45 protein-coding genes and 4 pseudogenes are annotated in these 56,888 nt (G+C 58.4%); 32 read left to right on the top strand and 17 right to left on the bottom strand.

Annotated features, from left to right (window positions below; all coding sequences use genetic code 11):
• Positions 1 to 145: 145 nt before the first annotated feature.
• A complete protein-coding gene (locus Q0063_RS06475; RefSeq protein WP_297871156.1) occupies positions 146 to 1,549 on the bottom strand; it encodes an MFS transporter in 1,404 nt (467 codons plus the stop codon).
• Positions 1,550 to 2,557: 1,008 nt separating this feature from the next.
• Here Q0063_RS06475 and Q0063_RS06465 point away from each other — a divergent pair.
• Genes Q0063_RS06465 through Q0063_RS06455 form a run of 3 tightly spaced genes read left to right on the top strand, consistent with a single transcriptional unit; the run spans position 2,558 to position 4,241 of the window.
• A complete protein-coding gene (locus Q0063_RS06465) occupies positions 2,558 to 3,115 on the top strand; it encodes a TetR/AcrR family transcriptional regulator (RefSeq protein WP_297871155.1) in 558 nt (185 codons plus the stop codon).
• A 27-nt stretch (positions 3,116 to 3,142) separates the two neighbouring features.
• Positions 3,143 to 3,808, top strand: coding sequence for a hypothetical protein (locus Q0063_RS06460; protein WP_297871154.1), 666 nt, complete (start codon positions 3,143 to 3,145; stop codon positions 3,806 to 3,808).
• A gap of 13 nt (positions 3,809 to 3,821) precedes the next feature.
• Complete coding sequence (locus Q0063_RS06455) at positions 3,822 to 4,241, top strand: DUF2871 domain-containing protein (protein WP_297871153.1); 420 nt, start codon at positions 3,822 to 3,824, stop codon at positions 4,239 to 4,241.
• 307 nt (positions 4,242 to 4,548) lie between these two features.
• Here the strand turns inward: Q0063_RS06455 and Q0063_RS06450 are convergent, their stop codons facing one another.
• The 3 genes from Q0063_RS06450 to Q0063_RS06440 all read right to left on the bottom strand — a co-directional run bounded on the left by Q0063_RS06450 (position 4,549) and on the right by Q0063_RS06440 (position 7,382).
• A complete protein-coding gene (locus tag Q0063_RS06450) occupies positions 4,549 to 5,091 on the bottom strand; it encodes a prolyl-tRNA synthetase associated domain-containing protein (RefSeq protein WP_297871152.1) in 543 nt (180 codons plus the stop codon).
• Between the two features lie 97 nt (positions 5,092 to 5,188).
• Positions 5,189 to 6,565: a UDP-N-acetylmuramate--L-alanine ligase gene (murC, locus tag Q0063_RS06445; RefSeq protein WP_297871151.1), complete on the bottom strand. Its 1,377-nt coding sequence runs from the start codon at positions 6,563 to 6,565 to the stop codon at positions 5,189 to 5,191.
• 172 nt (positions 6,566 to 6,737) lie between these two features.
• Complete coding sequence (locus Q0063_RS06440; RefSeq protein ID WP_297871150.1) at positions 6,738 to 7,382, bottom strand: AAA family ATPase; 645 nt, start codon at positions 7,380 to 7,382, stop codon at positions 6,738 to 6,740.
• A gap of 207 nt (positions 7,383 to 7,589) precedes the next feature.
• On the opposite strand from Q0063_RS06440, the gene Q0063_RS06435 reads away from it, so the two are divergent.
• The 12 genes and pseudogenes from Q0063_RS06435 (at position 7,590) to Q0063_RS06385 (ending at position 19,379) form a co-directional block, all read left to right on the top strand.
• The gene (locus Q0063_RS06435; protein ID WP_297871149.1) at positions 7,590 to 8,909 is read left to right on the top strand and encodes a CCA tRNA nucleotidyltransferase; all 1,320 of its coding nucleotides are present in this window, start codon (positions 7,590 to 7,592) and stop codon (positions 8,907 to 8,909) included.
• Positions 8,906 to 9,463, top strand: a complete 558-nt coding sequence (locus Q0063_RS06430) for a DUF3795 domain-containing protein (RefSeq protein ID WP_297871148.1) — start codon at positions 8,906 to 8,908, stop codon at positions 9,461 to 9,463. Before Q0063_RS06435 ends, Q0063_RS06430 begins: the two co-directional genes overlap by 4 nt.
• Positions 9,464 to 9,513: 50 nt before the next feature.
• Entirely contained in the window at positions 9,514 to 10,362 is an 849-nt protein-coding gene (locus Q0063_RS06425; RefSeq protein WP_297871147.1) for a dipicolinate synthase subunit DpsA, read from the top strand.
• Positions 10,359 to 10,934 carry a dipicolinate synthase subunit B gene (locus Q0063_RS06420; RefSeq protein ID WP_297871146.1) on the top strand — a complete coding sequence of 192 codons (576 nt, stop codon included), beginning with the start codon at positions 10,359 to 10,361 and terminating at the stop codon, positions 10,932 to 10,934. Before Q0063_RS06425 ends, Q0063_RS06420 begins: the two co-directional genes overlap by 4 nt.
• Positions 10,935 to 11,241: 307 nt before the next feature.
• On the top strand, positions 11,242 to 13,092 hold the full coding sequence (locus Q0063_RS06415) for a patatin-like phospholipase family protein (protein ID WP_297871145.1): 1,851 nt from the start codon (positions 11,242 to 11,244) through the stop codon (positions 13,090 to 13,092).
• Between the two features lie 422 nt (positions 13,093 to 13,514).
• Positions 13,515 to 13,619: pseudogene (locus tag Q0063_RS06410) on the top strand (AbrB/MazE/SpoVT family DNA-binding domain-containing protein); the annotation flags it as partial.
• Positions 13,620 to 14,065: 446 nt separating this feature from the next.
• Positions 14,066 to 15,772 carry an N-6 DNA methylase gene (locus tag Q0063_RS06405; protein WP_297871144.1) on the top strand — a complete coding sequence of 569 codons (1,707 nt, stop codon included), beginning with the start codon at positions 14,066 to 14,068 and terminating at the stop codon, positions 15,770 to 15,772.
• On the top strand, positions 15,727 to 16,116 hold the full coding sequence (locus Q0063_RS14715; protein WP_367180342.1) for a type II toxin-antitoxin system PemK/MazF family toxin: 390 nt from the start codon (positions 15,727 to 15,729) through the stop codon (positions 16,114 to 16,116). The genes Q0063_RS06405 and Q0063_RS14715 overlap by 46 nt, the downstream gene beginning before the upstream one ends.
• 24 nt (positions 16,117 to 16,140) lie before the next feature.
• Positions 16,141 to 16,603: pseudogene (gene bcp, locus Q0063_RS06400) on the top strand (thioredoxin-dependent thiol peroxidase).
• Between the two features lie 67 nt (positions 16,604 to 16,670).
• The gene (locus tag Q0063_RS06395) at positions 16,671 to 17,195 is read left to right on the top strand and encodes an NUDIX domain-containing protein (protein WP_297871143.1); all 525 of its coding nucleotides are present in this window, start codon (positions 16,671 to 16,673) and stop codon (positions 17,193 to 17,195) included.
• Positions 17,196 to 17,482: 287 nt separating this feature from the next.
• A complete protein-coding gene (locus tag Q0063_RS06390; RefSeq protein WP_367180343.1) occupies positions 17,483 to 18,349 on the top strand; it encodes a YhcG family protein in 867 nt (288 codons plus the stop codon).
• Between the two features lie 184 nt (positions 18,350 to 18,533).
• Complete coding sequence (locus Q0063_RS06385; protein WP_297871142.1) at positions 18,534 to 19,379, top strand: restriction endonuclease; 846 nt, start codon at positions 18,534 to 18,536, stop codon at positions 19,377 to 19,379.
• A 37-nt stretch (positions 19,380 to 19,416) separates the two neighbouring features.
• Here the strand turns inward: Q0063_RS06385 and Q0063_RS06380 are convergent, their stop codons facing one another.
• Positions 19,417 to 19,623 (bottom strand): DUF5348 domain-containing protein, encoded by a 207-nt coding sequence (locus Q0063_RS06380; protein WP_297871141.1) that lies wholly within the window; start codon positions 19,621 to 19,623, stop codon positions 19,417 to 19,419.
• A 27-nt stretch (positions 19,624 to 19,650) separates the two neighbouring features.
• Here Q0063_RS06380 and Q0063_RS06375 point away from each other — a divergent pair, with 27 nt between their 5' ends.
• From Q0063_RS06375 to Q0063_RS06330, 10 genes are all read left to right on the top strand, one after another.
• Positions 19,651 to 21,048 (top strand): Wadjet anti-phage system protein JetA family protein, encoded by a 1,398-nt coding sequence (locus tag Q0063_RS06375; RefSeq protein ID WP_297871140.1) that lies wholly within the window; start codon positions 19,651 to 19,653, stop codon positions 21,046 to 21,048.
• Positions 21,045 to 21,674 carry a DUF4194 domain-containing protein gene (locus Q0063_RS06370; protein ID WP_297871139.1) on the top strand — a complete coding sequence of 210 codons (630 nt, stop codon included), beginning with the start codon at positions 21,045 to 21,047 and terminating at the stop codon, positions 21,672 to 21,674. Before Q0063_RS06375 ends, Q0063_RS06370 begins: the two co-directional genes overlap by 4 nt.
• Positions 21,643 to 25,008, top strand: coding sequence for an ATP-binding protein (locus Q0063_RS06365; RefSeq protein WP_297871138.1), 3,366 nt, complete (start codon positions 21,643 to 21,645; stop codon positions 25,006 to 25,008). The genes Q0063_RS06370 and Q0063_RS06365 overlap by 32 nt, the downstream gene beginning before the upstream one ends.
• Positions 25,008 to 26,246 carry a Wadjet anti-phage system protein JetD domain-containing protein gene (locus tag Q0063_RS06360; protein WP_297871137.1) on the top strand — a complete coding sequence of 413 codons (1,239 nt, stop codon included), beginning with the start codon at positions 25,008 to 25,010 and terminating at the stop codon, positions 26,244 to 26,246. The genes Q0063_RS06365 and Q0063_RS06360 overlap by 1 nt, the downstream gene beginning before the upstream one ends.
• A 39-nt stretch (positions 26,247 to 26,285) precedes the next feature.
• Positions 26,286 to 26,510, top strand: coding sequence for a nucleoside triphosphate pyrophosphohydrolase (locus tag Q0063_RS06355; RefSeq protein ID WP_367180341.1), 225 nt, complete (start codon positions 26,286 to 26,288; stop codon positions 26,508 to 26,510).
• 106 nt (positions 26,511 to 26,616) lie between these two features.
• Complete coding sequence (locus tag Q0063_RS06350; protein WP_297871136.1) at positions 26,617 to 28,848, top strand: DEAD/DEAH box helicase; 2,232 nt, start codon at positions 26,617 to 26,619, stop codon at positions 28,846 to 28,848.
• 343 nt (positions 28,849 to 29,191) lie between these two features.
• Entirely contained in the window at positions 29,192 to 29,863 is a 672-nt protein-coding gene (locus Q0063_RS06345; RefSeq protein WP_297871135.1) for a hypothetical protein, read from the top strand.
• 551 nt (positions 29,864 to 30,414) lie between these two features.
• The gene (locus Q0063_RS06340) at positions 30,415 to 30,675 is read left to right on the top strand and encodes a hypothetical protein (RefSeq protein WP_297871134.1); all 261 of its coding nucleotides are present in this window, start codon (positions 30,415 to 30,417) and stop codon (positions 30,673 to 30,675) included.
• Positions 30,676 to 30,796: 121 nt separating this feature from the next.
• Positions 30,797 to 31,813 (top strand): virulence RhuM family protein, encoded by a 1,017-nt coding sequence (locus Q0063_RS06335; protein ID WP_297871133.1) that lies wholly within the window; start codon positions 30,797 to 30,799, stop codon positions 31,811 to 31,813.
• Positions 31,806 to 33,989, top strand: a complete 2,184-nt coding sequence (locus tag Q0063_RS06330; protein WP_297871132.1) for a stage V sporulation T C-terminal domain-containing protein — start codon at positions 31,806 to 31,808, stop codon at positions 33,987 to 33,989. The genes Q0063_RS06335 and Q0063_RS06330 overlap by 8 nt, the downstream gene beginning before the upstream one ends.
• A 60-nt stretch (positions 33,990 to 34,049) precedes the next feature.
• On the opposite strand, the gene Q0063_RS06325 is transcribed toward Q0063_RS06330, so the two are convergent.
• Positions 34,050 to 34,655, bottom strand: coding sequence for a metallophosphoesterase (locus Q0063_RS06325; protein ID WP_297871131.1), 606 nt, complete (start codon positions 34,653 to 34,655; stop codon positions 34,050 to 34,052).
• Entirely contained in the window at positions 34,652 to 36,610 is a 1,959-nt protein-coding gene (locus tag Q0063_RS06320) for a BMP family ABC transporter substrate-binding protein (RefSeq protein WP_297871130.1), read from the bottom strand. The genes Q0063_RS06325 and Q0063_RS06320 overlap by 4 nt, the downstream gene beginning before the upstream one ends.
• Positions 36,611 to 37,077: 467 nt before the next feature.
• On the opposite strand from Q0063_RS06320, the gene Q0063_RS06315 reads away from it, so the two are divergent.
• Positions 37,078 to 38,265 (top strand): ABC transporter ATP-binding protein, encoded by a 1,188-nt coding sequence (locus tag Q0063_RS06315; RefSeq protein WP_297871129.1) that lies wholly within the window; start codon positions 37,078 to 37,080, stop codon positions 38,263 to 38,265.
• Positions 38,266 to 38,577: 312 nt separating this feature from the next.
• On the opposite strand, the gene Q0063_RS06310 is transcribed toward Q0063_RS06315, so the two are convergent.
• The gene (locus tag Q0063_RS06310) at positions 38,578 to 38,847 is read right to left on the bottom strand and encodes a TIGR04076 family protein (RefSeq protein ID WP_297871158.1); all 270 of its coding nucleotides are present in this window, start codon (positions 38,845 to 38,847) and stop codon (positions 38,578 to 38,580) included.
• Between the two features lie 86 nt (positions 38,848 to 38,933).
• Entirely contained in the window at positions 38,934 to 40,817 is a 1,884-nt protein-coding gene (htpG, locus tag Q0063_RS06305) for a molecular chaperone HtpG (protein WP_297871128.1), read from the bottom strand.
• Between the two features lie 172 nt (positions 40,818 to 40,989).
• Here htpG and Q0063_RS06300 point away from each other — a divergent pair, with 172 nt between their 5' ends.
• Together Q0063_RS06300 and Q0063_RS06295 are read left to right on the top strand one after the other, a co-directional pair.
• Positions 40,990 to 41,424, top strand: coding sequence for a hypothetical protein (locus tag Q0063_RS06300; protein ID WP_297871127.1), 435 nt, complete (start codon positions 40,990 to 40,992; stop codon positions 41,422 to 41,424).
• Positions 41,425 to 41,433: 9 nt separating this feature from the next.
• Positions 41,434 to 41,625, top strand: coding sequence for a hypothetical protein (locus Q0063_RS06295; protein ID WP_297871126.1), 192 nt, complete (start codon positions 41,434 to 41,436; stop codon positions 41,623 to 41,625).
• Positions 41,626 to 41,812: 187 nt separating this feature from the next.
• Here the strand turns inward: Q0063_RS06295 and Q0063_RS06290 are convergent, their stop codons facing one another.
• From Q0063_RS06290 to Q0063_RS06280, 3 genes are all read right to left on the bottom strand, one after another.
• Positions 41,813 to 42,574: a ZIP family metal transporter gene (locus Q0063_RS06290; RefSeq protein WP_297871125.1), complete on the bottom strand. Its 762-nt coding sequence runs from the start codon at positions 42,572 to 42,574 to the stop codon at positions 41,813 to 41,815.
• Between the two features lie 123 nt (positions 42,575 to 42,697).
• Positions 42,698 to 43,969 carry a hypothetical protein gene (locus Q0063_RS06285; protein WP_297871124.1) on the bottom strand — a complete coding sequence of 424 codons (1,272 nt, stop codon included), beginning with the start codon at positions 43,967 to 43,969 and terminating at the stop codon, positions 42,698 to 42,700.
• Between the two features lie 40 nt (positions 43,970 to 44,009).
• Positions 44,010 to 44,372 (bottom strand): hypothetical protein, encoded by a 363-nt coding sequence (locus Q0063_RS06280; protein WP_297871123.1) that lies wholly within the window; start codon positions 44,370 to 44,372, stop codon positions 44,010 to 44,012.
• Between the two features lie 657 nt (positions 44,373 to 45,029).
• On the opposite strand from Q0063_RS06280, the pseudogene Q0063_RS06275 reads away from it, so the two are divergent.
• A pseudogene (locus tag Q0063_RS06275) lies at positions 45,030 to 47,348 on the top strand (hydratase); the annotation flags it as partial.
• A gap of 566 nt (positions 47,349 to 47,914) precedes the next feature.
• Positions 47,915 to 49,132 carry an NADP-dependent isocitrate dehydrogenase gene (locus Q0063_RS06270; protein ID WP_297871122.1) on the top strand — a complete coding sequence of 406 codons (1,218 nt, stop codon included), beginning with the start codon at positions 47,915 to 47,917 and terminating at the stop codon, positions 49,130 to 49,132.
• Between the two features lie 100 nt (positions 49,133 to 49,232).
• Here Q0063_RS06270 and Q0063_RS06265 read toward each other — a convergent pair whose 3' ends face one another.
• From Q0063_RS06265 to Q0063_RS06245, 5 genes are all read right to left on the bottom strand, one after another.
• Positions 49,233 to 50,597, bottom strand: coding sequence for an MATE family efflux transporter (locus Q0063_RS06265; protein WP_297871121.1), 1,365 nt, complete (start codon positions 50,595 to 50,597; stop codon positions 49,233 to 49,235).
• A gap of 253 nt (positions 50,598 to 50,850) precedes the next feature.
• Positions 50,851 to 51,498: an aspartate/glutamate racemase family protein gene (locus tag Q0063_RS06260; RefSeq protein ID WP_297871120.1), complete on the bottom strand. Its 648-nt coding sequence runs from the start codon at positions 51,496 to 51,498 to the stop codon at positions 50,851 to 50,853.
• 201 nt (positions 51,499 to 51,699) lie between these two features.
• Positions 51,700 to 53,358 (bottom strand): peptide ABC transporter substrate-binding protein, encoded by a 1,659-nt coding sequence (locus tag Q0063_RS06255; protein WP_297871119.1) that lies wholly within the window; start codon positions 53,356 to 53,358, stop codon positions 51,700 to 51,702.
• A 343-nt stretch (positions 53,359 to 53,701) separates the two neighbouring features.
• Positions 53,702 to 54,319, bottom strand: a complete 618-nt coding sequence (locus tag Q0063_RS06250) for a DUF4230 domain-containing protein (protein WP_297871118.1) — start codon at positions 54,317 to 54,319, stop codon at positions 53,702 to 53,704.
• A gap of 66 nt (positions 54,320 to 54,385) precedes the next feature.
• Positions 54,386 to 55,543 carry a DEAD/DEAH box helicase gene (locus Q0063_RS06245; protein ID WP_297871117.1) on the bottom strand — a complete coding sequence of 386 codons (1,158 nt, stop codon included), beginning with the start codon at positions 55,541 to 55,543 and terminating at the stop codon, positions 54,386 to 54,388.
• Positions 55,544 to 55,885: 342 nt separating this feature from the next.
• Between Q0063_RS06245 and Q0063_RS06240 the strand changes: the two genes are divergently transcribed.
• On the top strand, positions 55,886 to 56,092 hold the full coding sequence (locus tag Q0063_RS06240) for a helix-turn-helix domain-containing protein (RefSeq protein ID WP_297871157.1): 207 nt from the start codon (positions 55,886 to 55,888) through the stop codon (positions 56,090 to 56,092).
• Positions 56,093 to 56,268: 176 nt separating this feature from the next.
• Positions 56,269 to 56,714, top strand: a pseudogene (gene tnpA / locus Q0063_RS06235) (IS200/IS605 family transposase); the annotation flags it as partial.
• Positions 56,715 to 56,888: the final 174 nt, after the last annotated feature.

Genomic DNA, 56,888 nt, shown 5'->3' with positions numbered 1-56,888 from the left:
TGCTGGGCATTCAGGACATTGCCTATAACCAGCCCAAGAGCCTGCCCTATCCCACGGAAAACCCCTTTGCATAAAACATAAAGCATAAAAAATAAGCAAAAGACCGGACCGCAAATCTGCCGGCCCGGTCTCTGCTGTTTTCCGTTTACATTTCTCCCCGCGCTTCTCTCTGCCGCAGCTCGTCCATAATGGACGGATACTGTTTGTCGAGCTTGTAGAACGCCAGCACGGCCACGGCGATGGCCCAGATCAGTATCGGCCCATACAAATAGATGTTCTGTATCATCGCCAGAGCACTTTTGGGCTGGGCTACGGAACCGCCGGCAAAGCTCATATAGCCGCTGGCGTCCATCAGCTTTGTAATGATGGCACTGGTGATTCCGGTGCCGATTTTGAAGCCCAGGCTTCCGCCGCCGAAAATCAGAGCCTCCTGACGGATATGGGTCTTCCACTGACCGTATTCCACAACATCGCCCATCATGCCGAATACAATAGCGGTAAGGGGCGCTTCTCCCAGGGCGCGGACAATGCTGCTGACCAGCACAAGTGTGAAGTTCCTGGGATTGAGCAGCAGGACCGAGTGGGCGGCAATGGCCAGGATACAGCCTGCAAGGGACAGGTCCCGTTTGCTGAAGCGGCTCAAGAGCATGGGACAGAGCATTGCTCCAATGACCAGGGTTCCCGCTTCCGCCAGATACAGCATACTGTACATCCAGCTGTCGTTGCCCAGAAGGTATTTGCAGTAATACGGGAGGTCTGTTCCAACCAGGGTGCCGTGTACGCAGGTGACCGTCCAGAGGACCAGCACCGCCCAAAAGTAGGGGTTCATAGCCAGCGCCTTCAGGTTTTTCCCGACGGGCACATCGGTTTTCTCTGCCGTCTCGATTTGGACACGCTCTTTGCACTTCATGAAACAAATCAGCAGCATGATAAAGGCAATGAAGGACCACATCATCATGGCCTTATACCAGGCCTGCTCGGTGTCACCGAACAGCTTCACCACCGGCATGGTGAAGGTGACGGAGATGATCCGTCCTATCGGAGCCATGGACATGCGGAACACGGAGAGAAGGTCTCGTTCTTTGGAAGAACGCACCATCATGGTGGACAGCGTGCCATAAGGGACATTGATGGCGGTATAGAGAACGGTGGTGGTCAGGTTATACGTGATGAATATGTACCAGAATTGCAGGGAGGCGGACGTCTGGGGCACCGTGAAGAGCATGACCGCCGCAATGCAGTAGGGAACGCTCATCCACAAAATCCAGGGACGGGCCTTGCCCCACTTGCTCTTCGTACGGCTGACAATAAAACCCATGATTACATCCGAGGTTCCGTCAAAAATGCGGGAAATCAGCATCACCAGGCCCACGGTTGCCACGGGGATGCCTGCGTAATCGGTGTAGAACAGCGTCAGCAGGGTGCTGATCATTCCGAAGACGATATTGCAGGCGGTATCGCCGCAGCCATAAGCCAGCCGCTCACCAGCGGAAAGCCGTTCTTCGGCAGTCACCGCCAGGGTTCTCGCTCTCTTTTCGTTGTCGCTCATGGTGCAGTTCCCTTCCTTCCTTTTTTAGCGGCGGCTTCCGCCTTCAGTTTTTTGCCATGTCCGGGTCCTCCATATGGTGGTATGCTGTCTGCTGTTATTCTATCGAATTTTTCCGCTTGGGGCCTTAAAGAACTTGCTGCAATCTGTGCTTTTGGGCGATTTTACAAGAAAGTATTCTTGTTTTCTTGCGGTTCCCGGCCAGAATGTACAATACAGGAAAAGAGAGGAGCCGTTTTTTCGGGCTTTCCGTGCTTTCGGGAGACGGGCCGGGACAGAGCCCGGCCCCTGCGGACCCCCGAGGGACGGACGGGCCCCTGTCCCGAAAACAGCAGCGGTGGACCAGTTACGGGTCCGCCGCCGTTGTGTGTGCGTTTTTAGTCGGGGTAGCGTGTGTAGAAAACAAAGCTGTAGCCAGTGTCGGAGTCGTTCGTGCCGCTGGGTCCGATGATGAGACCGCTTCGCTCTCCGACCGCCGAGGTACTGCCCTTGCAGCTGCTTACCCGGATGAGTTCGGAAGGTATCTCCTGGTGTGGTGAGTACGGCCATTATCAGCGCGGCGGCAATGATTCTTTTCAAGTCTTCCATTCTGTTTCCCCTGTTTTCAGTATTTTTAGGTACCTTTGGCAACCACACGATACCGAATTGAAGGCTGAAAGCCGATAGAAACTTATGGGTAAAAACGGAGAAATACAGAGGCGAACAGCACGCGAACGACTCAGCGCTTCGCGGTTCATATTTAGGGCCTCTTTCGTTACGCTAATCATTCTGATCACATAAACAGCCGCAGACAGACGTGGGGGTATATGGAAACACTGCTTCCAAAGCGTGCCGGAAAGCAAATGGAACAGGGCAAAAACAGCCATAAACCATCAAATATTGCCTGGGAAATGTTTTCTTACCGCTCTGTCTGCAGCGCGATAAAATTCACCGCTTCCCCCATTCCCAAAAACGCTTGACAATCCGGAGATATGCCGCTATACTGAATATCGTTCATGTTGAGGTGATACGATGAATACGGCAGTTACATCAAAAGAGGATATTTTGAAAACCAGCCAGGAGCTGATCCGGCGGCAGGGATGGTCCGCAGTCAATATCCGCTCTGTCGCCGCGGCCTGCGGGGTGTCGGTGGGGGCCATCTACAATTATTTTGATTCCAAATCCGCCCTGGCGTCTGCCACTGTGGAAAGCGTCTGGCGCGAGATTTTCCCCCGCCCGGAAGATAAGGCCCTGTTTCATGATACCCAGGCCTATATCACCTGGACGTATGAACAGATGGAGCGCGGCTGCAGGCAATATCCCGGATTTTTTACACTGCACTCCCTGGGCTTTTTGCAGGAGGAGAAAGCCGGTGGGAAACGGAACATGCGGCAGGTCTGGCAGCAGATTATAGATGGACTGTATTCCGTCCTAATGCAGGACAGCAGGATTCGGGCGGATGCCTTTACGGAGCAATTCACCGCGAGACGGTTTTCCGATGTTTTGTTTTCGCTGATACTGTCCGCCCTTCTGCGGCAGGACTACGATCCCGTCCCCGTACTGGAAATTGTCCGCAGGACTCTTTATTAAAATCTTACTCATAAAGGAGCGTAAGCGATGCAGGCAGTTGCGGAAACCCTGTTTGATCTTGTCTACTTGATTACAGTCATCACCATCGGAATTTTAATGATCCGGGGCAGTAAGGGCGCGCGCCAGTTTCGCCTGTTTGGATGGATGGCTGTCGTGCTGGGTGCAGGAGACTCCTTCCATCTGGTTCCCCGCGTCATCGCCCTGTGTACCACCGGCCTGGAGAACTGCACCGTTCCCCTGGGCTTTGGAAAACTGGTCACCTCGGTCACCATGACGGTTTTCTATGTACTGCTCTACTACGTCTGGCGGCAGCGGTATCACATCAGCGGGCGGGGCGGCCTTACCGCCGCCGTGTACGTTCTGGCCGGGGTGCGGATTGCGCTGTGCATGATGCCCCAGAACCAGTGGCTCACCGCCGCAGCACCCCTCTCCTGGGGCGTCTACCGCAACATCCCCTTTGCCCTGCTGGGTCTGCTGGTGATCGTGCTGTTCTACCGCAGTGGAAAGAAGCACGGGGACAGGGCGTTCCGCTGGATATGGCTGACCATCGTGCTGAGTTTTGGTTTTTACATTCCAGTGGTCCTGTGGGCGGACGCCATACCCATGATCGGGATGCTGATGATTCCCAAGACCTGTGCCTATGTTTGGACGGTGCTCATCGGATATTTCGCCATGAAACAGGAATGCAAATAAGGAGGAACCGATTATGAAACGCTATATGAATGCAGCTCTGCTGTACGCTGTCCTGGCTATGATTGGCGGCGTGTTTTACCGGGAGTTCACCAAGTTCAACGGCTTTACCGCCCGGACCGCCCTCTCCGTCGTACATACCCATTACTTTCTGTTAGGCCTGGTGTTTTTCCTGCTGCTGGTAGTGCTGGAAAAGAACCTGGCCTTTACCGGTGCGAAGACCGGGCGGGTGCTGGCGGTCTACCACATCGGGCTGAACCTGACCGCCGTGATGCTGGTGGTGCGGGGGGTGACCCAGGTTGTGGGGACCAATCTCTCCAGAGGCGCGGATGCGGCGGTCTCCGGCATGGCCGGGATGGGTCACATCCTGCTGGGCGTCAGCCTGGTGCTTCTGCTGCTGCAGATTAAGCGCAGCGTGCCGGCTTCCCGGTGCTGAACCGTACAATAAAATCCAGCGAGGGGCCGATGCCACACACGGTGTCAGCCCCTCAGTTGTGTTCCTATTGGGCCCCAAGCCAGCCAGAGGCGATGGGCGGCTGGTGAGAAGATAAATCCCCTCATAAAGCGTGTCCGCCAGAAACTCAATGCGTCTGACAGAATCCGTATCCAACGCCTGTCCCCCTAGGGGAGGCATAGCCGGTTTCCGGAATCCGCCGAGCCCGGCGGCGCAAGGCCGATCATAGCAAAATATAGCGAAAAAACCCGCTGGAGCTCCAGCGGGTTTTTGGGTATCGGTTCGTGTATTACAGGTCCACCACCGTGACCTCGTGGCCGGTGCGGGGGAGCAGCTTTTGCAGCACGTCCGCCGTTTTCAGCTTCAGGCTGCTGGTGCAGATGCAGGGGTGGCAGCTGAGAAACTCCGCCTCATAGACCTCCCGCTCCATCAGCAGCCGTACCCGGTGCTCTGTGTCGTTCATCAGACCAAGAACGGTGGCCGAGCCCGGCGTACAGCCCAGCAGCTCCCAAAGGGCCTCCTCCGGGGCGAAGGACAGCCGGGCGGAGCCGATCTGCCGGGAGAGGTCTTTGGTGTGGAAGGGCTTGCCAGGCCCCATGCAGAGGAGGTAGAACTGGGTTTTCTGCCGGTTGCAGAGGAACAGGTTTTTGCAGATGGGCACCCCCAGCACCTCGCTGACGGCGGCGCATTTCTCCATCGTGTCGGCGGGGTCGCTGGAAACCCGGTCGTAGTCCATGCCCAGCTCCTCCAGAAGGGCGAAGGCCGCCGCCTCCTGAGGCAGCAGTTCCCCGTCCGGCCGGGCGTTGTGGTACAGGGGTGAAATATCCATCATACGTATACCTCTCATAAAACGAAAAATCAGGAATTTTCCGGTCTTTGGCACGATCTGTTAATGTGGAAATAATTCCTAATTCCTCATTCCTAATTCCTCATTTGCCCAGCAGCTTTTCCCCGGCGCGGTAGATATCCCCCGCGCCCACCGTGAGGATCAGGTCCCCCGGCTGGGCCAGGCGGCGGAGGGCCTCCGCCGTCTTGTCCAGGGTGGAGCAGTAGACGGACCCGGGGATTTCCCGGCTCAGGTCCGCCGAAGAAATGCCGTAGGTATTCTGCTCCCGGGCGGCGTAGATTTCCGGCAGCACCACCACCTCGGGAATTTTCAGCTCCTCCACGAAGCGGTCGAAGAGCTTGGCGGTGCGGGAATAGGTATGGGGCTGGAAGGCCACGGTCAGCCGCCGGTAGCCCAGGCCCCTGGCCATGGTCAGAAGGGCGTGGAGCTCGTCGGGGTGGTGGGCGTAGTCGTCGTAGACGTCTGCGCCGTTATAGGTCCCCTTGTACTCAAAGCGCCGCCCCGCCCCGGTGAAGGAGGCCAGACCCTCCTCCACGGCCTTGCCGGGCAGGCCCAGCACCCAGGCCGCGGAGGCCGCCGCCAGGGCGTTGAGGATGTTGTGCCGCCCGTGGACCCGGAGGGACACGTGGGCGTAGATCTCCCCGTGGACTGTCACATCGAAGGCCGGCCAGCCGTTTTCCGTGCGGAGATTGGCGGCGGTGCAGTCCGCGCCGGGAGCGTCCAGACCAAAGGTGAAGGCGTCCAGGCCGCGGACCGTGGACAGGGCCCCGTCGTTGTCGGCGTTGACGACAACCCGGCCCCCGGGGGGCACCAGCTCCGCGAACTTCCGGAAGGAGGCCTTGATGTCCTGGAGGTCCTTAAAGAAGTCCAGGTGGTCGGCTTCCACATTCAGAATCACCGCCACGGTGGGGTAAAAGCTGAGGAAGCTGTTGCAGTACTCGCAGGACTCCAGGATGATGGTGTCCCCCTGGCCCACCCGGTAGCCGGAGCGGAGCAGGGGCAGGGTGCCGCCGATCATCACCGTGGGGTCTGCCTCCGCCGCCATGAAGATATGGGTGCACATGGACGTGGTGGTGGTCTTGCCGTGGGTCCCGGCCACACAGAGGGCGTTGGGATAGTGCCGCATGAGAGCGCCCCAGGCCTGGGCCCGCTCATAGATGGGGATGCCTCTGGCGATGGCCCCGGAAATCTCCGGGTTGCTGTCGTGGACGGCGGCGGTGCGGATGACCAGATCGCAGTCCCCCAGATTCTCGGCGCTGTGGCCCACGGCCACGGGGATGCCCAGGGACCGGAGGTGCTTCACCGTGGCGCTGTCGCTCATGTCGGAGCCCTGAATCACCAGCCCCCTGGTCCGGAGGACCTCCGCCAGAGGGCACATGGACACGCCGCCGATGCCCACCAGGTGGGCCCGGACGCCGGGCTTGAGATAGTCGCTGATGGGTTGGGTATGATATAACATGAAAACCATCTTCCTTTCCAGAAAACGGAGCCTAAAAAGATTGTATCCTTTTGAGTCTTCTATTATAATATAGAAAACGGAGAATTGCAACGGCGAAAGAACGAAGGGAATGTCCGGCCACGCATTTTATAACAGGACCATGGCGCAGGGGCCGCCGGCCTCACCCGTCTCCCTATGGATGGAACGGGCCGGGGAACCGAATCTGCCGGAGCTGGAGCAGACACCGGTCCAGGGCCTTCCGCGGTCCGCTCCGGCGGTCCTCGGAGAGGACAAGGCCTGCGATGTCCGCGATTTTTTCCGCGGTCTGGCTGATGGTCAGGCCGTCGGTGGGGAGTTTCACCTCCGTGATGTCCGTTTCAAAGGCCCGGAGACAGCGTTCCATCTGGAGCGCAGCCCAGGAGCGGCTTCCCTCCAGCCGGGAGGCCAGCCGTTTTTGAAGGGTCTCCCGCTCCGCCCACAGAATGAAATGCCGGACGTCGAACTCCGCCGACAGCGCTTCCACGGTCTCCCGGCAGCAGGTCCGGTCCGTCACCGTCATGGGGACGATGATGGGGCCGTCATGGCGTTCCGCAATCAGGCGGAGCATGTCGCAGGTCAGGGCGCGCCACAGGGGCAGGTCCTGGAAACCGGCGGGCCGCGCGGCGGGCGGAAGGCTTGCGCGGATGAACAACCCGGCGTTTTCCGGGTCGAACACACAGGACCCCGGCAGCCTGCGCCGGAGCTCACAGGCCGTCTGGGTCTTCCCTGCGCCAAAGGCGCCGTTGAGCCAGAGAATCATGCAATCACCTGCCTGGATGAAGAATTTCGATTTTATCATAGGCTAAGAACCTGTATTCACAACCGCTGGACGCTGTCTGGACGGCCTTTCTCCCGCCATACCGCGTCGATTTCCCTTGCAATCCGTCAGGATTGCTGCGGGCGCAAAAGATCTTCTTGTCTGACAGGAAAAATCCCTGTCCATCCAGCATCTTACGGCTATGAATACAGGTTCTAAAAGACTCCAAAAAGCAAGGGGAGTGAGGCAATGGAGATACCAACGTATGTAAAGGAAGTCCTGGAGGCCCTGGAGGCGGCGGGGCATGAAGCCTGGTGCGTGGGGGGCTGCGTCCGGGACTCCCTGCTGGGCCGGGAGCCGGAAGACTGGGACGTGACCGCCTCCGCCCTGCCGGAGGAAACCATGGCCGTGTTCGGCGGGCAGGCCCTTCCCACGGGCCTGAAGCACGGCACCGTCACCGTAAGCACAGCGGAGGGGCCGGTGGAGGTCACCACCTACCGTGTCGACGGGGCCTATCGCGACCACCGCAGGCCGGACTCCGTCACGTTTACCCGCTCTGTCGACGAGGACCTGGCCCGCCGGGACTTCACCGTCAACGCCATGGCCGTGAACCTCCGGGGGGAACTGCGGGACCCCTTCGGCGGACGGAGGGACCTGGAGGCGGGGATTCTGCGCTGTGTGGGGGACCCGGACCGGCGCTTTCAGGAGGACGCTTTGCGGATTCTCCGGGGGATGCGCTTTGCGGCGTGCCTCCGGCTGGAGGAGGACCGCGCCGCCGACGCCGCCATGGACCGGAACCGGGAGCTGCTCCGGGAGATTGCTCCGGAGCGCATACAGACGGAGCTGATGAAGCTCCTCTGCGGCCCGGACACCGGCTGGGTGCTGGAGAATCACCCCATGGTTCTGGGGGTCTTCTGGCCGGAGCTTCTGCCTATGGTAGGCTTCGACCAGCGGAACGTCCACCACTGTTACGACGTCTGGCGGCACAGCCTGGCCGCCATGATGCATACGCCCCCCGTTCCCGTCCTGCGCTGCGCCGCCCTGCTCCACGACGTGGGCAAGCCCTCCGCGTTCACCCTGGATGAAAACGGCGTGGGCCACTTCTACGGCCACGCCAAAGCCAGCGTCGCCCTGGCGGACGCCATGCTCCGGCGGCTGAAATGCTCCAACGAGTTCCGGGAGCGGGCGGTCCGGCTGGTGGAGTGGCACGACCGGGACATCCCCCGGACGGACAGGGGAGTCCGCCGGGCCCTCCGGGCCCTGGGAGAGGAGGACCTGCGGCTGCTGCTGGCCCTGAAGCGGGCGGACAATCTGGCCCAGGCCCCGGCGTACCATGGCCGTCAGGCGGAAATTCAAAAGGGGGAGGAGATTCTGGACAGGCTTCTGGAAGAGGAGGCCTGCTTTTCCCTGAAGCAGCTGGCGGTGGACGGGCGGGACCTGCTGGCCCTGGGCCTCTCCGGCCCGGCTCTGGGGGAGGCGCTGGACAGGCTCCTCGGCCAGGTGGTGGACGGCGAGCTGCCCAACGACCGGGCGGCGCTGCTGGCGGCGGTCAGACGGGAAGCGCTATGAAGGGATTTGAGCGGCAGGACCTGCTGTTTTCTCTCTGCGGGCTGAACTGCGGCCTGTGTCCCATGCAATGGGACGGACACTGCCCCGGCTGCGGCGGAGGCGCGGGCAATCAGTCCTGCAAAATTGCCCGGTGCGCCCTGGAGCACGGAGGCCCCGCCTACTGTTTTCAGTGCGGGGACTATCCCTGCGGACGGCTGTGCTGCGGGGACTATGATTCCTTCATCACCCATCAGCGCCGTCAGGCGGACCTGGAGAGGGCCCGCCTCCTGGGACCGGAGGCCTGCCGCGCCGGAGTTCCGGAGCGGCGGGAAATATTGGGCTTCCTTCTGAAGCACTGCAACGACGGGAGACGGAAAACCCTGTTTTTCCTGGCGGCGAACCTGCTGGAGCTCCCCGTCCTGGAGCGGATTCGGGCCCGGGCGGAGGCCATGGCGGACCGTTCATTGAAGGAGCGGACGGCGGCGGTCTCCGGGGAGCTGCTGGCCGCCGCCGGGGAGGCCGGCGTCACCCTGAAGCTCCGCAGAAAGCCGAAGACGCCCCCACCGGAGGCCTGAGGAACCATCCGCCGTCCGCCGCCATACCATGAAGCAAGGGGGAGTGCCGAATGGAAGAAGCGAAGAGGACCTTTGGCGTGATTGGCGGCGACCGCCGCCAGGCGGAGCTGAGCCGCCTGCTGGAGGCGGACGGGAACGCCGTCTGTACCTATGGGCTGGACCGCTGGAAGCCGGCGGACCCGGGTTCGCTGGACCGGGCCGCGGCGGCGGACGTGATTATTCTGCCGCTGCCGCTGTGCCGGGGGGAGGGCGTTCTGAACTGCGAGGAGGGGGCCGTGCCCACCGGCTCGCTGTTCCGCCGCCTGCGGCCCCGGCAGCGTGTTCTGGCCGGGCAGGTCCGGCCTCAGCAGCGCCGGGAGGCGGAGGACTGCGGCCTTCTGCTGGAGGACTATTTCCTGCGGGAGGAGCTGGCCGTAGCCAATGCCGCCGCCACGGCGGAGGGGGCCATTCAGACGGCCCTAGAGCGGCTGGACCGGACGCTGCTGGGCATGGAATGCCTGGTGCTGGGCTTTGGCCGCATCGGAAAGCTGCTGAGCTGCCGCCTCCAGGGTCTGGGGGCCCGGGTCACCGCCACGGCCCGGCGGCCGGAGGACCTGGCATGGATCAGGGCCTATGGCTACCGGGCGCTGGAAACCGGGCAACTGTCCGGCCATCTGTCGGAATTCGGCGCGGTATTCAACACCATCCCCTTCCCCGTCCTGGGAGGCCCCCTGCTGGACCAGCTGCCGGCGGACTGCCTGCTGGTGGACCTGGCCTCTGTCCGGGGCATCGACGCTCCGGCGGAGCGGGTGGTCTGGGCCCGGTCCCTGCCGGGCCGTCTGGCTCCCCGCACGGCGGCGGCGGCCATCCGGGACGCGGTGTATTACATCCTATTGGAAAAACGAGGTGACCCTGCATGAGAAAAGAACGGGTCGGTTTCGCGGTCTGCGGGTCCTTCTGCACCCATGAACAGGTGCTGAAAGCCCTGGAAGACCTGACGGAGCACTATGAGACGGTCATTCCCATCGTCTCGGAAATCTCCGCTGTGACAGATACACGGTTCGGGACCTCCGAGGCGCTGATGAAGCGCCTGGAGGAGCTGACGGGAAACAAGGTCCTGCATGATATCCCCTCGGTGGAGCCCATCGGGCCCAAGGGGCTGCTGGATGTGCTGGTGATTGCCCCCGCCACCGGCAACACCATCGCCAAGCTGGCCACGGGCATCACCGACACGGCGGTGACCATGGCCGCCAAGGCGCATCTGCGGAACGGCCGTCCGGTGGTGCTGGCGGTGTCCAGCAACGACGGGCTGGCGGCAGGCGCAAGGAACATCGGGGAGCTGCTGGCCAGGAAGCACTTTTTCTTTGCGCCCTTCGGGCAGGATAATGCCGAGAAAAAACCCACCTCTCTGGTGGCGGATTTCTCCCGGCTGACGGAGACGGTGGACGCCGCTCTGAGGGGGGAGCAGATTCAGCCGGTGCTGCTGCGCTGAGTCCCATGGCCGCCGGCGGTTCTGAGGCCCAGGTGACAGACCGGCGGCGGAAACTGTGCCGGAACAAAGACCGGCACGCCGCCTGCGGGCGGCCAAAAAAGGAAAGGCCTCCGGACCCTGTGCCCGGAGACCTTTCTTTTTGGGCAGGACCGGGGTCCTGTCCGGACTCCGCCGTACAGGGACATCCGGACAGCATTTCAAGCGTGCCGGCGATATTGACGGATGCGGGAGAATTATGATATCCTGATGCCATGTGGCCGCGGGCTCCGGCCGCCGGAAATTTGAGATCAGACGGGGAGGGCATTCTATGGACCTGTTGAAAAACATCGTGAAGCCGGTGCTGAATGAGGCAAAGGAGCAGGTTGTGAACACGCTGGGCGGGGGTGTCCCGTCCAGGAATACAATCATCGTTGTGTGTGACGGCGGCACGGCGGAAACCGCCGCCGAAAATATCGTCCATTATCTGGAAGCTCAGGGACAGGAGGCCTGTCTCATGACGGCGGGCCGCTATTGCAAGCATCGTCAGGAGCTGGTCAGCAACCGGGTCATCATCATCGGACACCACGACCTTGCCAAGGAGCAGCTGGCCAACGTCAACATCTGGAACGCTGATCCGGCGTGCTCCAGGTTCGGCCTGATTTGCGGCGCCGGCTTTAAAAAGTGCGTGCTGAGGGCCAGACGCAAGGCTCTGAACCAGAGTAAAAAAGATAGGGAGGCCTTTGCCCGGTACTATCAGGAGAAACTGTCCAAGTACGCGGATTTCGCGGAGCTGTACGCGGTTCCCCGGACCTGTAAGGCCCGGAAAGAAATCAGGGAATCCCAGTACGACCTTCTCTGGACCATCTTCGCCAATGAGGTGCTGCCCCAGTTCCTGACCCGGGAGAGGGGGACGTCTCCGGGACAGGACAGTCCGCGGAGCGCCGGCCCCGACAGCCCCCCGGGCCCGGCTGAGGACAGCTCGGAAAGGCTGCTGGAGCAGTTTTTGCAGGAGGCGCCCCGGGCCCTCTGCGTGACGGGGGAATACCTGCGGCGGCTCTATGAACGGCAGCTGGTTTTCACGGCCCCCTCCTCTGCCCGGTGTGAAGAGGGCGAGGGGAAAACCCTGCTGGAGCGGGGCGGGTGGCGAATCTCCCAGGACCCGGCCCGGGACAGGTTCTGCCTTCAGGAGCGGGGCGCAGGCCGGTGTGTCACGGGAACGGCGGAGCGGATTCTTTCGCCGGTCCTGGCCGACATCCATGCTCAGGCCCAGATCAGGCGGATGAAGGAGACCGGCGGGCTGGACTATGGGATTGTGTTCTGCGGCGGCGGGGCCAAGGGCGCTTTTCAGCTGGGCGTCTGGAGGTGGCTGGAGGAGCATGGCGGGACGGAGCGGTTCACCGGCGTTTCCGGGGCCTCGGTGGGCGCTATGAATACGCTCCTCTTTGCCCGGGGCGATTATGAGCGGGCGGAACGGGTCTGGCTTGGCATGCGCCAGGAAGACCTGCTCCGGCGGAATGAGCAGCTGACCAGAAATCTGGAGGCCTGTCTGCCCGGCGCGCAGGAGCACCCTGATCTCCTTGAGATTGCGGATGCGCTTCTGGGGGATTTTCAGGAAAACGCGGGGCTGTTCAGCAAGGAGACGCTGGAGCGCATCATCCGGGAAAACATCTCCCTGGACAGCCTGCGGAACAAGCTGGCATATGTCTCCCTTTCAGCCTTCAAGGTCCCGGGGCGGCAGAAAATAGAGGGACTGTCCTCTATTTTTTCGGCGGAATACGCGTTTTTGGACCCCTGGAGTCCGGGCCCTATGGAGTACGTCATCCGCAGGGTGCTGGCCTCCGCGGCGCTGCCCGGCGCGTACACCCCTGAGACGGTGAACGGCGTCCTGTGCATTGATGGCGGCGTGCTGGACAACAGCCCCTATGCGCCCCTTGTTCAGGCGGGATACCGGAAGATTCTGGTTGTGCACCTTACCCCCAGGAAGCCGGACCGCGGGGACGCGGCGGACGGCAAGGCCCTGGAGAACGGGCCCGCGCCGGGACGGAACGGCGCGGAGCTTTGGAACGTCTGGCCGTCCGCCAGTCTGGGAGGGACCTTGGAAATCGACTCCGCCCTCACCCGGCGGCGGATTGACGCCGGCTATGCCGCTGCAGCCGAATGCCTGAGGGACTTCCGGTAACGGAGCGCCCCGGCGGGAGACGGAAAAAAGAGGTTTTATGAAAAAAGAAACACTGCACAGGTGAAATCCTCCCTGCGGCCCATGTCCCCGCTGGCTGGGACTGGTGCAGACGCCGGCGAATCCCTGCCCCAGTGCAGGAAAACGGCCTTGCGGCGGACCTTATAGCCATTACTCATCAGCGGTTTTATCGCTGTTTTCAAACCGGTATCTGCCGGTTTTCAACTGTGCCGGCAATATCAGACGTTTGACCGCTTTCATAAGGAGCGAGAACATGGCCGGGCCTGATTCCGGCGCGTCACCATCGGCGGCGCGGATTTCCAGACATCACCATGCCTTCCACCGGCATAAGCCGGGAAAAACGGAGGATACTATCTTTTGCCAGAGTGACATACCAACTATCACTGCCAAAAGGAGTTTTTGATATGAAGGCAACAGGAATTGTGCGTCGGATCGACGATCTGGGCCGGGTCGTGATCCCCAAGGAAATTCGCCGCACCATGCGTATCCGGGAGGGCGACCCCTCACAGAAGACATTGGAACAGTGGGAGCGGTTCTGCCGCGGGATATTGGAGCTGGGGAAGCGGATGGGGTGGGGTACATAAGATACCACCAAAAAGGGAGTACGTATTTGCCTTTGGCCTGTTTATATCCATGAATTGGTAAAGAGATTCTTTTTACAGCATGGTTTTCAGCGGGCAGCTCATAATGCAGGAGCAGATTTTCCACAGTACCGGAGATTCGCTTGTTTAGGCTATTAGGTTAACGAGCAGCAGCCGAATATGGCGGCTGCTCGTTTATTTGCAGGCTTATTAAAAAATAATTAGATTACTCTTGACAGCCAGCATTCGGTGTGTTACACTATCGCTATAAAGAATAATGCAATTACTCTACAAGGCGAGGTGTTACTATGCGCGATGTCTATTCTGATCCCATACGTGGTATACTCAACATAGCCCGTGGCAGGGGTTATGCCATGACAGATCTGCTGGACCAATCCATCGCACTGTGTATTGGCTTCTGGTTTTTGGAGAAAGAGACAATCCACAGCCTGTGCAACATCTCATTTTGCCAGGCGGACTTTGAGGCCGCCGTCCGCAATCGTCTAAAAGAAACTGATGCCGAGGCGGAAGTGTCTTTTGCGGAGTATTCCCAAACCCATTTACTGGAAGATACATTTCGGGAGCTCTTTTACCACTGGGCACAGTTTAGCGATGATAAGGACAAATTACGCCGCTTGACAGATCGGTTGGTCTATCCCAACCTCAGCCGGGTTCGTCGTCCCGAACTGGCCGTTCCGACGTGGTTGGAGCGTCTGGCCTGTGAGCTTCTGGGCGATAAAACCGGCACGTTCTATGATGGCGCCGCAGGCGTGGGTAATATGGCGCTCAGGATTGCCCAAGACAGGCGAAAAAAAGGCTTGCCGCTTCATGTTGTGACCAAGGAGATAGACCCGTTGTTGTTCCATCTCTCTGTCCTTCGCTCAAAAATGCACGGCTTTGCATTCCAACAGACCAATGAAGACTGCCTGAACACCCGAGACATATCCTCCAAAGCGGATATGTCCGTCATGTTCCCCTCGCTGCGAGGTGGAGAGCAGGTGTTCGTTTCCGACTCGGTTGTCTGCGGCGGTGACTGGTCTTATGCTTATCACCAGCTCAGCGCATTGAACAAAACAGGAATTGGCGTTTGCCGGATTCCAAACGGTGCGTTGTTCAACGCAAAAAATCAAGCATTCCGGAAATACTTGCTGGATCTAAATGTGATAGATGCTATCATTGCACTACCTCAAAATAGTGTTCCGTTTTGGCCGGCAGCGCCGGCAACATCTTTAGTGGTTTTCCGTAAGGGGCGGAAACAGGGGGATACTGTTTGGATGATGGAGCTTCCCACACCTGGTCTATGGAAGCAAAAGAATGAAAACAGAAGTATGTTCCATCATTCGGGGAGTGACATACTCCCTATGATACGGACAAGCGGAAGGCAGGTAGACCGCTTTGAATTGGATGCGTTCAATCTGTCCCCACAACGGTATCTGCCCACTACCCGGCTGAGTGATATGGATATCAATACCGTACAAAACGCTGGAGACAGTCGAAGCCGCAGTGCCATCCGGATGAAAGAGGTGGCCCAGATATATAGAGGTATCAATGTTGCCAACCTAGTCCGCAGTGCGGAGGGCGCCGGGGTGCTGCGGCTGTCTGACGTTCAAAATGGGAAGATCTGTATGGACAATATTGCCCATTTTGATCTTTCGGGGCGTGAAAATGCTGATCGCTATCAAATCCGTGTCGGGGATATTTTGATTTCCTGTAAGGGTAAAGCGATTAAACTCTGTATAATTTCGGAGGATGTGCCCCTGTATCTCTCCCACGACTTTTTGGGGATCCGTGCAGACGGCACCAAGGTTGACCCATGGTATCTCTATTATGTTCTGCAGAGCCCTGTTGGCCAGAAGATGCTTCAACAGATCCAGATGGGTAGCAGTATTCCTATGATCCGCGCGGCGGATTTGGAGCAATTACGGCTCCATTATATCCCGCTTGTACAGCAAAGCCAGTATGCCTCTGAGCTTCGCGGGGCCAATGTGCTCATTGACGAGCAGCTTGAGGTGTTGAATGCGTCAAGGCGGCGGGTATGCGAACAATTCTATCAAAAAGTTGGATTGGAGGACGTTTTATGAGAAAAAACCGCGTTCAAAGAGGCGACATTTGGATGGTCAACCTGTTGTTTTCCCGAGGAGACGTACTGAGGGGCCCTCATCCGGCCATTGTAATCAGCAGCGACCTAACGAACCGGAATTCAAGGATTGTAACAGTGGTGCCACTGACCTCCTCTGTCAGACCGCCCATGCCGTGCCATGTGAAGGTCTCTGGGTTTGGTCTGAAAAAGCAGAGCACAGCTCTGGCAGAGCAGCTCACCACTATACCCCAAAGCTGTTTGCGTTTCCGGATGGGCTCCCTTACGGATTCTGTAAAAATGGCAGAGCTTGAACAAGCTGTGATGAGGCAGTTGGAAGTGGCCTGAGTGATAGTAGGGAGGAAACATAATATGTTGGATATTGGAACCAAAGCCCCGGAGTTTACCTTGCCAGACAAGGACGGCCATCCCGTGTCTCTGTCTGACTTCGGTGGAAAGACGGTTGTGCTGTACTTTTATCCTCGGGACAACACACCAGGCTGTACCCGTCAGGCCTGCGCCTTTGCGGGGCCTTTGAGGAGTTCAAGAAAATCGATGCAGTGGTGATCGGCATCAGTAAGGACTCCGTGGCCTCCCACCAGAAATTCGCGGAGAAACATAGCCTGCCGTTTATCCTGCTCTCCGACCCGGAGTTGACCGCCATCCAGGCCTACGGTGTATGGCAGGAGAAAAAAATTACAGCAAGGTGAGTATGGGCGTGGTGCGCTCCTCATTTATCATTGATGAAAACGGCGTGGTTGAGAAGGTTATGCCCAAGGTCAAGTCGGACACCAACGCGGCGGAGGTCTTGGCATATCTCAAAGAGAGCAAATAAGTAAAACGACCTCCCACATAAAACTGCGGGGGGTCTGCTTTTAGGTCTTGTCCTTGAGAAATATGTGATGCTCATTTTCGAACAAATCGGGTTGGAAATGGTAGCCCAGCTGGTCAAAGGCCTGAATTTCGACGGCATTTGTGATGTTATTCTCCGCCAGCCAGCGCACCATTGCCCTCGAGCCATTTTGCACGATGTGCATGAATCAAGACCTCCAGTGTACACTTCCCGCAATGGGAAATTTGTGGGTGGCAAGGTGGAGCCGGGAGAGACAAAGAAACAGGCTCTCATTCGGGAGTTCCAGGAAGAATTGGCCGTCACTATCTCGGTTGGCAACGTGTTCATGGAGGTGGACCACGATTACCCGGACCTGAATATACACCTGACACTGTTGACACTGTTCAATACTGCAATTTCGGAGGGTATCCCCCAGATGCTGGAGCACCACGACATCCGCTGGATCACGCTAGAGGCTGTTTTAAAACCGTCAAAACGCCGTTTTGTGGTATCTTATTCCGCCAGGACTGCGTTGATTGGACTTGAAATCCGTCAGGATTCCCGCATCCAATCGCCTTATCTGACGATTGGATAGCCGTTGGCGGCTCTGCCGCCTTACGGATATCACATGCTTATTGGGTAAAAAATTTGCCCCCATCCGGCATTCCGCTCGTTTTAAAACAGCCTCTAGAGGAAATTCCGCAGTATGAATTTTGTCCGGCGGATGAGGCGATTTTGAAGAAACTGAGGATGCACTCTATGAACAACTTGACAAAACGAGAGAACGCGCCGGGTGTCCCGCAGTAGGAGGATACCTACCGCTCCATCCGTGACTATGTGATCGAGGCACAGCGGCAGGTCTACACAACCGTCAACACCGCAATGGTGACGGCATACTGGAAAATCGGCAAGTCGATTTCTGATGCCTGCAGGGAGAATGACCGAGCGGCCTACGGCAAACAGGTGCTGCAATACATCTCCAAGCGGATGACGAAGGAGTTCGGAAAAGGATTTGATCTAAGCAATCTACACAATATGCGTCGGTTCTATCTCACATTTCCAATTCAGGACGCACTGCGTCCCGAATTGAGCTGGACGCATTACCGCTCTCTGATGAAGGTACCCGATGCCAAAGCGCGGGCTTTCTATCTGGAGGAGTGTACAAAATCCGGCTGGACTTCCTACCAACTGGAGCGGCAAATTAACACCATGTTCTACCAGCGCCTCTTGGCCAGCCGGGACAAGGAGAGCGTGGCGGAGGAGATTCAGACCACCGAGCCCAAGCCCGAGTATGAGCAAATCATCAAGGACACCTATGTATTGGAGTTCCTGGACCTCCCGGCTAACGAGCATTTCTATGAGTCCAGTTTGGAACAGGCTCTCATCGACCATTTACAAAAATTTCTCCTGGAGCTGGGCTGCGGGTTCTCCTTCGTGGTGCGGCAGAAGCATTTCAATGTGGACGAGCAGCATTTCTACATTGGCTTGGTGTTCTATAACTATATCCTAAATTGCTTCGTGCTGATCGACCTGAAAACGGGTTTCCTCACCCATCAGGATATCGGCCAGATGCAGATATATGTGAACTACTACACCCGGTACCAGATAAACGAGGGGGACAACCCACCGGTAGGACTGCTCCTGTGCGCACAGAAAAGCGACACGTTGGTACAGCTGATTTTGCCGGAGGATAACCAGCAGATTTATGCCGCGAAGTATATACCTATCTGCCCACAGAGGAAGAACTGAAACGAGAGCTGAAGTTGGAGGAGTTTGAGAAGCTGGAAAACAAGTAAAACATAGAGCGGTAAGGTCTGGCGGTCTTCCAGTAAGCAGGCCCTAAAGGTTGAAATCTAACGATTTGTAGCGTATAATATGAAAATATGCCCGTTTGTGTTGGTCGCAGTTTATGAAGCGTTAGGAGAATGCTGTTATGGCGAATAAAAAAACAGTGCCAAGATATGGAGAACTTATCACAGCAACATATACTGCCCTGAAAGATTTGGGCGGTTCGGGAAAAAATGAGGAGATTAACGAGAAAGTGGCAGGACTTCTTTCAATTTCAGATGAAGTACTGGAAATTCCACATCTTAGCAGTAGCAGTTTGAGCGAAGTAAACTATAGATTGGCGTGGGCACGGACACTGCTGAAAAAGCATGGGGCGATTACCAACAGCGCACGAGGCGTATGGTCCATCACATCGGAATTTTCCGATGTGGCTGCTGTCGATGGAAATGCTATTGCGAAGAACCGCCGCAAAAATAGTACTTCTTCCCAAAATGCCGCGATAAATGATGATCTTGAAAACATACCGGAAGAAGTGCGCCCTTGGCGAGAGAAGTTACATAAAGTTTTGACTGATATGAATCCATATGCATTTGAACGGTTGACACAAAGAGTGCTACGCGAATCTGGGTTTACCCAAGTGGAGGTTACCAAAAATTCCGGAGACGGAGGGATTGATGGGACAGGTAAACTTAGGATCAATGGAATATTTAGCTTTAATATTGCATTTCAGTGCAAGCGATATCAAGGTGTGGTTAGTTCTGGTGATATCCGGGACTTTAGAGGCTCACTGACAACCAACATTGAAAAGGCTGTTTTTATTACAACAGGTTCATTTTCTAAACCGGCGATTGAGGAGGCATCTTCTCCGGGTAAGCAGCAGATTGATCTGATTGACGGCGAAGAATTTATCAACAAACTGGCTGAGTATGGCATTGGAGTTAAGGAAGTAAAAGATTACGAGATAGACGAAGAATTCTTTACAAAACTATAACATGATCTGAATGTGACATTTTATTTGGTGGCTCCATCTAAATTATGACCTGTTTCCCATAAATAATTTTTTGGTATGCCTGATTGTGAACGAATATCCAATCGTCTTTATATTCCAGCCGGACATCAATCCATTTTCCGTCATTATATCGGAAGCAATCGCCGCAGTGCAGCCCGCCGTATAGCGTTCCGTTTTCCAGTACGATATCTGGACGGTCTCCATTTAAGATTATAATTCCAAACATAAGACAACTCCTTTAGGGGGATCAGATATGAAATTGTTTGACGCGGTTCCCAATGAGCTTTTTTCTGTCCTGGCTTCTCCTAACCGGAGTTTGTATGCAGACGCACTGGATGTCCTCTATGAGTCGTATCAGGAAAATCTAAAGATTCCGGAAGAGACGTTATACTCCATGCTGCGTGGCAAACTGGAACAGCAACTGGCGGAGGCAACCTTTGAGGGGGAAGATATTGACGAGGAAGAGCTGCGTGATGTCTCCGGTCGTGCCAGATTTCTGATTCGGAAGCTGGACAGCAAGGGATGGCTGGAGAAACAGCGGGGAGAGGATTTTGATGAATATATCACCGTTCCGGGGTACAGCAGCCGGCTGCTGGAGTTGTTTCACCTGCTGCAGGACGACAGTCCCATGTGGGGCTACTCTTACGTCTTTGGCACATATTCTACATTGAAGGTGGCCAGCGAGGGAAGCAGCGTCTATGACAAGATGGCGGCGGTTTACAGCGCCTATGATAACACGCAGTCGCTAATTAAATTGTTGCAAATGGTCTACCACAACGTAAAGCACTTTTTCCAGCGGCAAATCAATATGCAGAATGTCAACGTGATTCTTGCCTCCCACTTTGATGATTTTGGACAGAAGGTGGTAGAGGCATACATTCGCCCTTTAAAAATCAAGGATTCTGTTCCAAAATACCGGGTTCCAATCCAAACCATCCTGTCCGGCTGGTTGGAGGATGACGCCCTGCTGACCGCCATGTCCAACGCCGCCCTTCAGGACAGACGCGGGAGTGATCTGAACGCCTGTCGGAGCGACCTGCTGCGCAAAATCTTTTGGGTCAAGGAGCGATACGACAACATTGAACATGAATTCCTGGATGAAATTGACCAGCAGGTCCGGCGGTACACCCGGGCAACCACACAAAAAATCGAGAACCTGACCAACCGGGATCACAATGTCCGGGGCAATCTGAACTATTTGCTGACCGCACTGTCCAGAAACCGAAGGGCCTCCGAGCTGGTGGAGCAGATCCAGCCCGCCTTTCAGCTGTACGAGCAGTCTTTCCTTTCGGAAAAAAGCGTCTGGTACCGGAAGCGTCCAGGCAAGCGGACTAAGGCGGCTCCGGTACTGATCCAAGAGGACAGAATCGACCCGGAGATGGCCAGGCAGGCCCAACAGCTACTGCGTTCGGAATATGGCAGGAGTGCGATAGCTGCCTATGTGGAGCAGTGGCTGGGGGCGGCCGGGGTGTGCTATTCGGAGGACTTGGATCTGAAGGACGACAAGGCGTACATCATGAGCCTGCTCGCCGTGTTGACCGGCGACGACAGGTTTTCCACCTACACAGTCCATGAGATGGAAGGAGTTTACTCGGAGAACGGATATTCTATCCCCCGGCTTCAAATCAAACGCAGGGAGGAAAAGACATGAATGTGGACTGGATCAATGGAGCGACACAGAAAGAGTTGGATCAGTTTAAATCTGTCTGCAACCAGCTGCTTAGCCGGACGTATCTTGTGAAAACCCTGTGCAGGGCTGACAAAGTCCGGGTCAATAATCCGGACTATCTCTTCCTGTCCAGCCACTATGCGGAGGTGCGGGAATATCTGGCGCTGTTGGACTGGGACCTGCGCAAGGACGATTTCAATGGCTATTTCTATGTCGTTAACACGGATGAGGCTAACCGCTGTCAATTGGATAAAGATCAGACTGCCATTTTGCTTGCGATCCGTATGATATATGATGAAAATCAGGAGCGCCTGGGTTTGGAGCACGACGCGATCTGCACCGTGAGAGACCTGCTGGAAAAGGTGGTAACGGATTACGCAATCCTTTCGGCACGGCCCAACATGAAAGATGTGAAGCGGGCGCTGACCCTGCTGGACAACCACTGTGTGATTCAACGGATTGAGGGAAAATACAGCCAGGGAAGCTGTAAGTTTGCGATTTTGCCCACGGTATTGTCGGTGGTATCCAGTGAGAAGCTGGACGCGGTGGTGTCGGTGCTGAGAAAGGAGGAGGACAGTGAAGAAGCTGAAGAAGATATTGCTGATTAACTGGCTCTATTTCTCAAAGCAGCTGATCGAGGTGGAGGATATCAATTTCCTGACCGGAAAAAACGGTGCGGGAAAATCCACCGTGATCGATGCGCTGCAGATTGTTCTTCTGGGTGAGATGAACGCCAGGAATTTCAACCAGGCCGCCAATGAAAAGTCCCAGCGGACCTTGGACGGATACCTGCGGGCCGACATGGACAGCAATTCCCCCTATTCCAGGCGGGGCAAAGATTTCTCCAGCTATATCGCCTGTGAATTTTGGGATGAAGAGAAGGGTAGCGCCTTTGTGACCGGGATCGTCTTTGACTGCCGTAGCGACGGGAGTCGGCAGGAGCGCTTTTTTATTTACGACGGCACCATTCCGGAGGGCTGTTTCCTGGAGGGACAGGAGGCCATGGACATTCCCAGCCTTCGGGTATATTTGAAGCAGCAGTATAGCCTGCGTCAAAAGCTGTACGACAGCCACAAGGAGTACCGTACCGATATGCTGGCAAAGTGGAACGTCCACAACGAGCAGGTCAGCCGGATGCTGAAAAAAGCGGTGTCTTTCCGTCCCATTGCAGATATTCAAAAGTTTATCACGGAGAACATCTGCGACATTCCAGATAAGCCGGACATCGAAGCCATGCAACAAAATATCCGGGACTACAAACGCCATGAACAACTTGCCCAGCGGCAGGAGGAGAAATTAAAGAGGCTCCATGAGATCAGCCGCCTCTATGGAGAGATGCAGTCCGCTATCGACCGCTGGAACCAACAGACCTTTTTGGTTTTGTGGGCACATAAGGAGGACCTGGAGGGCAGAATCGCCCATTACGAGGCGGAGAAACAGGACTGCGAGGCAGGGGCCAAAAAAGCTACCGCCGAATTTGCTGGCGTTTCCGAGGAGATTGACAGAAAACGGAGACGTCAGGATGAGCTGAAAGCGGCCTGTGTTCAAAGCAGCGTTGCCCAGGAGGAAAACCGTCTGCGCGGCGACAAAGACCGGCTCCAGCGAGAGCAGGCAAGCCTTCTATCTCAGCTCCGGAGTACAGCGTTGGAAATCCGGCGGGAAGCAGATTTGCTGTGCGGCCTGTGCCAAAAGATCTCGGAGTGGAAGGAAGTTCAGCCGCTGCGCCCTGTGATTCAAATGTCTGTTGAGCTGCAAAGAACCTATGCGAAGTTTCTGAACTGTGGCGAACAGATTTTTGTAAAACCGGCCACCTTATTTGAACAGGCACAGGAGACCTCTGCGGAGTTTATGAACGTTGTTCGGAACACTTCTTTTGAAATTGAGAACATCCTTTCCCATCTCCAGGCGGAACAAGATCAGCGAAACGCTGATTTAGCCAATCTGCGCAAAAACATCAAGGATTATCCCAGGGGGTTGACGCAGCTCCGGGACAGGCTCTCTGCGGAGCTGGACCGGCAGTGCGGACAGGATGTCCAAATCGATATTCTAGCCGATGTTCTGGAAATCCCGGAGATGGAGGAACCTTGGAGAGGCGCGGTAGAGGGCTATTTGAATGCGCAGAAATTTTATCTGCTGGTCCCTCCGAAACACTATCAGCGCGCGCTTGCCTTTTACAATCAAATCAAGCAAGACTACGGCGGTCATTCCTTCGGTTTAGTAGACATTGCCAAGCTGCAAGAAAAAGAACACATCGTTCCCCAGGACGGCAGTCTTGCCAGGAAAATTGAAACAGGGAATGATTTGGCACGCACTTATATCGACTATCTCCTGGGCCGTGTGGTGTGCTGTTCCCATGTTAGCGAGCTCCGGAAACATCGGACGGCTATTACCGCAGATGGAATGCTTTATCAGGGCTATGTTGTCCGCCCGCTTCGGAAAGATCTTATGGCAAATGCCTTCATTGGCCGCCGAGCGGTGGCCCTGCGCATCAGCAGACTGGAGGTGGAGTGGAAAGCGGCCAAGGAGGAAATCGACGCTTGGCTTCCGATTGCGGCGCAACTGAAGAAGCAAGGGGAGCGAGATGTGCTCTTCAACCGTTTTTTTGTGCAAAGCACCGTGGAGCAGCGAAGGGCTGATTACCAGCAGGGATTAGAAATCACAAAAGAACTGGAGCGGCTGGAAACGGAGCTGTCCGGTCTGGACCTGTTCTGGCTGGAAGAACAACGCCGACAAATTAACCTGCTGGAACGGGAAATTGGAATCTTGGAAAAGCAAAAACAGGACTGTACCGGAGAGGAAGCGCGCTTGAGAGAACGTATCCGCAGACTGGAATATGAGGAGCTGCCAAACCTGTACCAACAACTGAACGCAAGAGAGGATGATCTGAGGGAGCAGTTTACACAAGACTTTGTGGATAACATAGGCCGCCCCCGCTATCAGCAGGAGTTCACCCGGCTGAAACGAGCCTCCGCTGTGGCTAAGAATTTCGGTGACCGCCTGGTGCAGACTCAAAATGAACAGCGTATCTCTCAGCAGAAGCTGTTTCAGGCCCGGGCCGACTATGTCAGTGCGTTTCAACCCTGTTCATTCCGGACAGACGCGATGACCAACGACGAATTTGAACAGGAACAAAAGTTTTTGGAGGAGAGCGAACTGCCAAAGTATCGGGAAAAAATCAAGGCTGCCCGGGAGAGCGCCATGGAGCAGTTCCAGAACGACTTTTTGGCAAAATTAAAATCCAGTATCGAACAGGTGCAGGACCAGGTAAAGAGCCTGAACAAAGCACTGAAACAGACGCAATTTGGCACAGACCGATATCAATTCCGGGCGGATCGGAGTCCTGACTATGCGGAGTACTACGATATGATTATGTCTCCGGAGCTGATGGAGGGGGAGGGAGGTTTGTTCGCCATGCCCTTCCAGCAAAAGTACGGGCCCTTGATTGAGGAGCTGTTTGGCCGTCTGGCCATGTCTGACGACACACAGCTCAACGCCAGAAAACAGAGCGAGCTCCAGCAGAATATTGAGCGGTACACCGATTTCCGCACCTATTTGAAATTTGACCTAGAGACTACCGACCAAAACGGTTCCAAACAGCTGCTGTCCCAGACACTGAACACAAAATCCGGCGGTGAAACCCAGACCCCCTTTTATATCGCTGTGCTGGCTTCCTTCGCCCAACTCTACCAAGTGAATAACCTCTCGCCGCTAGCCAGCAACACAGTCCGGCTGGTAGTGTTTGATGAAGCGTTCAATAAAATGGACAGTGACCGTATCATTGAAAGCGTGCGTCTTCTCCGGAAGATGGGCTTGCAGGCGATTATCTGTACTCCGCCGGACAAACTTCCTGACATTATGCCCCTGGCGGATAAAACGCTTCTGGTTTTAAAGGAAAAGTACCAAATGCACGTCATGCCTTGGCGGAAGGAGATGGGCTGTTGATGGAACAGGGGATTATCCTCACCCGCCTGCTGGATAAGTACGAAAAAAGCAAGCATCTGCTGGAGCCGGGGAGCTCCAACAGGCGAGTTATGCTGCGCATCGAAAAGAAAGAACTGCCGGAATACAAGTATGAGACAGCCAGCATCCGGGATGCCTTCAATCAGGCTGCGCAGGAATTAGAACAGAAGCAGTTGATTTCGGCTGAATGGCTGAAAGGGCGGCCCGTCCTTTCGGTGGTTATCCTTAATTTAGATCAAGTAGAGCGCTGCTACCAAATGACCGGCAGGACACATCCCAGACGGCAGGTAGAGATCGTGGAACAGATGGTACAAAGCGCTTTAGACGGGGTAGAAACGGCCTGGATTGCCGCCTGGCGGGATAATATATGCGCAAATGCAAATGACGCATGTACAGTTCCGGGTTATTGCAGAAAAGATACCGGCTTTCTGGTTGATCTGCTGTCCGCGCTGGTACAATATGACTTCCTGCACGGAGAACCCATCACCATGCGGGCGTTCAGCAGCAAGTGCTACCATAACAGCAAAACCTTCGAGCGGGAGGTTCGTGATACGTTTCTTCGTATCGCCGAAAAATTTCACCCGGGGTTGGCAGAAGCCTGTGAACACACGGATATGGGGCTCCGGGATAAGCTGGCTTATCTCGGGATCTATGCCCGCCCGGAGCTTTATGAGCTTTCCGGCAACTGCGCCTTTACGATGCCGGCAGGAACGGTAAATGTCGGTGCAACGTATCCTTACGGAATAGCCCTGCCCAGTACAGCGGTAGACTCTATCACAAAAATTGATCTCAGCGATGTCCAAAGTATTATATTTATTGAAAATAAGACAAATTATGATGAATATTTACTCTCTGAATTGAAACCGGATACCCTGGCTGTGTATCATGGCGGTTTCCTTAGTCCCCAGAAAAGAAAATTGTTTTCAAAAATTCGGGATGCAGTATCCAAAGGTACGCAAACCTTTTTTTGGGCAGATATTGATTTGGGTGGTTTTCAGATGTATGCTCATTTGCAGGAGATTTTTCCGGGTGTTCAGCCAATGCGAATGTCTGGAGAAGATGTTGCGGAGTATTCCCACAATGGGTTAAAGAGACCAGTAAAGTATCTGAGGCAGTTGGAACAAGTACTGGCAGAGGGGACATATCCTATATTTGAGAGTGCAATCTGTGAAATACTGAACCGTGGTGTTACCATTGAGCAGGAGAGCTTTTTGTCCTGATTGCCCAATATAGATGACTCGTTTTGAGGTAATTCTACTATGAAAGCCAAAACCTATCATAAGTTAGTCCGCGACCGCATTCCAGAGATCATTTTGGCTGATGGCAAGACCTGTGTGACAGAAATTCTGCCTAGTGAGCAATATCTGGAGACGCTGGACGCCAAGCTGAACGAGGAACTGGCCGAGTACCAGGAGAGCAAATCCCTGGATGAGCTGGCCGACCTGCTGGAGGTTCTGCGGGCCGTCGTCCGGGCCAGGGGCTAGACGTGGAAAGAACTGGAGCAGGTCCGGCAGGAGAAGGCCGCCAAACGGGGCGGCTTTGAGAAGAAGATACTTCTAAAAGAAGTCCTGGAGAAATGAGGTGACTGCCATGCCCGTTCCCCGCTCCGCCTCCGGCAGCAGGGCCGAAGACCTTTTCATCGAACTGTTCAGCGAGGCCTTCGGCGCCGAGAAGGCCGGATACCTCTATTCCCAATATCACTTTTACGACGTCTACCAGAACAGCCGCTATGCCGACTTCGTTCTGGAAAACAACGACCGCCGAGTGGCCATTGAAATCGACGATGAGGGCTCCCACCACAAAAGTCTGGTGGCCTCCGGCAAGTTCTACGATGACCTGCTGAAGCAGAACAGCATGATCTACATGGGCTGGGACGTATACCGCTGGGCGGTGCGGCAGATGCAGCTCCAGCCGGAGTTGATAAAGGACGAACTCCGGCTCTTCCTGGGCAGCCGTCCCCGGCTTCAGGAAATTGAGGACTACCTGCCCACCCAACGTGGCCGGGCACTGGACGCTCTGAAGTTTATGCGAAGCCGCGGGGAAACCATCGCCCTGCTCTGCCACGCTACGGGGACCGGCAAGACCGTGACGGCGGTGCTGGACGCCAAGCGCCTGGGCGGCAGGACGCTGTTCCTGGCCCACACCCAGGAGCTGGTGGAGCAGGCGGCGGAGACATTCCGGGCCTTATGGCCCAAGGCGGCGGTAGGCCGCTATCTGGAGGCCGTCAAGGAGCCGGAGGCCCACATCGTCTGCGGCAGCGTGCAGAGCGTGGCCCTGCATCTGGACCGTTTCAAGGATGATGAATTTGATTACCTTATCATTGACGAGGCCCACCATGCGGCGGCAGATACCTACCAAAAGGTCCTGGCGTTCTTCAAGCCCGCCTTTACCCTGGGCCTGACTGCCACGCCGGAGCGGAATGATGACAGGAGCATCCTGGATATCTTTAAAAACACCGCACACCGGCTGGACATCCAGACCGCCGTGGAGCTGGGAGAGCTGGTGCCGGTGCGGTGCATCCGCATCCACACCAACATCGACCTGACCAAGGTGCGGTTCAACAGCGTCCGCTACAACATCCGGGACCTGGAAACCAAAATCTATGTGCCGGGGCGGAACCGTCTGATCGTGGATACCTGGATCCAATATGTCCAGGGGCGGCGGACGGTGGTGTTCTGTGCCTCAGTCTGGCACGCAGAGGAGATTGCCTCTCTGTTTCGGGAGGCTGGAGTCCCCGCCGCTGCAGTGTCCGGCGGCATGAAACGCTCGGAACGAGAGGAGTTCCAGGACAAATTCATCCAACGGGAGATCCTGGTGCTCTGTGCCTGCGACCTGCTGAACGAGGGCTGGGACTGCCCGGAAATCGAAGCGCTGTTCATGGCCCGGCCTACGATGTCCCGGGTGCTGTATACCCAGCAGCTGGGCCGGGGAATGCGGCTTTACGAGGGCAAGGAGAGCCTGATGGTCTTTGACTTCGTGGACAACGCCAGCCAGTACAATATGCCCATGTCTCTGCACCGCCTGTTTAAGCTGCGGAAATACCGGGCGGGGGAGTTAGTTCTCTCGCCCTGGGACAAACGAGCGGCGGAGAACGCCCTCTATGATCGCCGGGAGAAGCCCACCGCCCTACTGGACTGGCCCATCGGCGCCACAGACTACGAGCTGGTGGACGTGTTCAACTGGCAGGAAGAAGCGGAGGGCATGATCTCCCAGATGGAGTTTGTCCGCCGGGTGGACGTGCAGGCGGAGACCATCGAGCGCTACGTCCGGGAGGGCAAGCTGGTCCCGGATCTGGCGGTGCCCATGAGCGAGCATCGGGTTTTCAAATATTTCAAGGAGGAAACCCTGGAGAAGTACGCAAAAGAATACGGCTGGACACTGATCGACGACTCCAACCGGAAGGGCCTGTTTCTGGACATGGTTCGGAAAATGGATATGAGCTACTCTTACAAGCCAGTCTTAATCAAGGCGGTTCTGCGGTACGCCGACGAAAAGGGCCGAGTAAAGCTGTCGGACATCGCGGACTATTTCCGGTCCTACTATGAGGGACGGCGGGCCGCCGGACTGACCGTGGAAAAGGCAAACAGCATCTTTGCCAAGGGCGGATACACCAACAGCGAGGCCCAGCGGAATGTCCTGGCCAACCCCTTCAAGCGGTTTGAGGACATGCAGATGCTTCGGCACACCCGGACTTTGGGAATTGTCCAAGTGGACGAGTCTGTGTGGAAACGGCTGAGCGGGGAAGAAAAAGCGGAGATCGAGCAAATCTGCGAGGAGAAGTTGGAGGCGTATTATCAGAGACTGGAAAAATCAAGAACATAATGAGGTTGACAAATTTTTCCGCAGACGCTATACTCAACACTACAGCAACATAATTGGAAATGATTGTCTTACTCAGTTTTATTCTAGCAGGCTTTCTCGAAAGAGATCGGATTTTAATAACAGGTTTATGCTGTACCCCAGGCACGTCTGTGCCTGGGGTACAGGTGCATGACTGTCCAATCAGATACTTTTCGGGGAAGTTTGCCATGACTTCAGTTTGAACGGGCAAGCCAGGGAAAGCACACGGCACAGCGCCAAGCAAGGTTGCCTGCCAGGAACCGGATTGGGTAGAACGGCAAATCCCCGGCAAATGCTCACAAATCAAACTGAAAGGAATGGTGATTTGAGAAACACAGAAACCGAATACACAAGCAGCCAGCGGACGCCCGTCGTCCTGCCGGAGATGGAACAACTGCTCCCGCTTCTCAGCGTGGAGCAGTTTTCTTCGTTGGAGCGGGATATTCTGGAAAACGGCTGTTATGCGCCCATTGTCGTCAATGAGGAGCTGGTCATCGTCGACGGATACAACCGCTTTCAAATCTGCGAAAAACATAGCCTGCCGTTCAGGATGCTGGTATTTTCCTTCTATGATTTGCTGGAGGCGAAGCAATGGGCATTGGGGACCCAGCGGGGACGGCGGAATCTTTCCCTTTGGGAGCTAGGGCAGATCGCATTGAAGCTGAAACCAGAGCTGGAGACAGCAGCCAAAGTCCGTCAGAGCCGCCGGACAGACCTTTTGGTGAATTCATCAGAAGATCACACGCCGGTGGATACCCGAAAAGAGATGGCCCAGGCCGTCGGAATCAGGGAACAGACCATGGGCCGGATCGCGCGGTTGTCTGAGGAAGCGCCTCAGGCTCTAAAGGACGCTTTGGAGCGGAAGGAAGTGTCTGTCAATCGGGGCTGGAAGATTCCTAAAGGCCGTCCAGCAGCTGCCGACAGAGGAGCGGGAAACCGCTGCGGCCGAAATGATTGCGGCTGTGCGGGAGATCGACCGGATCGACGCCGAGACTGACCGGCGAGGGAAAGTCGCCTCCCTGTTTTGTAAGGCTTACGAGAGAGCGGTCTTGCTGACGCCCACCTCGGAAAACATTCGTTGCTGGATAGAGGGCATTCGCATGAGACCGACGGAAATCGAGGACGCTGCGAGGGAGCCCTATGAGCTGGTGCAGGTATTTCAAACCATTGGGCATGTCCTGAGGCATGAGTTTTTGCCCTGTCAGAAGGAAAAATTGGATACAGAATCAGAAAATCAGGGTGTTGCATGATGCACCTGATTTTCTCATATTGAGCGGAAAAGCGTCAAGAGGGTGTCACATATTGACATCCTCTTTTTGGGAGGCCACGATCCTAAACAAGGACACAAGCGCCCCAGCGGGCACGTATACAGGAATTTTAATCATTCTTACTGGTGAAATCTAATCGGCCAAACTGTCACGAAAGGAGGCACCAGCCATCGACAAGCAGATTCACCCGCCCTTTTTCTGAATATTTCAGCGCATAAAAGCCGTTGGAAAAGAAGAAAATACTTCCAAATATTCACAGAGAAAGGACGGGATACCCCAGTTGGAAATCAATACCCATCGAGAAAGCAAGCTGGTGGACATCTGGCTCTCACACGAGGACCAGTCCAGCCAGGATGTACAAGAGCGCCTGCAAAATATATACCGCAGGTTCGCAGAGGAAAAATATACCGTGGCGGTGTTCTATTCCGGTCGGCAGGACCTGGCCGAGGAGACGGGCGCCCTGCTTCGCTATAACCGCCGCCGTTCCGCCGAACAGGCTGTCCAGCGGGAGAAAGCCCGGAAGCGGCAGGTATCCCGGTGAGGAATGCCGGACAGCACAAAACTGTTCGGCGATTCCAGTTGCGTTTTCCCACGGGCTGTGATACAATATTATCTGTAATTTAAATCAGAAATGCAGTTCAAATTGATATGGAGGAAATCGCATGGGAAAAGAACTTTTACAGAGTGGAGAAATTCTACTCTACAACAACGATAGCGAAAAAGAATTCGTCAGCGTGGTGTTTCAGGACGAGACCTTTTGGCTGTCGCAAAAGGGAATGGCGGAGTTGTTTGAGACCTCAAAGCAAAATATCAGCCTTCATCTGAAAAACTGCTTTGATGAGGAAGAACTGGACAAGGAGGCAGTTGTCAAGGATTTCTTGACGACTGCCTCAGATGGAAAAAATTACAAAACGCAACACTATAACCTGGATGCCATCATCGCCGTGGGCTACCGGGTCAACTCCAAGAAGGCCACCCGGTTTCGCCAGTGGGCCACGAAAACCCTGAAAGAATACATCACCAAGGGCTTTGTTCTCAACGACGAGCTGATGAAAAACGGCCGCCCCTTCGGCAGGGACTATTTTGACGAGCTACTGGAGCGCATCCGGGAAATTCGGGCCAGCGAGCGGCGGGCCTATCAGAAAATCGCGGACGTGTTTGAGCAGTGCAGCTACGACTATGACAAAAACAGCGACACCACCCGGGCATTCTACGCCTTCGTTCAGAACAAGCTCCACTTCGCCGTCACCGGTAAAACGGCGGCGGAGCTGATCTCTGAGCGGGCAACCCTGGACAGCCCTACCATGGGCCTGACAACCTGGAAAGGCGCGCCGGATGGAAAAATACTGAAAAGCGACGCACTGGTTGCCAAAAACTACCTGAACGAAAAAGAACTCTCCCGCCTCAACCGCCTGGTGACCATGTTCATCGACTACGCCGAGCTCATGGCGGAGGACGAGGTCCCCATGTCCATGAAGGACTGGCTGGCGGAGACGGACCGCTTTCTTGCCAACAACCGTCGGAAAGTCCTGGAGGATAAGGGACATATCTCCCGGGAGGCGGCGGAGAAGAAGGTCGGCGACATCTATGCGGAGTTCCGCAAAAGGCAGGACGCCGACTACATCTCGGAGTTTGACCGCCAGACAGCGAAATACCTGAAGGGTGAGACCAATGATTGAACGCTTTGACATCGCCGGCTACTGCCGCATCTCCGTGGACGAGGAGCTGGACCGGGACAACACCTCCATCGAAAACCAGAAGGCCATCATCCAGGACTTCGTGAGGCAGAAATTCCCCGACTCCACACTGACCTTCTTCGAGGACCGGGACAAGTCCGGCTACACCTTCGACCAGCGGCCCGGCTACCAGACCCTGCGCCGGGAGCTGATGGACCACCGAAAGGACATCCTCATTATCAAGGACTTCTCCCGCTTCTCCCGCCGGAACTCCCGGGGCCTGGTGGAGCTGGAGGACCTGCGGGACGCAGGCGTCCGCATCATCTCCATCGGGGACAATATCGACTTTCCCAACGACGACGACTGGCTGAAAATTCAGTTCCAGTTTCTCATCAATGAGATGCCCGTCACCGACACCAGCAAAAAGGTGAAATCTGTCATCAAGCGACGTCAGCAGGATGGCAAGTGGCTCTGTGCCGCCCCCTATGGCTACATCATCAGCCCCCGGCAGGAGTTTGAGATTGTCCCCACCGAGGCGGAGATCGTCCGGGAGATTTTCCGGCTCTACATCGACGGCTGGGGCTACAAAAAGATTGCCAACTATCTTACCGACCAGGGCGTCCCTACCCCCCGCATGGCGGAGCGGGACAGGAAGGAGGCCGCCGGAGAGGAGTATAAACGGACCGTCAAGCCCACCTGGGCCATCGTGACCGTTCAGGGTATCATCGACAATGACTTCTACATCGGCACCCTCCGGCAGGGGAAGTACACCCGGAAAAAAATCAACGGCAGGGACGTGAAGCGGGACCAGCTGGACCACATCGTCATCGAGCGCCATCACCAGCCCATCATCGACTACCGGACCTTTGCCACAGCCCGGGCCCTGCGGGAAAGCCGCTCCACTGCCCATTACCGGGGGCAGAAGAAGTACGACAATGTCTACTCCGGCTTTCTGGAGTGCGGCGACTGCGGCTCCCCCATGTTCGCCATGAGCCGCCGGGACATCAAGGACGCCTACCGCTGCGGGGAGTACCACAAGCGGGGGCTGAAGGGCTGCACCAGCCATCACATCCGGGTGGACAAGCTGGATGAGCTGCTGAAGCTTTACGTGCGGAAGATCAAAGACAACTCCGCCGCCATGCTGGACCGGCTCAACGCGGACCTGGCCCGGGAGGCGGAGGACGTGGCCGAGACCGAACAGAGCGCCGCCAATCTGGAAGCGGTGCTGGCGGACCTTCAGGAGGAGCTGAAAGCCACAAAGCGCCAGCGCATCCGGGACATCATGAAGCACCCGGACCGGGAGGAGGTTCTGGAGGAAACCTATGATGAGCTGGAGAGCGACCTCCTCCGCCGCATCGAGGGCATCCAAAACCAGATTGCCATGACGGTGGACAAACGGAACACCATCATCCAAGTGAACCGGACAGCAAAAACGGCGTTGGAGGTCTTCGACGGCATCCTGGCCAAGCCCAAGCTGGACCGGAACGATCTCCAGCTCATCATTCAGAAAATCCGGGTGTTCGAGGACCACATTGAAGTCCTGCTGAAAAGTGACATCGACGCTCTGCTCCGCTCCGACGAATGGGAGGACAGCGGTCCCGCCATCGCCGCCCTGGCCCCCGCCTCCATTCCCCTGGAAGCACCAAAATCCCCCTATGAAGTCCAAATCACCCAGGAGAGCGACCACCGCCGGGGAAAAATTTTCACTGTCAAAGTTATCAGCAACGGCGACCCCCTGGAGATTTACACCAGCCGGGACGGCGAGGTCATTTTCAAAAAATATTCCCTGCTGGGGGGCGTGGAGGACTTCGCCGGACAGCTCTGTGAGACAATGAGCCGCTCCACCGGCTCCATCTGCGCCGTAACGGACCGGGACACAGTCATCTCCGTAGCCGGAGGCGGCAAGCGGGAACTGATGGGCAAGCGGATTACACCGGAGCTGGAGCAGGTCATGGAGAGCCGCCGCATCTATCAATACGCCGGTGACGGAGACCCCATTCCCGTCACCGACGGAAGCGACAAGCTGATGACCAATGTGGCCGCCCCCATTCTTTCCGAGGGGGACCTGCTGGGCCTGGTCCTCTTTGTGGGCACCACCCCCGGCATCGCCACCGGCGACGCGGAATACAAGCTGGCCCAGACCATAGCCGCTTTTTTGGGGCGGCATATGGAGTCCTGACGGACAGATGAAGCGTGGAAGCTCCAGGCGCCTTTGCGGCCTGGAGCTTCCTTTTTCTGATCAGGGCTTGTCCTCCGGAATGTCCAGAACATAGCGCTCATAGGCGTTGATGATGGTGGTCTCCCCCCGTTGGTGAATCCGCTCCATCTGCGCGCCGTAGTTCATATGAACATGGCCGTGAATCAGATACCGGGGCCGGTAGCGGTCCAGCAGAGGGAGAAGAGCGGCGAAGCCCCTGTGGGCGTAGTCCTCCCCGTCCCCATAGCCCTGGGCCGGGGCATGGGTGAGGACGATATCCACTCCACCGGCCCGGCGGAGCTGAAACCACAGCCGCCGGATCCGCCGGGCCATTTGCTGTTCCGTGTACTGGTGGGGGCCTCCGCTGTACAGCGGGCTTCCCCCCAGGCCCAGAATGCGAAGCCCCCTGACGGTGACCAGGCGGTCCTCGATGCAGTCACAGCCCTCTGGGGGACGGCTGGCATAGCCCTTGTCGTGATTGCCGTGGACATAGAGCAGGGGGGCCCGGCCCATGGTGACGAGAAAGGAGAGATAGTTGGAATTCAGGTCTCCGCAGGAGAGCATCAGGCCGTATTCAGACAGGCGGCCCGGCTGGTAGAAGTCCCAGAGATAGGAACTTTCCTTGTCAGAAAGCAGCAGGAGCTTCACAGAATGGTCCCTTCTTTCTCCGGCGGAATACGGTCCCGGTCCAGGCCCTGGAGGCGCACAAGATTTTGCGCGAAGGGCAGAAGGTCCTCAAAGGCGGGGATGGACCCCTCCACGCAGTCGCAGAGCCAGTTCATATGCAGAATCTCCTCCGGGGTGAACCAGCGGCTGCCGTCGCTTTGCAGTGTTCCATCCTGGGAGCGGATGGGCCGCTGGAAGGGATGGATGGCTCCCGCTGCCAGACCCCGGTAGAGAATCTCGGCCAGCTGCCTGGCCCCTGCGGGCAGGTCCTCCCGCAGCAGGACGCCGATGACCTGACTGCCCATGCCCCACCAGTAGTTTACCGCCCGGCCCGCATTCTGGGCGCTGAGGGCGTCCCAGCCGCCGCTGAGGATGCTGCGGACCAGCTTCACATAAAAGTTGCCCCAATGCCAGTAGGGCGAGGCCAGGGAGAGAAAGCGTCCCCCCTCCAGGGCCTGGCACAGGCCCCAGGGCTCCCGGGTCCGGTCGGGGGTGGGGATGTCCCGGTTGGAGATCAGCTCCGTGCCCTCCCGGGCCAGCGTTTCCATGGCATGCTCTTCCATGCAGGACCAGCGCAGGCGGACGCGGGCCCGGGGATTGGTGAGCCGGGCCCCCAGGGCGAAGGCGTTGATGCTGGCGGGAACGCCGAAAATGGGGCTGCTGGCCACATAGCCGATCCGTCCGCTGGGGCACATGGCGCCCGCAATGGCCCCGGTGATGAATTTTCCCTCATAGATGCGGCTGTAGTAGGTCCGGACTCCGGTGTAGGGCATGGAGACGGAGCAGTTCAGAATGCGGAGACCGGGATACTTGGCCGCCGCCTTCCGGCACACGCCGATGAGGGGCGGCGTGGTGGTAATCAGCACCTGCGCCCCGTTTTCTACAGCCCGGTCGATGGCCTCCTCAGCCGCCGCGCCGCTTTGGATTCCGTTGAAGACCTGCACCGTCACCAGGTCCTCCATCACCGTCTCCAGATACTGCCGGCCCAGGTCATGGGCCCGGGCCCAGTCGCTTTCCTCCGGCCGGTGTTCGTTGAGAAAGGCCACATTCAGCCGCTTGGGCTTGAAGAGGCGGCCCAGCAGGCCCGGCTCCCCGGCGGGCTCCGCCACCTCCTCCGTGGCAACGGAGATGGGCTGTTCGGTGCCCAGAACCTTTACGTCCTGCCAGACCGCGCTGAGGGTTTTCACCAGCTCGGCGGCGGGGGTGGTGCGGAGGTCCTCAAAATCGTAGATTTTCAGCCAGACCAGCAGGGCGTCCGCCACGGTGATGGGCAGGCTCTCGCCTCCCAGCTTTCGGAAGGCGTCCTGAAAATAGGTGAACCCGGCGGTAAAGTGCTGGCGCTCATCCTCGGTCCAGACGTGGTCCGGCTCAAAGCCCAGGGCCGCCTGAAGCTTTGCAAAGCTCCCCGCCCGGCTGAAGGACACCCGGTAAAGCCTCGTCAGCTTATAGGACTCCATGAATTCGTAATAAGCCAAAATTTCCGGGTCCTGAGACCAGACGGGAATCATCCGGACCACATAGCCGGGAATGGTGGGAGCGCCGTAGCTTTTCAGAACGCTGACCCGCTTGTTGCCCTCCTGAACGTAGAAGCGGCCCAGGTACTCATAACAGCGGATGGGGTCCCGGATGCCCTCGTCTCCCAGGTGGTCTGCGCAGAGGGAAATCCACTTGGCGGCGAATTCCGAATCCGTCTCCATCAGCGGCATGAAGTTGGCCGCGAAGGCGGAGCGGCGGCCCTGGGTCTTGGTGCCGGCGATGTGGTCCGTGGGTATCTCGATAACGCCCAGGTCCACCTGACCTGCCGTCACCGCTCCCTCCAGAATTTCATCCAGAACCTGGGGATAGGGGTAGTGCCCGTGGAGCACACAGTCCTTATAGCATCTGCGGCCCAGCTTCAGGGCTCTGAGGTACTGTTCGGTGGATTCCTGTCTGGACATACGGCCTCCTTGCTGCGGGGCGGTTCCCGCTGACAGCCGATAACCGGCGCTTTTCCGAAGCGCTTTTCGGCGGATTGTGTCATCATGATTATAGACTATATCGGCATCTCACGTCTCATACATAAATAACAAAAACAGAGCAAAATATTTTTGGGGAAAAGCACAGATTTTGTTTGCTTTCCACGGGGCTTTCTTGTATACTTATATAAGCGGCGCAGAAAAGCGGCGCGGAGAGAGGACGGCCCCCTTCGCAGACGGCTTCCCCTCTTCCCGGGCTTGCTTCGGCGCGCGAAAACCATGGGCTGCCGGGCTGCTCCACTCACACAGCCCCCAGCACCGAAAAGAAGGAGGAACACCCCGCTACGGCTTGCGGTGCGGCAGTGTGGAGACCTGCCGTAAAGTCCCCGGGGCACGCTCCCCGCGGACAAGGTGCTCCGGCGGAGGCCGGTTCATCAAAGCCGGTGTGTATGGCAACACTGAGCCTGAAGAACATTGTGAAAATCTACCCCCACAGCGGAGACCAGAAAAAAGCGAAAAAGAAAAAAGGCGATCCCGAGAAGAAAATCAATCTCCAGGTGACGGAAAAGGGCGTCATCGCGGTGCAGCAGTTCTCTCTGGACATCGCCGACAAGGAATTCATCGTGCTGGTGGGTCCCTCCGGCTGCGGAAAGTCCACTACCCTGCGGATGGTGGCCGGTCTGGAGGAGATTTCCGAAGGCGAGCTGTACATCGACGATAAGCTCATGAACGACGTGGAACCCAAGGATCGGGACATCGCCATGGTCTTCCAGAGCTACGCCCTGTATCCTCACATGACTGTCTATGAGAACATGGCCTTCCCCCTGACCCTGCGGAAGGTCCCCAAGAACGAGATTGACCGCCGGGTGAAGGAGGCCGCCGAGATTCTGGACATCACCCAGTATCTGGACCGGAAGCCCAAGGCTCTGTCCGGCGGCCAGCGCCAGCGCGTCGCCATTGGCCGGGCCATCGTCCGGGAGCCCAAGGTGCTGCTGATGGACGAGCCCCTGTCCAACCTGGACGCCAAGCTCCGCAACCAGATGCGGGCCGAGATCATCAAGCTCCGGCAGAAAATCGACACCACCTTCATGTATGTCACCCACGACCAGACCGAGGCCATGACCCTGGGCGACCGGATTGTTATCATGAAGGACGGCTTCATCCAGCAGATCGGCACCCCTCAGGAGGTCTTCGACCATCCCGCCAACCTCTTCGTGGCCGGCTTCATCGGCACGCCGCAGATGAACTACTTCGACGCGAAGCTGGAGAAGGACGGCAGAACGTATGCGGTCTCTGTGGGCGGCATGAAGGTGGAGCTCTCCGGGGAAAAGCAGAAGAAGCTGGCGGCGAAGAACGTTCAGCCCCAGTCTGTCACCCTGGGCGTCCGGCCCAGCCACATCACCCTGAGCGACGGGGCGGACGTGCTGCGGGCCAAGGTGGACGTGTCCGAGATGATGGGCAGCGAGGTCCATCTCCACGCCAACGCCATGGGCCGGGACGTGGTCATCATTGTGCCCACCATGGACCTGAACGGAAACCACAAGGAGACCTTTGCCCAGGGCGCCGAGGTGAAGTTCACCTTTGCCGGCAGCGTCTGCCATCTCTTTGACGGCGAGGGCAAAAATCTGGAGGCCTGAGAGCCTGTTTAAAATCTCCCCGCGCACGTCTTGACAGTGTATTTTCCGCCCTGACTGCGTTAAAAATCCTTGCCATCCGTCAGGATGCCTGCGGATTTTTGCCTTGCAGGACAAAAAATCCCCTCGCCAATACGCACACGTTGAGATATTAAACAGGCTCTGAAAGGGCCGTTCTCCGGTACATCAGAAATCAGGGCCCTTCCCGGTGCTTCGGGAAGGGCCCTTTTGCGTGCCCCGCAGGCGCTGGCCGTGGGACTTATTCATACAGTTGGTAAAGTTGAAAACCGGCAAACTGCCGGTTTTCAACTTTATTCAATAGTCAATCCGCTCAATCCTGAAGATGACGGGCCGCGTGCCGTCGGAACAGCAGGCAATCATGGTGTTTTCGGCGCTCATCCAGCCCTTCATGATGGAACCGCCCTGGAGGCCGGTGTAAATATAGCGGGAGATTGCGTCCCACGCCTCCGAACAGAAGGGCATTTTGGGCCCGCCTGCTACGGCGTCCGGGTCGCCGGTGGTTTTCACCAGCGTATTCAGTCCCATGTGCCAGAAACCGTCCCGCTCATCGTCACGGTAAAAGATGAATTCGCCGCCGGGGTTGTAGCAGGGCAGGCGCCGGCATGGGGGTCGGCGCAGTACTGCCGCTGAAGCTCCGGATGGTTCTGCCCTCAGTTCATCAGACCGCAGACCAGGTCGGTATAGCCGGAGGGGTCCTCCAGGGGCAGTCCGGCAATCAGAAGGGCCTGGTTGTAGAGAAGAACAGCGTAGGTCTTCGCCTTGCCGGGGTCCGCCTCCACGGCGGCCTCCAGAGCCAGGAAGGCCGGGTGTTCTACGTTCAGCTCCAGGATGCGCTCCGCCTGGAAGGCGGCGTCGGGCTGGACGGCCTGGAAATACTTTTCCATTTCAAAGCTCAGGCCCTCCCCGGCGGTGAGGCAGACCGGATGGGACTTCAGGCGGGCGCTGGCCTTGACCTCCTTGACGGCGTCGCCCAGGGCCTCCTTCACAAAATCGAAAACCGCCTTGTGGGTCTCCGCGGCCTCCTCGGCCTTTTTCTCTGCGCCCTCCTCAATCTCCTGGTCCAGCACGGAGCGGAGCTCCTTGTCCTTGTAGGTCCGGAGCGTCTGGGCGCAGAACTCGTCCACCTCCTCGGTGAAATAGAGGATTTCCGTGCCCGCGTCCCTGAGCCCCTCGGTCTGGGGCAGCTTGTCGATCTTGTCCGCCGTTTCGCCGGCGGCGTAGTAAATATACGGCTGGTCCTCCTTCATCCGAGAGACGTATTCATCCAGGGTGACGGGCTTTTTCTCCGTGGAGGAGTAGAACAGCAGCAGGTCCTGCAGCAGGTCCTTGTGCCGCCCGTACTCGTTTACAACGCCGTATTTCAGCTGCCGGCCGAAGTTTTTCCAGAATTTCTCATAGGCCTCCCGGTCCTCGGCCAGCATTTTGGCCAGGTCCGCCCGGATCTGTTTCTCCAGATTTTTGGCAATGATTTTCAGCTGCCGGTCATGCTGGAGCAGCTCCCGGGAGATGTTCAGGCTCAGGTCCGGGGAATCCACCACGCCCCGGACGAAACGGAAGTGCTCCGGCAGCAGGTCGGCGCACTTGTCCATGATGAGCACGCCGTTGGAATAGAGCTGGAGTCCCTTTTCAAACTCCTTGGTGTAGTAGTCGAAGGGGGTGGCGCCGGGGACAAAGAGCAGGGCCTTGTAGGTGACGGTGCCCTCCACGTCGACGGGGATGCAGCGCTGGGGGTCGGCGTAGTCATGGAACTTGTCCCGGTAGAATTTGCTGTATTCCTCCGCCGTGACCTCGTTTTTGGGCCGCTGCCAGATGGGGACCATGGAGTTCAGGGTTTCCACCTCCGTATAGGTCTCATATTCCGGCTTGTCCTCGGGGCTGTCCTCCTTTTTCCGGGTCTTGCTGACCTCCATGCGGATGGGGAAGCGGATATAGTCGGAGTATTTCCGGACCAGCTCCTGAAGCTTCCAGTTTTCCAGGAATTCGCCGTATTGCTCGTCCTCCGTATTGGCCTTGATGTGCATGATGATATCGGTGCCCGCGGTTTCTTTATCGCACGGGGTGACGGTGTAGCCGTCGGCTCCGGCGGACTGCCACATCCAGGCGTCCTCGGCCCCGTACTTCTTTGTCACCACGGTGATATGGTCGGAGACCATAAACGCGGAGTAGAAGCCCACGCCGAACTGGCCGATGACGTCGGTGTCCCTGGCGTCGCTCCCCAGCTCCTGTTTGAATTTGTAGGACCCGGAGGAGGCGATGACGCCCAGGTTGCTCTCCAGGTCGGCCTTGTCCATGCCGATGCCGTTGTCGGAGACGGTCAGGGTCCGGGCGTCCTTGTCCACGGTAATCTCAATCTTGAAATCCTTCCGGTCCAGGCCCACCGCCGGGTCCGTCAGCGCCTGGTAGCAGAGCTTGTCGCAGGCGTCGCTGGCGTTGGAGATGATCTCCCGGAGGAAAATCTCCTTGTGGGTGTAGATGGAGTTAATCATGAGATCCAAAAGACGCTTGGACTCCGCTTTGAACTGCTTTTTTGCCATAACTGGAAACCACATCCTTTTTTGTTTTTTTGACAACACTAAAATATAGCACGGGCGTCCCTAAAAATAAATGACTATTTTGTAAATTTCCGTTTAAAACAGTTGTCTCTCCCGGCCCTTGCGAGTAGAATAGAGACAGATCACTCACACGGGGCAAAGGAGATCGTGACCTATGAGCTTTTTCCGGAAAATCGGAAACGGACTGGCCCGTTTCATGTATGGACGCAACGGCATGGACCAGCTGAACCGGGCGCTGTTCTGGCTGTATCTGATTCTGTGGGGGGCGGAGATTGTCAGCGGCCTGGTGCTGAAAAGCGTGCTGCTCATCCGCATATTCGAAGGGCTGCTTTTTGGGCTGATGCTTTTTATCTTTTTCCGGATGTTCTCCAGGAACCTGACCCAGCGCCGGTCGGAGAATCAGAAATGGGTCAACTGGGTCTGGCGGCTCAAGAGCCGCAGCGCCGGGGCCAGAGCCCGCCACACCGACAAGGACCATAAATATTTTACCTGCAAAACCTGCAAGGCCATCTGCCGGGTGCCGGTGGGGAAGGGAAATATTGTCATCACCTGCCCCAGGTGCGGCGCGCAGATCAAGGCCAAAAGCTGAAGCATGGGCATGGTCTTCGTTTTTTCCCTGGCCTTCGCCCTGGGGGGCGCGGCAGGGGCCTGGTTCTTCTATGACACGGCCGGACGCCTCCGGCGGCGGGGAGAGGGAAACCGGGCGGCCCTCTGCCTGATTCTGGCCTTAGCCTGCGCCGGACTGGCGGCGGGAGCGGCCCGGCTGGCCCTGAGCATCGCCGCATTTTAGCCGCCTCCGGGGCGGTCTCCGAAATTGGCGCAAAAAGACGCGGCAGCCTGCCGGCTGCCGCGTTTTTGCTTCCCCGGCCTGGTCAGGAACCCGGCCAAGCGGTTCCTGACCGGAGGCGAAGAAATGTTCCGTCCGGCGGAGCATTCCGCAAAAGGCGGAACGCGGAGGGGCAAGGGAAATCTCTGAGCTAGCCCAGGGCCACGTCCAGCACCATCATAATGAGAAAGCCCCCCACAAAGCCGCAGGTCCCCGCCCGGCTGTGGGCCTGGGGCACCAGCTCCTCCACCACCACATACAGCATGGCTCCGGCGGCGAAGCTGAGGAGCCAGGGCATCACGGGGTGGGCCCACGCGGCAATCAGCACCACCAGGATACCGAAAACGGGCTCCACCGCGCCGGACAGCATCCCGCCGGTGAAGGCGCCGAGGCGGGACCGGCCCTCCTGCCGGAGGGGCAGGGCCACCGCCGCCCCTTCCGGGAAGTTCTGGATGCCGATGCCCAGGGCAAGGGCCATGGCGCCCACGGCGCCCTCCCCCTCCGCCGCCAGGGCGAAGGCCAGCCCCACCGCCATGCCCTCGGGCACGTTATGTAGGGTGATGGCCGTCATCAGCAGGGTGTTCTGCCGCCAGGCGTCAGGGACCGCCCGCTCCCGCCGCAGATGGGGCAGCAGGGCGTCCAGCGCCGCCAGGAACACCACGCCCAGCAGCATCCCCGCCGCCGCGGGAAGCCAGCCGGGGAAACGGCCCTCCTCCGATGCCTGGTCAATGGCCGGCAGCAGCAGGCTCCACACCGAGGCCGCCGTCATGACGCCGGCGGCAAATCCCAGCATGGCCCTTTGAAACCGGGGCTTCGGTTCCCCGGAGAGAAAAAATACCAGGGCGGCCCCCAGGGTGGTCATCAGAAAGGTGAACCCGGTCCCCAGGGCGGCCCAGCTAAGCGCGCGCAGCATGTATCATCAACGCCTTTATCTGGAAATTCGGGCAGGCTTTGCCCGCCCTATTCCAGTATAGGCGCTGTGGCCGCAGATGGTGCAAAGAAGGCGGTGCGGGAAAGGCGGTGCGAGAAAGGCGGCTTACGCCCGGGTCTCCGGGGGCTCCGTCTCCGATTCAGCGGCAGTCTCCGGCAGCAGGTACAGCTTGCGGATGCGCTCCCGGATGGCGGCAGCGTCGATGGACAGCCGATCCGATCCGGCGAAGGGGGCCCAGGTGCCAATCTGGCCCTTGGGCTCCGGCGTGCCCCGCAGGATGAAATGCGCGTTCACCCGCAGACCCTCCAGACCCGGGGCGGTGTAGACCGCGTCCCCCTGATGCTCCGCAGCAAAGGCCTGCATCCGGGCCAGCAGACGGTCCAGCTCCTCTATGGACCCCACATCGAGAGAGGCCGAAAATTCGTGGCAGAAGGTCCAGTCCCGATAGGACAGCTCTGCCCGTGCCTCCGGAAAGGCCTCCTGAAAACCGGCGGCAAAGGCCAGCGCCGCCCGGTCCCGGGCCTCGGCGGCTTTGAGTCCGGCAATGATCTCCCCGGCGTCTGCCGTCAGACGGTCCTCCTCAATGAGGTCCGCCCGGTAGGTGACGGACTCCCCGCCGGGCCGCTCCAGCCGGAAGCAGAGCAGCCAGATGGTTTCAAGCCGGCGGTATGGGCTGACGCCGCTGAGGCTGTTGACATAGTCCGCAATCTGCCGGACGGCCCCCTCCCAGTCCTCCGCCGTCAGCGTAAGCGTCCGGTTCTCCTCCGTGGTCTCCAGAGTCCCCAGACCCTGTTCCGCCGCAAAATTCTCCAGGGCATAGGCCAGCGCCTCGGAGGGGTAACGGTCCGTAACGCTCTCGCTGAACGAGGGGACAAGCTGGGGAATGGGGCCGGGACTGTAGGCATAGCCCGCCCACTGGAAGAACTGGAATTCCAGGTCCGGCCGGTCCTCGGGGCAGAGGACCAGAGTCTGGCTGCGGGTGTGGGTGTCCCCCTCCCGGTGCTCCTCAGTGGTGCGGGAGAGGACCGTGAAGGACTGGCCGTAGGTCTCCGCGTAGTAGGCCAGCACCTCCCGTTCCGACATCAGCCAACCCCCGGTTTTGCCGCTGAGGACGAGAAACAGGACGGCGGCGCACACAGGAACCGCCAGCAGCGCCAGCCAGAGGCGGCGTTTTTTGGTCCCGCCGGGAGGCGGTTCCGCCGCTTTCCCGGCCTGGCCCCGCCGTTTCTCCTGTACCCCGAAGGCAAAGGCGCAGAAGGCGAAGAGGACGGCGGCGGCCCCATGGGTCATGTCCGCCGTGACGCAGAGCAGGAGGGCCTCCAGCAGGGCCAAGGCCGTGAAGACCCATTTCAGGATGGAACAGGTCCGCAGATTCATCCGCCTTACGCTCCTTTCGTATCTGTATAAAAGATAGCACTCAATACTCTCCGTTATACTCCTCGCAGCTTTGCAGAGTCACGAAGTCGATATGATAGGGGAGATAGCAGCCGACGCCGTTGAAAATGGTTTCCTCCAGCAGGGCGAGAAGGTCCTCCGTCATGTCCGGCGAGAAATGAGCCGCGTCCAGAAAGCCGCTGAGAACCCCGTCCTCCCCTACGCATTGCAGATGCAGGAAGCCGTAGCAGTCCGGCGGGATTACCAGGTTTGCCAGCGGAGCTTTGAAGCCGGGGCCGCTGTCGTCATAAAAACGCACCGCCCAGGCGTTTCCGCTGTGGAGAAACTCCGCACCGCAGGAGAAACCGCCGGATTCAAAATGCCTGTAAATGTTGTCTGCCGCCATAGTCCGGTCCCTCCCGGTCGTTTTGTCCATGATAGCACAGCGGCGCGGGATTGTCCACGGATGTTTTTTTGTTTCCCGCCCTTCGGGCGGGCTGCTTCTTTTGAGGGCTCTGTCCGGGGTTCCATCCGCGTGGGGCGTGCTTCCGTAAGCTCCCGACCGAAACGCGGAACAAAAAGAGGGAAAGACCGCCGGGCGCTCCGGGGTTCCATCCGCGTGGGACAGGTTTCTGCAAGCTCCACACTGAAACGCGGAACAAAAAGAGGGAAAAGCCGCCGGGCGCTCCGGGGTTCCATCCGCGTGGGACGGATTTCCGCAAGCTCCCGACCGAAACGCGGAACGAAAAAGGATTCTTCAACCGGAGACGGGCCGGGACAGAGCCCGGCCCCTACATAAAAATCTCCGAAAAAATCCCCCAATGGGGCACACCCATATTTTGTGTCCTGCCCTTCGGGTGGGCTGCTTCTTTTGGGCGCTCCGGGGTTCCATCCGCGTGGGACGGGTTTCTGCAAGCTCCACACTGAAACGCGGAACAAAAAAGAGGGGGTCCGGGGGATTCTTCCCCCGGCGGTACAAAGAACTTGTTTCCTGGCGGAATTTATGCTACAATAGCACCCGAAATGCCGCGGTCCCTTCGGGCCGCCTCAGGAGGTTCCTTCTATGATTACTTTACATGACAGCGGCGTGTTCCTCTCTCAGGGCGCGCTCTGTGCCGACGCGCCTGTGTCCCGGGAGGAGGGCCGGCAGAGGACTCTGGCCTGGAGCATTCTTCAGGCCCACAATACCAGCCAGGACCCTGAGCAGCTTAAAATCCGGTTCGATGCCATGGTCAGCCACGATATCACCTATGTGGGCATCGTCCAGCAGGCCCGGGCCTCCGGAATGCGGGAGTTTCCCCTGCCCTATGCCCTGACCAACTGCCACAATTCCCTCTGCGCCGTGGGCGGCACCATCAATGAGGACGACCATGTGTTCGGCCTCTCCGCCGCCAAAAAATACGGCGGCATCTACGTCCCCGCCAACCAGAGCGTCATCCACTCCTACGCCCGGGAACAGCTGGCGGGCTGCGGGAAGATGATCCTGGGATCCGACTCCCACACCCGTTACGGAGCCCTGGGCACCATGGCCGTGGGCGAGGGCGGGCCGGAGCTGGCCAAGCAGCTGCTGAAAAACACCTGGGACGTGCCCTATCCCAAGGTGGTTCTGGTGCACCTCACCGGCGCGCCCCGCCGGGGGGTGGGACCTCACGACGTGGCCATTGCCCTGGTGAAGGCCACCTTTGAAAGCGGCTTTGTGAACAACTGCGTGCTGGAATTCGCGGGCCCCGGCGTCGCGGGCCTGCCCATTGACTTCCGCAACGGCATCGACGTCATGACCACCGAGACCACCTGCCTCTCCTCCATATGGGAGACCGACGGGGAGACCGAGGGCTTTTATCATGCCCACCGGCGGGGAGAGCTGTTTTTTGAGCTCCATCCCGGGGACTTTGCGTATTACGACAAGTACATCGAGCTGAACCTCTCTGAGATCGAGCCCATGATCGCCCTGCCCTTCCATCCCTCCAATGCCTGGACCATCCGGGAATTCCTGGACAACGCGCCGGAGATTCTGGCCCAGGTGGAGGCCGACGCCAGGAAACGCTTCCCTAAGGCGGAAATTCACCTGACGGACAAGGTCCGTGACGGCGGCGTCTGGGCGGATCAGGGTGTGATTGCCGGGTGCGCCGGCGGCCTGTTTGACAATATCACCGAGGCGGCGGACATCCTCCGGGGCCAGAGCTGCGGCGACGGTTATTTTGCCCTGGACGTGTACCCCACCAGCGTCCCCGTCAGTCTGGAGCTGACAAAAATCGGGGCCACGGCGGACCTGCTGCAATGCGGGGCCATCATCAAGCCCAGCTTCTGCGGCCCCTGCTTCGGCGCGGGAGACGTGCCCGCCCACAACGGCCTTTCCCTGCGGCACACCACCCGGAACTTCCCCAACCGGGAGGGCTCCAAGCCCGGCGAGGGCCAGTTCGCCGGAGTCTGCCTGATGGACGCCCGTTCCATCGCCGCCACCGCCAGGAACGGCGGCAGAATCACCCCGGCCACAGAGATTGACTATGAGCCGGTCCGGCATCCCTACCATTTTGACGCGGGGGTTTACGAAAAGCGGGTCTACAACGGGTGGAAGACGGGCCCCCGGCCGGACACGGACCTGATTATGGGCCCCAACATCACCGATTGGCCGAAGATGGAGCCTCTGGCGAAACATCTGCTGGTGGAGCTGGCGGCGGTGCTCCGGGACCCCGTGACCACCACCGACGAGCTGATTCCCTCCGGCGAGACCTCCTCTTACCGCTCCAATCCCCTGCGGCTGGCGGAGTTCACCCTCTCCCGCCGGGAACCGGCCTATGTGGGCCGGGCCAAGGCAATTGCGGAGTGCGAGGCCGGACGGCTGGCGGGGACCGTGCCGGAGAGGCTGCAAAAGCTGCTGGTCCGGGCCGACGCCGCCCAATATGCGGCCAACAAGGTCAGACTGGAGAGTCTCCCCAATGGGAGGGCCCTTTCCGAGACGGAAAAACGCGCCCGTCTGGAAGCCTGCCGGGTCACGGCGGAGAACACCCAGTTCGGCTCCTGCGTCTTCGCCAACAGGCCCGGCGACGGCTCCGCCCGGGAGCAGGCCGCCTCCTGTCAGAAGGTTCTGGGAGGCTTCGCCAACATCTGCTACGCCTTCGCCACCAAGCGTTACCGCTCCAACTGCATCAACTGGGGCATTCTGCCCTTCACCCTGGACGAGGGAGCGGCGTTCCCCTATGAGGCGGGGGACTGCGTGTTTGTGCCGGACGTCCGGGAGGCCGTGCGCCTGGGCCGGAAGGATGTTCCCGCCAGGGTGCTGAAGGCGGACGGCGGCGTGGAGGACATCACCCTCCACCTCCCCGATCTCACCAACGATGAGCGGGAAATTATTCTCGACGGCTGCCTTATGAACTACTATGCCAAAAAAGCGGACCCCCGCCTCCGTACCCTGCCCATCGACGCGGGCCGGGAGGAGATCATCGGCCTGCTGGAGGAGTGGACGGAGCTGCTGGCGGAAGAGAAGTATGAGGAAGCCCTGTCCATGTTCCTGCCGGACTACAGCGAGAGCGACTGGACCCCCTGGCTGCTGGAGTCCGTGGTTTATGGTTACGGCTGCGGCGGTTACACCCGGGAGGAGGCCGCCAGGGAATTCGGCCGGGCGGACTACAAGGTCACCAGCCTGAAAAACAGTCCCCGCCGGGAGGAAATCCACAAGGCCATCGACATCTCCTCAGACTACGGCTGGATGGGCCGGGACGACATCGCCGTGATTCACTACGACAAGGTTCCCCTGAACGGGGAGCCCAGCGACCTGACCGCCCGCTTCTTCGTCCGGAAGCTGGACGATAAAACCATGACGCTGGCGTTTATGGACCTGCACGTCATGTAACGATTAGGAATCAGGAGTTAGGAATGAGGAATGTCCGTGTATCTTCCCAAATTCCTAACTCCACATTCCTAATTCCTAATTTGAGAAGAGGTTTCAACATGGAAAAAATTAAAATGACAACGCCGCTGGTGGAGATGGACGGCGACGAGATGACCCGCATCCTCTGGGGGATGATTAAGGAAAAGCTGATTCTGCCCTTTGTGGACCTGAAAACCGAGTATTACGACTTAGGGCTCCTCCACCGGAACGAGACCCGGGACCAGGTCACCGTGGACGCGGCCAACGCCGCCAAGCGCCTGGGGGTGGCGGTGAAGTGCGCCACCATCACCCCCAACCGCCAGCGGATGGAGGAGTACCCCCAGCTCACTGAGATGTGGAAGTCCCCCAACGGCACCATCCGGGCCATTCTGGACGGCACCGCCTTCCGGGCCCCCATTGTCCTGCCCTGCATCCGCCCCGCGGTGAAGAATTGGGAGGCCCCCATCACCATCGCCCGCCACGCCTACGGCGACATGTACAAGGCCGTGGACCTGGAGACAGAGGAGCCCGGAACCGCCGTGCTGACCTTCCGGGGTGAGAGCGGGGCGGAACAGACCCTGAACGTCCAGACCGTCCGCGGCGGGGCCGTCTGGCAGGGCCAGCACAACACCGAGGCCAGCATCCGGGACTTTGCCCGCTCCTGCTTCCGGTACGCTCTGACCCAAAAGCAGGACCTGTGGTTCTCCACCAAGGACACCATTTCCAAGGTCTACGACGGGGCCTTTAAGCGGATTTTTGAAGAGGAGTACGAGAAGACCTACAGGGCGGAGTTCGAAAAGCTGGGCATCACCTATTTCTACACCCTGATTGACGACGCCGTGGCCCGGGTCATCCGGTCCAAGGGCGGGTTTATCTGGGCCCTGAAAAACTACGACGGCGACGTGATGAGCGACATGGTGGCCGCCGCCTTCGGCAGCCTCGCCATGATGACCTCCGTGCTGGTGTCCCCTGACGGCACCATGGAATTCGAGGCCTCCCATGGCACTGTCACCCGCCACTACTACCGCTATCTCCAGGGTGAAAAGACCTCCACCAACCCTATGGCCACCATATTCGCCTGGTCCGGCGCTTTGAAGCGCCGGGGGGAGCTGGACGCTCTGCCGGAGCTGGTCCGCTTCGGCCAGACGCTGGAGGACGCTTCCTTAGAGACGCTGGAGGCTGGCATCATGACGAAAGACCTTCTGCCCCTGGTGGAAGCGGGCTTTGAGGCCCGGGGCGTGGACAGCGAGGAATTCATGGACGCCATCGCCGCCCGCCTGGCGGAAAAGCTGGCTTAATGCACGGAAAAAAGAACCCCGCCGAAGGCGTATTCTGCGCCTCCGGCGGGGTTTTTGCAGTTTTCGTAACTTTGCGGCTTTCTTTTTTGTGATTCCGGCTTCACGCGCCTGCGGGGGCCGGTTTTCTTCTCCGTCTCCGGGGCCGGGTGAGTCTGTGCCGGCAGTGGAAATAGGCGGGGAGCAGGAACAGGTCCGCCAGCACCCAGGCCGCCGGAGAGGCGAAGCAGGCGGCGGCGAAGCCCAGGGAGGGCACCAGCATGGAAATAACAGCCCGTCCGGCCAGCTCCAGCACGCCGGCCAGGGTGGCCAGGGGGGAGAAGCCCATGCCCTGAATCAGCAGGCGGAGGATATTGACCAGAGCCAGGGGGAAGTAGAACAGGGCCAGCGTCAGCAGATACTGCCGGGCCAGGGGCAACAGGGAAGCGCTGTCCGCGTCCAGGAAGAGCATGTTCAGCGGGTCGGCAAAGACGTACAGCAGCGCCAGGGAGAGTGCTGAGTAAACCGCCCCCAGCAGGACGCAGGCCCGGAGACCCTGGTCCAGCCGCTCCCAGCGGGCGGAGCCCACATTCTGCCCGCCGTAGGTAGCCATGGTGCTGCCCATGGCGTCAAAGGGACAGGAGACGAACATGGACACCTTGCTGGCGGCGGTGACGGCGGTGACGTAGGCGGTGCCCAGGCCGTTGACCGCCGTCTGAATCATGACGCTGCCTATGGCGGTGATGGAGAACTGGAGCCCCATGGGCAGACCCATCAGGCACAGCTCCCCCATCCGGCGGCGGCTCCACCGCCAGTCCGCCCGCTCCGTGTGCAGAATGGGATAGCCCCGCAGCATCCGCACCAGGCAGCCCGCTCCGGCGACGGCCTGGGAGAGCACCGTGGCCAGCGCCGCGCCGAAGACGTCCAGGTGGAAGGTCAGGATGAAAACCACGTCCAGCACGATATTCAGCAGCGCCGCGCCGCTGAGCCAGATCACCGGCGTCCGGCTGTCCCCCAGGGACCGGAGGACGCTGGCCGTGAAGTTGTAGAGGAAATAGGCGGGAAGCCCGGCGAAAATAGTGAAGATATAGAGGTATGCCCGTTGATAGATCTCCGGGGGCGTCTGCATCCCCGTGAGGATGTGGCCGCAGAAAAGGGTGGTAGCCAGGGTTGTCAGGGCGCCGAAGAGCAGGCACAGCCACGCGCCGCCGGTGACATACCGCCGCAGCTCCCAGTGATTCCCCGCGCCGAACTGCTGGGCCGCCGGAATGGCGAAGCCGCCGCAGAGGCCGACGCAGAAGCCCACCACCAGAAAGTTGATGCTGCCGGTGGAGCCCACCGCCGCCAGGGCGCTGCCCCCCAGGGTCTTGCCCACAATGGCGGTATCCACCACGTTGTAAAACTGCTGGAACAGGTTCCCAAGGAGAACAGGGAGTCCGAAGCTGAGAATCAGCCTCATGGGGCTGCCTTTTGTTAAATCTCTTGTCATAAGCTGCCTCGCTTTGCTCACAATTGTTCAGGACATGACGGAGGGCCTGTCCTGAAAGCTCCGTTTATTATAGCTGTTTTGCACAATAAGGCAAGCTGTGTTTTGGATGATTTTACAGTTCCCCATTGAGGTAAAATTGTGCAAGGTGGCTGAATGGCACTGGGAAGCGGGCATGAAAAAACCGGAGCCCCACAGGGGCCCCGGCAGGCGGGACAGTGCGGAAGAGAGCGGGAATCCGCGGGCTGGAGCAGGCTCAGGCGTTCAGCAGGTCCAGCATTTCCGCGGCGGGGTCGATGATGGGCAGCTCCGTCCGCCGGGACAGGGCCTCCTTGAAATAGGGGAAGTGGGTGCAGCCCAGAAGCAGGGCTTCCATGCCGCAGGCGGAGAACCACCGGGCCAGCTCCGCCAGGCGGAACCGCTCCGTCAGCTCCTCCGGCTCCATGCCGTCCTCTATGGCGAAGACCACCGGCAGCAGGGCGGCGGACAGGGTGGACAGCTGGGGGTTGGCCCCCAGAAGTACCCGCTCGATGCCGCTGAGACCCTGGGCGTTGGCGGCGATGAAGGCCAGCTTCCGGTACCGGCGGGCCAGGGAACCATAGACCTCCAGAGGCGTGACAATCCGCTGGCCGGTCTCCTGGGCCAGGCTGGGGAAGTCCACGGCGGCGGAGAGGGAATTGCAGTAGACAAACACCTTCCGGCAGCCCAGGGACTGGGATTGACGCAGCAGAGCCAGCATATGCCGGCGCTTGTCCCCGGCGGGAGAGACCTGAAACAGGGTCTGCTCCTGGGGATTCATGGAGATGGGGAAGGGAATGCAGGGGAGATCCCGGGTCTTCAGGATGCTGACGCCCATGTGGGTGTCCACAGGCGTGCCTGCCATGACGGCGATGGGGTGACTCATAATGGGCCCTCCATAGTTTCTCTGAGGTGGAAGTGGATTGACTCCATCATACCACAGCCGGAGAGCATCCGGCAAGCACAAAAAGGCGGCAGGGCGTTAACGGAAAAAGTGACAGCGCGCCTGTATTCACAACCGCTGAACGCTGTCCGGGCGGCCTTTTTCCCGCCCATCCGGCATCCCCCCGGCTGTGAATACAGGTTCTTAGACAGACCGGGTGACGACGCCTGAGAAGCAGAACCAGCCCCGGGGGTCCCGGAAGGCGCCGGTGAGGTTCTCCCGCAGGGTCCAGTCAGTGGATTGGGTATACAGGGGAACGACGGCGCAGTCCATCAGCAGAAGGGCCTCCGCGTCGTGGAGGCAGCCCATTCGGGCGGTGCCGTCGGCGGCGCTGGCGATAATGGCCATCAGAGTGTCGTAGGCGCTGTTTTCATAGAAGGCCACATTGTGCTGGCTTCCGGAGGTCCAGTCCATCAAAAAGCACTCGGCGTCGTTGGCGGGAGCGGCCAGGGCCAGACCTGCCACGGTGTATTCCCCGCTCCGCAGGGCCGACATCAGGGCCCGTTCCGTCATGCCCTTCGGGGTTATCTGGACGGAGAGGTTGTCCCGCCACTGGCGGCAGAGCTCCTGGGCGGCGGCGTCGTTGGCGGGGCTCTGGACATAGAGGTATTCCAGCTCGCCCAGGTCCAGGCCGCTGTCGTATCCGGCCTCGCCCAGCAGGGCCCGGGCCTGGATGCGGCGGGTCTCCAGGGTCTCCGGATCGTTGTCCAGCAGTGGGCCGCCGGCGGTCCGGAAATCCTCCTCCTCGTTCTCCGGCACGCCGGGGGGCACCACGCCCTCCGCCATGCACGCCGAGGGACCGGCGGCCTGGACCAGGGCGGTCCGGTCGACGGCCAGACTCAGGGCCTGGCGAATCAGGACGTCGGAAAAGGGCTCCCGGGCGCAGTTGAACACCGCCAGGGCGGTCTCCAGCTCCGGCGTGCCCTCCCATTCCGGAGAGGCGGTTTCCAGCTGGGCGTCCGTCAGGGGCCACACCGCGTCTATGGCCCGGGAGTCATAGAGGGTCTGACCCTGCTCCGCCGTGTCCACAAAGTGGAAGGTGAGACTCTGAGGGCCCGGCATGTCGCCGTAGTAACGGCTGCTGGAGGTCAGCTTCAGGGAGTGGCCCCCGTCTGATTCCGCGGCGGTGTAAGGCCCGTTGGTCACCAGGGCGGTGGGGTCGGACCACCAGGGCTTTCCCTCTTCCGCAGCTGCCTTCAGCTTCTGCACCACGTCCTGCCGCAGGGGACTTGTAGCGGGAGAGGTGCAGACCTCCTTTAAAAACCAGTCGTGCCGCCCGTTCAGCACCACTTCCAGTGTGCTGTCGTTTTTGGCGTTGACCTGAAGCAGCTCCAGATTCCCGGTGTCCCGGGCCTCCCGGTAGCCGCTGACCATGGACAGCAGCTCCGCGTAGGGGGAGTTGGTGCCGGGGTCCGCCAGCCGCCGCCAGGCATATACAAAGTCCGAGGCCTTGACGGCCTGCCCGTCGGACCACCGGGCGGACCGAAGCCGGAAGGTATAGGTGACGGCCAGACTGCCGTCCACCGTTTCCTCCTCCTGCTCCACGCTTTTGGCCATGCCGCCGATGACGGAGGTCCGGCCGCTGCCGTCCACCGTCACCCGCATCAGATTTTCATACAGGTGGGCCAGAATGGTTTGGTCCCCCGGTTCTTCGGCATAGGCCGGGTCCAGGGAGACCGGCGCGCCGCCGACGCTCACCGGCAGAGACAGGCCCTCCTCGGCTCCGGCGCAGCCCCCCAGCAGGGAGACGCAGAGCACGGCGGGCAGCAGCAGCGCCGCCAGCCGCTTCATAAAACGATTCATAAAAAAACCTCCGCCCTCATCCGGGGAATGGGGATTGTGTAGTCACCGCGGTTGAAAAGAAGCATCCGCTTCTTTTCAGCGCATGCGGCGGACTTCATAGCCGGCACAGGGGGGGTTCCTCACCCGTCAGCGGCTCCGCCGCTGTTTGAAAATCGGTATCTGCCGGTTTTCAACTGTGCTGACTTGATTGCGCCGTCACAGGACGGCGGACGTCAGAAGGCCCGGCAGACAGGCCGCCGGTTCTGACGCTGATAACAGGCTGTTTCCTCATTATAAAGAATTCTGCCCGCCTTGTAAAGACGGGCAGAGGAAAAAGTAACAAAAAATTACAAAATGTTCAAAATTACCGTACCGTCAGTTGTACGGTTTCCGGCAGAGCGGCGGACAGCAGAGCCTGAACGCTGTCGGCGGCCTTCTCCTGGGCCTGGTCCAGCAGGCCCCGCTGGAGGGCTTTTTCCTCCATAACGGCCTTTTGTTCCGCCTGGAAGGCGGTGACGTCCTCCACGGTAAAGGGGTTGAAAATGCTGGTCCGCTCGTCGAAGACCTCCACGCTGTCCTCGTCCAGCTCGTGGGAGAGAATCCGGGCCGGGGGCAGGGCGACGGTGACGGCGGAGCCGCTGACGGTGACCTGGGCCGCGGAGAGGTCCACCCCGGCCTTGATGACGCCGTCATAGGTGAGGATAAACCGCTTGGTGGTAAAGGGGACCGTCATGCCGTAAAAGGTTCCGCTGTTTTCGTACTGGGCCATGTTGGTGTATTGATAGGTGACGCTGGCCAGCTCGCTGATTTCCAGCAGACGGGCCTCCAGCACCACGGCGGAAATCTCCGGCTCCTCCGGATGGTTCTGGACATAGCGGCCGCCCAGAAAGCCCGCCAGACCTGCGGCGGCGCAGAGCAGGACGCCCAGCACGGCCCATTTCAGGGCTTTCAGAGGACGGAGCTTTTCGCGGGTCTCAGACATGGGAAGGCCTCCTTTTTTTTGAGAGTGATGCACGGGGATGAAGCGCCGTTCGGAACCGGCGCGTGTTTACTCAGCGACGGCCAGCTGACCGTCCTCCCCAAACTTCACGGGGACAATCTGGTTCCGGGTCTTCTGGGCGATGTCGTCAATGCGCATTTTAGAGGGATAGTCGGCAATCAGCGACACCGCCACGCCCTGGCGCTTTGCCCGCCCGGTGCGCCCGATGCGGTGGACATAGTCCTGGTTTTCGTCAGGCACGTCGCAGTTGAACACAATGTCCACATCGTCCACGTCGATGCCCCGGGCCGCCACGTCGGTGGACACGAAGACCCGCAGTTTCCCTTCCCGGAACAGGTGCATCACCTGTTCCCGGCGCTTCTGAGGGATATCCCCGTGGATGCACTCCGCGTCGATGTCCCGCATCTGCAAAAACTTGCAGATGCGCTCTGTGGAGCCCTTGGTGTTGCAGAAGACCATGCAGCGGTCAAAGCCGGTTTCGTCCAGAATGCGGGCGATGACGTCGGCCTTTTCGTTCTGGGCCACGTCCATGCGGAACTGCCTGATGTCCGGCTTGTTCTGCTCGTCCTCCCGGACGGTGACCTCGGCGGCGTCCCGCTGGTAGACCCAGGCGATGTCCATGACCTCCCGGGAGATGGTGGCGGAAAACAGGCCCAGGTTTTTCCGCTTGTTCATACGGTCCAGCAGCCGGGTCACATCGTGGATGAAGCCCATGTCCAGCATCCGGTCCGCCTCGTCCAGCACGACGGTCTGAGCGCTGTCCACCCGGACGGTGCGCCGCTTCATGTGGTCGCTGAGCCGCCCCGGCGTGGCCACGACAATCTGGGGGCGCTTTTTCAGGGCCTCGATCTGCTTCCCGATGGGCTGTCCGCCGTAGAGGCACACGCTGCGGACCCCGGGGCGGAAGGCGGCGATGTCCCGGAGCTCGTCGGTAATCTGAATGGCCAGCTCCCGGGTGGGAGCCAGGATGACGGCCTGGACGGACTCGTCCTCGGGATTCGTGTGCTCAATGATGGGGATGCCGTAGGCAAAGGTCTTTCCAGTACCGGTGGGAGCCTTGGCAATCACGTCCTGCCAGTCCATCATAGGGGGGATGCAGCCGGCCTGAACCGGAGTGGTCATCTCCAGCCCCCGGCGCTGAATGGCGCGCATGATTTCGGGCGACAGACCCAGGCTGTCGAACCGGACGCCTTGTGTGTATTCCATAGTGTATTTCCTCTTTTCATAGAGTAAAGCATATGATAAAATAAAACAGGGTGAGCCCGGAGGGCCCCCGGCCCCCGCAGGGCCGCAGTTCATTATACAGGGAAAATGACCGCTTGTAAAGCGCTCCGGAGGCCTCAGAGGGGGGCTGCATTGGAATTTTCGGGAAAATATCAAACTTTAATGCGTTAAATATATGGAATTTGCCGGGTTTTGCCGAAAAACACGAAGAATTTATAGTAAAATTGTGTATTGTAGGTCCAACTTACCAGTTTTTTTATGATAAATTATAAAAAGCAAGACCGAAACGGGAAAAGTCCATAGGGGGTGTCGAACGTGGATGAGATGGAGTATGTACGTATTCTGCGTGATTTGCGCGAGGACGCCGATAAGACTCAGACACAGATCGCTGAAGTGCTGGGAACCTCCCAGACCATGTATGCGCGCTATGAGCGGGGGGCCAATGAGCTTCCCATCCACCATCTGATCACACTGAGTAGGTACTACGGCGTCAGCACCGATTATTTGCTGGGTCTTAGTAAAGAACGATGAAACGCGGGCAGGAGTTTTTCCTGCCCGCGTTTTTTTGTAACCAGAAAACCACTCGCTAGGCGAGTGGTTCAAAAGAAGCCTCATGGCGATGATGTAGACAAGAAAACTCCCTTTGCTCTAGAATAGAGATGCGGTCTGGCAGCTGCATCGAGTAAGCAAAGGGAGGTCATCCAAACGTGAATGACGTAAAGAGCTTATCACACACGAAGTGAACTTGCAAATACCATGTAGAGTTTGCACCGAAGTATCGCAGGAAGGTGTTCTATGGAGAAAAAACGAGAGATAGGAGAAATACTGCGAGCATTATGTGAGCGGAAGAAGATTAAAATAATAGAAGCAGAAGTGTGTCCAGCCCATATCCACATGCTGGTAGAGATTCCGCCTAAAGCGGCGGTGTCGAGCTTTATGGGGTATTTGAAAGGAAAGAGCGGTCTGATGATCTATGAGAAATTTCCAGAGTTAAGGTATTAGTATCGGAATCGAGAATTTTGGTGTCGTGGGTATTATGTGGGCACTGCGGGAAAGAATGCGAAAAAATCGCAGAGTACATAAAGCATCAATTAGATGAGGATAAGGCTGGAGAACAACTGACGATGGGAAATTTCTGAGCCCGTTTACAGGCGGTAAGCAGCAGAGCTCTTGCGGGTGTCAGACCGTACTTGCGCAACGGGACGCGCTCGCTGGTAACATAGGGCTTTGTCCGTCTATGAAGAACCCCCCGGCAAAGCCGGGGGGTTCCTATTTGAACGCCAGTACTTACTTCGCAGCCTTGGCGGCCCGGATGGCCTCGGTCAGC

The organism is uncultured Oscillibacter sp. (assembly GCF_947654275.1).
GTDB lineage: Bacteria > Bacillota > Clostridia > Oscillospirales > Oscillospiraceae > Oscillibacter.
This window is presented reverse-complemented; position numbering and strand designations above follow the sequence as displayed.

Coding starts and splice junctions, on each gene's coding strand:
- Q0063_RS06380 (WP_297871141.1), bottom strand. CDS start 19,623: ATGTTTGGAATTATAATCTTAAATGGAGACCGTCCAGATATCGTACTG.
- Q0063_RS06270 (WP_297871122.1), top strand. CDS start 47,915: ATGGAAAAAATTAAAATGACAACGCCGCTGGTGGAGATGGACGGCGAC.
- Q0063_RS06405 (WP_297871144.1), top strand. CDS start 14,066: ATGACAGATCTGCTGGACCAATCCATCGCACTGTGTATTGGCTTCTGG.
- Q0063_RS06435 (WP_297871149.1), top strand. CDS start 7,590: ATGGAGATACCAACGTATGTAAAGGAAGTCCTGGAGGCCCTGGAGGCG.
- Q0063_RS06370 (WP_297871139.1), top strand. CDS start 21,045: ATGAATGTGGACTGGATCAATGGAGCGACACAGAAAGAGTTGGATCAG.
- Q0063_RS06375 (WP_297871140.1), top strand. CDS start 19,651: ATGAAATTGTTTGACGCGGTTCCCAATGAGCTTTTTTCTGTCCTGGCT.
- Q0063_RS06265 (WP_297871121.1), bottom strand. CDS start 50,597: ATGACAAGAGATTTAACAAAAGGCAGCCCCATGAGGCTGATTCTCAGC.
- Q0063_RS14715 (WP_367180342.1), top strand. CDS start 15,727: ATGCGAACAATTCTATCAAAAAGTTGGATTGGAGGACGTTTTATGAGA.
- Q0063_RS06260 (WP_297871120.1), bottom strand. CDS start 51,498: ATGAGTCACCCCATCGCCGTCATGGCAGGCACGCCTGTGGACACCCAC.
- Q0063_RS06240 (WP_297871157.1), top strand. CDS start 55,886: ATGGAGTATGTACGTATTCTGCGTGATTTGCGCGAGGACGCCGATAAG.
- murC (WP_297871151.1), bottom strand. CDS start 6,565: ATGTTATATCATACCCAACCCATCAGCGACTATCTCAAGCCCGGCGTC.
- Q0063_RS06300 (WP_297871127.1), top strand. CDS start 40,990: ATGAGCTTTTTCCGGAAAATCGGAAACGGACTGGCCCGTTTCATGTAT.
- Q0063_RS06295 (WP_297871126.1), top strand. CDS start 41,434: ATGGTCTTCGTTTTTTCCCTGGCCTTCGCCCTGGGGGGCGCGGCAGGG.
- Q0063_RS06465 (WP_297871155.1), top strand. CDS start 2,558: ATGAATACGGCAGTTACATCAAAAGAGGATATTTTGAAAACCAGCCAG.
- Q0063_RS06330 (WP_297871132.1), top strand. CDS start 31,806: ATGATTGAACGCTTTGACATCGCCGGCTACTGCCGCATCTCCGTGGAC.
- Q0063_RS06285 (WP_297871124.1), bottom strand. CDS start 43,969: ATGAATCTGCGGACCTGTTCCATCCTGAAATGGGTCTTCACGGCCTTG.
- Q0063_RS06245 (WP_297871117.1), bottom strand. CDS start 55,543: ATGGAATACACACAAGGCGTCCGGTTCGACAGCCTGGGTCTGTCGCCC.
- Q0063_RS06430 (WP_297871148.1), top strand. CDS start 8,906: ATGAAGGGATTTGAGCGGCAGGACCTGCTGTTTTCTCTCTGCGGGCTG.
- Q0063_RS06420 (WP_297871146.1), top strand. CDS start 10,359: ATGAGAAAAGAACGGGTCGGTTTCGCGGTCTGCGGGTCCTTCTGCACC.
- Q0063_RS06475 (WP_297871156.1), bottom strand. CDS start 1,549: ATGAGCGACAACGAAAAGAGAGCGAGAACCCTGGCGGTGACTGCCGAA.
- Q0063_RS06335 (WP_297871133.1), top strand. CDS start 30,797: ATGGGAAAAGAACTTTTACAGAGTGGAGAAATTCTACTCTACAACAAC.
- Q0063_RS06250 (WP_297871118.1), bottom strand. CDS start 54,319: ATGTCTGAGACCCGCGAAAAGCTCCGTCCTCTGAAAGCCCTGAAATGG.
- Q0063_RS06350 (WP_297871136.1), top strand. CDS start 26,617: ATGCCCGTTCCCCGCTCCGCCTCCGGCAGCAGGGCCGAAGACCTTTTC.
- Q0063_RS06455 (WP_297871153.1), top strand. CDS start 3,822: ATGAAACGCTATATGAATGCAGCTCTGCTGTACGCTGTCCTGGCTATG.
- Q0063_RS06320 (WP_297871130.1), bottom strand. CDS start 36,610: ATGTCCAGACAGGAATCCACCGAACAGTACCTCAGAGCCCTGAAGCTG.
- Q0063_RS06395 (WP_297871143.1), top strand. CDS start 16,671: ATGCTCATTTTCGAACAAATCGGGTTGGAAATGGTAGCCCAGCTGGTC.
- Q0063_RS06460 (WP_297871154.1), top strand. CDS start 3,143: ATGCAGGCAGTTGCGGAAACCCTGTTTGATCTTGTCTACTTGATTACA.
- Q0063_RS06415 (WP_297871145.1), top strand. CDS start 11,242: ATGGACCTGTTGAAAAACATCGTGAAGCCGGTGCTGAATGAGGCAAAG.
- Q0063_RS06315 (WP_297871129.1), top strand. CDS start 37,078: ATGGCAACACTGAGCCTGAAGAACATTGTGAAAATCTACCCCCACAGC.
- Q0063_RS06360 (WP_297871137.1), top strand. CDS start 25,008: ATGGAACAGGGGATTATCCTCACCCGCCTGCTGGATAAGTACGAAAAA.
- Q0063_RS06385 (WP_297871142.1), top strand. CDS start 18,534: ATGGCGAATAAAAAAACAGTGCCAAGATATGGAGAACTTATCACAGCA.
- Q0063_RS06390 (WP_367180343.1), top strand. CDS start 17,483: ATGGTGACGGCATACTGGAAAATCGGCAAGTCGATTTCTGATGCCTGC.
- htpG (WP_297871128.1), bottom strand. CDS start 40,817: ATGGCAAAAAAGCAGTTCAAAGCGGAGTCCAAGCGTCTTTTGGATCTC.
- Q0063_RS06450 (WP_297871152.1), bottom strand. CDS start 5,091: ATGATGGATATTTCACCCCTGTACCACAACGCCCGGCCGGACGGGGAA.
- Q0063_RS06355 (WP_367180341.1), top strand. CDS start 26,286: ATGAAAGCCAAAACCTATCATAAGTTAGTCCGCGACCGCATTCCAGAG.
- Q0063_RS06280 (WP_297871123.1), bottom strand. CDS start 44,372: ATGGCGGCAGACAACATTTACAGGCATTTTGAATCCGGCGGTTTCTCC.
- Q0063_RS06425 (WP_297871147.1), top strand. CDS start 9,514: ATGGAAGAAGCGAAGAGGACCTTTGGCGTGATTGGCGGCGACCGCCGC.
- Q0063_RS06440 (WP_297871150.1), bottom strand. CDS start 7,382: ATGATAAAATCGAAATTCTTCATCCAGGCAGGTGATTGCATGATTCTC.
- Q0063_RS06255 (WP_297871119.1), bottom strand. CDS start 53,358: ATGAATCGTTTTATGAAGCGGCTGGCGGCGCTGCTGCTGCCCGCCGTG.
- Q0063_RS06290 (WP_297871125.1), bottom strand. CDS start 42,574: ATGCTGCGCGCGCTTAGCTGGGCCGCCCTGGGGACCGGGTTCACCTTT.